At 67.9% G+C, this 45,859-nt stretch carries 40 protein-coding genes (1 of these 40 cut by a window edge); 17 read left to right on the top strand and 23 right to left on the bottom strand.

What is annotated here, in order from left to right:
- Positions 1–145: 145 nt before the first annotated feature.
- Together AC5Y7E_RS21065 and AC5Y7E_RS21060 are read right to left on the bottom strand one after the other, a co-directional pair.
- Complete coding sequence (locus AC5Y7E_RS21065; protein WP_499921477.1) at positions 146–1,297, bottom strand: acyltransferase family protein; 1,152 nt, start codon at positions 1,295–1,297, stop codon at positions 146–148.
- Positions 1,294–2,997, bottom strand: a complete 1,704-nt coding sequence (locus AC5Y7E_RS21060) for a DEAD/DEAH box helicase (RefSeq protein WP_499950611.1) — start codon at positions 2,995–2,997, stop codon at positions 1,294–1,296. Before AC5Y7E_RS21060 ends, AC5Y7E_RS21065 begins: the two co-directional genes overlap by 4 nt.
- A 229-nt stretch (positions 2,998–3,226) precedes the next feature.
- On the opposite strand from AC5Y7E_RS21060, the gene AC5Y7E_RS21055 reads away from it, so the two are divergent.
- Both AC5Y7E_RS21055 and AC5Y7E_RS21050 read left to right on the top strand, forming a co-directional pair.
- On the top strand, positions 3,227–3,811 hold the full coding sequence (locus AC5Y7E_RS21055) for an LppP/LprE family lipoprotein (RefSeq protein WP_499921479.1): 585 nt from the start codon (positions 3,227–3,229) through the stop codon (positions 3,809–3,811).
- Between the two features lie 51 nt (positions 3,812–3,862).
- Entirely contained in the window at positions 3,863–7,279 is a 3,417-nt protein-coding gene (locus tag AC5Y7E_RS21050; RefSeq protein WP_499950610.1) for a TM0106 family RecB-like putative nuclease, read from the top strand.
- 5 nt (positions 7,280–7,284) lie between these two features.
- On the opposite strand, the gene AC5Y7E_RS21045 is transcribed toward AC5Y7E_RS21050, so the two are convergent.
- Positions 7,285–9,252, bottom strand: a complete 1,968-nt coding sequence (locus AC5Y7E_RS21045; protein WP_499950609.1) for an MFS transporter — start codon at positions 9,250–9,252, stop codon at positions 7,285–7,287.
- Between the two features lie 271 nt (positions 9,253–9,523).
- On the opposite strand from AC5Y7E_RS21045, the gene AC5Y7E_RS21040 reads away from it, so the two are divergent.
- The 3 genes from AC5Y7E_RS21040 (at position 9,524) to AC5Y7E_RS21030 (ending at position 15,117) form a co-directional block, all read left to right on the top strand.
- Entirely contained in the window at positions 9,524–10,303 is a 780-nt protein-coding gene (locus AC5Y7E_RS21040) for a hypothetical protein (RefSeq protein ID WP_499950608.1), read from the top strand.
- 182 nt (positions 10,304–10,485) lie between these two features.
- The gene (locus AC5Y7E_RS21035) at positions 10,486–14,196 is read left to right on the top strand and encodes a multifunctional oxoglutarate decarboxylase/oxoglutarate dehydrogenase thiamine pyrophosphate-binding subunit/dihydrolipoyllysine-residue succinyltransferase subunit (RefSeq protein WP_499921485.1); all 3,711 of its coding nucleotides are present in this window, start codon (positions 10,486–10,488) and stop codon (positions 14,194–14,196) included.
- Positions 14,197–14,289: 93 nt separating this feature from the next.
- Positions 14,290–15,117, top strand: coding sequence for an SDR family NAD(P)-dependent oxidoreductase (locus AC5Y7E_RS21030; protein ID WP_499921487.1), 828 nt, complete (start codon positions 14,290–14,292; stop codon positions 15,115–15,117).
- 4 nt (positions 15,118–15,121) lie between these two features.
- On the opposite strand, the gene AC5Y7E_RS21025 is transcribed toward AC5Y7E_RS21030, so the two are convergent.
- The 3 genes from AC5Y7E_RS21025 to AC5Y7E_RS21015 form a co-directional block, all read right to left on the bottom strand.
- Positions 15,122–15,991, bottom strand: a complete 870-nt coding sequence (locus AC5Y7E_RS21025) for a glycine betaine ABC transporter substrate-binding protein (RefSeq protein ID WP_499921489.1) — start codon at positions 15,989–15,991, stop codon at positions 15,122–15,124.
- A complete protein-coding gene (locus tag AC5Y7E_RS21020; protein ID WP_499921491.1) occupies positions 15,988–17,196 on the bottom strand; it encodes an NAD(P)-dependent malic enzyme in 1,209 nt (402 codons plus the stop codon). The genes AC5Y7E_RS21025 and AC5Y7E_RS21020 overlap by 4 nt, the downstream gene beginning before the upstream one ends.
- Positions 17,197–17,268: 72 nt before the next feature.
- A complete protein-coding gene (locus AC5Y7E_RS21015; protein WP_499950607.1) occupies positions 17,269–18,258 on the bottom strand; it encodes a malate dehydrogenase in 990 nt (329 codons plus the stop codon).
- 190 nt (positions 18,259–18,448) lie between these two features.
- On the opposite strand from AC5Y7E_RS21015, the gene corA reads away from it, so the two are divergent.
- The gene (corA, locus tag AC5Y7E_RS21010; RefSeq protein WP_499921495.1) at positions 18,449–19,549 is read left to right on the top strand and encodes a magnesium/cobalt transporter CorA; all 1,101 of its coding nucleotides are present in this window, start codon (positions 18,449–18,451) and stop codon (positions 19,547–19,549) included.
- Between the two features lie 76 nt (positions 19,550–19,625).
- Here corA and AC5Y7E_RS21005 read toward each other — a convergent pair whose 3' ends face one another.
- The 6 genes from AC5Y7E_RS21005 to AC5Y7E_RS20980 are packed head-to-tail and all read right to left on the bottom strand — an operon-like array spanning position 19,626 to position 25,115.
- Complete coding sequence (locus AC5Y7E_RS21005) at positions 19,626–20,213, bottom strand: suppressor of fused domain protein (RefSeq protein ID WP_499921496.1); 588 nt, start codon at positions 20,211–20,213, stop codon at positions 19,626–19,628.
- Positions 20,210–21,388 carry an ABC transporter ATP-binding protein gene (locus AC5Y7E_RS21000; protein WP_499921498.1) on the bottom strand — a complete coding sequence of 393 codons (1,179 nt, stop codon included), beginning with the start codon at positions 21,386–21,388 and terminating at the stop codon, positions 20,210–20,212. The genes AC5Y7E_RS21005 and AC5Y7E_RS21000 overlap by 4 nt, the downstream gene beginning before the upstream one ends.
- 4 nt (positions 21,389–21,392) lie before the next feature.
- Positions 21,393–22,232, bottom strand: a complete 840-nt coding sequence (locus AC5Y7E_RS20995) for a carbohydrate ABC transporter permease (RefSeq protein ID WP_499950606.1) — start codon at positions 22,230–22,232, stop codon at positions 21,393–21,395.
- Positions 22,222–23,109, bottom strand: coding sequence for a carbohydrate ABC transporter permease (locus AC5Y7E_RS20990; RefSeq protein WP_499950619.1), 888 nt, complete (start codon positions 23,107–23,109; stop codon positions 22,222–22,224). The genes AC5Y7E_RS20995 and AC5Y7E_RS20990 overlap by 11 nt, the downstream gene beginning before the upstream one ends.
- Positions 23,110–23,153: 44 nt before the next feature.
- Positions 23,154–24,566 (bottom strand): extracellular solute-binding protein, encoded by a 1,413-nt coding sequence (locus tag AC5Y7E_RS20985; RefSeq protein WP_499950605.1) that lies wholly within the window; start codon positions 24,564–24,566, stop codon positions 23,154–23,156.
- A gap of 24 nt (positions 24,567–24,590) precedes the next feature.
- Positions 24,591–25,115 (bottom strand): YflT domain-containing protein, encoded by a 525-nt coding sequence (locus AC5Y7E_RS20980; protein ID WP_499921504.1) that lies wholly within the window; start codon positions 25,113–25,115, stop codon positions 24,591–24,593.
- Between the two features lie 224 nt (positions 25,116–25,339).
- Between AC5Y7E_RS20980 and AC5Y7E_RS20975 the strand changes: the two genes are divergently transcribed.
- The 5 genes from AC5Y7E_RS20975 to AC5Y7E_RS20955 all read left to right on the top strand — a co-directional run bounded on the left by AC5Y7E_RS20975 (position 25,340) and on the right by AC5Y7E_RS20955 (position 30,618).
- On the top strand, positions 25,340–25,966 hold the full coding sequence (locus tag AC5Y7E_RS20975) for a DUF4190 domain-containing protein (RefSeq protein ID WP_499921505.1): 627 nt from the start codon (positions 25,340–25,342) through the stop codon (positions 25,964–25,966).
- Positions 25,967–26,037: 71 nt separating this feature from the next.
- Positions 26,038–27,345, top strand: a complete 1,308-nt coding sequence (locus tag AC5Y7E_RS20970) for a magnesium transporter MgtE N-terminal domain-containing protein (protein ID WP_499950604.1) — start codon at positions 26,038–26,040, stop codon at positions 27,343–27,345.
- On the top strand, positions 27,342–27,884 hold the full coding sequence (locus AC5Y7E_RS20965) for a DUF1003 domain-containing protein (protein WP_499921509.1): 543 nt from the start codon (positions 27,342–27,344) through the stop codon (positions 27,882–27,884). The genes AC5Y7E_RS20970 and AC5Y7E_RS20965 overlap by 4 nt, the downstream gene beginning before the upstream one ends.
- A gap of 107 nt (positions 27,885–27,991) precedes the next feature.
- Entirely contained in the window at positions 27,992–29,398 is a 1,407-nt protein-coding gene (locus tag AC5Y7E_RS20960) for a lytic transglycosylase domain-containing protein (RefSeq protein WP_499950603.1), read from the top strand.
- 62 nt (positions 29,399–29,460) lie between these two features.
- A complete protein-coding gene (locus AC5Y7E_RS20955) occupies positions 29,461–30,618 on the top strand; it encodes an Mrp/NBP35 family ATP-binding protein (protein ID WP_499921512.1) in 1,158 nt (385 codons plus the stop codon).
- Positions 30,619–30,651: 33 nt separating this feature from the next.
- On the opposite strand, the gene tatB is transcribed toward AC5Y7E_RS20955, so the two are convergent.
- The 4 genes from tatB to sigE form a co-directional block, all read right to left on the bottom strand.
- A complete protein-coding gene (gene tatB / locus AC5Y7E_RS20950) occupies positions 30,652–31,068 on the bottom strand; it encodes a Sec-independent protein translocase protein TatB (RefSeq protein WP_499950602.1) in 417 nt (138 codons plus the stop codon).
- Positions 31,068–32,582: a serine protease HtrA gene (htrA, locus tag AC5Y7E_RS20945; protein WP_499950601.1), complete on the bottom strand. Its 1,515-nt coding sequence runs from the start codon at positions 32,580–32,582 to the stop codon at positions 31,068–31,070. Before htrA ends, tatB begins: the two co-directional genes overlap by 1 nt.
- A 144-nt stretch (positions 32,583–32,726) precedes the next feature.
- A complete protein-coding gene (gene rseA, locus AC5Y7E_RS20940) occupies positions 32,727–33,122 on the bottom strand; it encodes an anti-sigma E factor RseA (protein ID WP_499921517.1) in 396 nt (131 codons plus the stop codon).
- Between the two features lie 129 nt (positions 33,123–33,251).
- Positions 33,252–34,007, bottom strand: coding sequence for an RNA polymerase sigma factor SigE (gene sigE / locus AC5Y7E_RS20935; protein WP_499921519.1), 756 nt, complete (start codon positions 34,005–34,007; stop codon positions 33,252–33,254).
- A 201-nt stretch (positions 34,008–34,208) separates the two neighbouring features.
- On the opposite strand from sigE, the gene AC5Y7E_RS20930 reads away from it, so the two are divergent.
- The 5 genes from AC5Y7E_RS20930 (at position 34,209) to AC5Y7E_RS20910 (ending at position 38,907) form a co-directional block, all read left to right on the top strand.
- Positions 34,209–34,877, top strand: a complete 669-nt coding sequence (locus AC5Y7E_RS20930; protein WP_499921521.1) for an O-methyltransferase — start codon at positions 34,209–34,211, stop codon at positions 34,875–34,877.
- Between the two features lie 126 nt (positions 34,878–35,003).
- A complete protein-coding gene (locus AC5Y7E_RS20925) occupies positions 35,004–35,642 on the top strand; it encodes a TetR/AcrR family transcriptional regulator (protein ID WP_499921522.1) in 639 nt (212 codons plus the stop codon).
- Positions 35,632–36,585: an ABC transporter ATP-binding protein gene (locus AC5Y7E_RS20920; RefSeq protein ID WP_499921523.1), complete on the top strand. Its 954-nt coding sequence runs from the start codon at positions 35,632–35,634 to the stop codon at positions 36,583–36,585. Before AC5Y7E_RS20925 ends, AC5Y7E_RS20920 begins: the two co-directional genes overlap by 11 nt.
- Positions 36,582–38,225, top strand: coding sequence for an ABC transporter permease (locus AC5Y7E_RS20915; protein ID WP_499921525.1), 1,644 nt, complete (start codon positions 36,582–36,584; stop codon positions 38,223–38,225). Before AC5Y7E_RS20920 ends, AC5Y7E_RS20915 begins: the two co-directional genes overlap by 4 nt.
- 7 nt (positions 38,226–38,232) lie before the next feature.
- The gene (locus AC5Y7E_RS20910; protein WP_499921526.1) at positions 38,233–38,907 is read left to right on the top strand and encodes a methyltransferase family protein; all 675 of its coding nucleotides are present in this window, start codon (positions 38,233–38,235) and stop codon (positions 38,905–38,907) included.
- A gap of 93 nt (positions 38,908–39,000) precedes the next feature.
- Here the strand turns inward: AC5Y7E_RS20910 and glgC are convergent, their stop codons facing one another.
- On the bottom strand, positions 39,001–40,215 hold the full coding sequence (glgC, locus tag AC5Y7E_RS20905; protein ID WP_499921527.1) for a glucose-1-phosphate adenylyltransferase: 1,215 nt from the start codon (positions 40,213–40,215) through the stop codon (positions 39,001–39,003).
- A 169-nt stretch (positions 40,216–40,384) separates the two neighbouring features.
- On the opposite strand from glgC, the gene glgA reads away from it, so the two are divergent.
- Positions 40,385–41,557, top strand: a complete 1,173-nt coding sequence (glgA, locus tag AC5Y7E_RS20900; protein ID WP_499950600.1) for a glycogen synthase — start codon at positions 40,385–40,387, stop codon at positions 41,555–41,557.
- Positions 41,558–41,575: 18 nt separating this feature from the next.
- Here glgA and AC5Y7E_RS20895 read toward each other — a convergent pair whose 3' ends face one another.
- From AC5Y7E_RS20895 to fadD6, 6 genes are all read right to left on the bottom strand, one after another.
- The gene (locus AC5Y7E_RS20895; protein ID WP_066995255.1) at positions 41,576–41,749 is read right to left on the bottom strand and encodes a DUF3117 domain-containing protein; all 174 of its coding nucleotides are present in this window, start codon (positions 41,747–41,749) and stop codon (positions 41,576–41,578) included.
- A 166-nt stretch (positions 41,750–41,915) separates the two neighbouring features.
- Positions 41,916–42,497: a DNA-3-methyladenine glycosylase I gene (locus tag AC5Y7E_RS20890; RefSeq protein WP_499950599.1), complete on the bottom strand. Its 582-nt coding sequence runs from the start codon at positions 42,495–42,497 to the stop codon at positions 41,916–41,918.
- Positions 42,494–42,850, bottom strand: a complete 357-nt coding sequence (locus AC5Y7E_RS20885; RefSeq protein WP_499921531.1) for a DivIVA domain-containing protein — start codon at positions 42,848–42,850, stop codon at positions 42,494–42,496. The genes AC5Y7E_RS20890 and AC5Y7E_RS20885 overlap by 4 nt, the downstream gene beginning before the upstream one ends.
- A 59-nt stretch (positions 42,851–42,909) precedes the next feature.
- A complete protein-coding gene (locus AC5Y7E_RS20880) occupies positions 42,910–43,917 on the bottom strand; it encodes a glucosyl-3-phosphoglycerate synthase (RefSeq protein ID WP_499950598.1) in 1,008 nt (335 codons plus the stop codon).
- Positions 43,914–44,738: a dihydropteroate synthase gene (gene folP / locus AC5Y7E_RS20875; protein WP_499950597.1), complete on the bottom strand. Its 825-nt coding sequence runs from the start codon at positions 44,736–44,738 to the stop codon at positions 43,914–43,916. Before folP ends, AC5Y7E_RS20880 begins: the two co-directional genes overlap by 4 nt.
- 202 nt (positions 44,739–44,940) lie before the next feature.
- Positions 44,941–45,859 carry the 3' portion of a long-chain-acyl-CoA synthetase FadD6 gene (fadD6, locus tag AC5Y7E_RS20870; RefSeq protein WP_499950596.1) on the bottom strand. Its footprint extends 860 nt past the window's final position, so the window shows 919 of its 1,779 coding nt (coding positions 861–1,779); the start codon falls outside the window, past its right edge; the stop codon is at positions 44,941–44,943.

Genomic DNA, 45,859 nt, shown 5'->3' with positions numbered 1-45,859 from the left:
CCCGTTTCCTCTGGTCACACCGGCTAACGAGGTTGTCGCTGTGAGGCGGGCAATCGCCTGTCCACCCCGCGGCGAGACGCCCGGGGCCGCTGTTACGAACGGTGCGCGGCGGCGCCCGGCGCCGCCTCCGACCGACGGCGCCGCCTCAGTCACGGACGCGGGTGAACCGGTGCAACAGCCACGCCAGCGGGATCGTCACGACCAGCGTCGCGACGTACAGGTACAGCATCGATCCGGTGTAAACACGGGCGCCCACGATGTAGTCCATCGCGAATTCCATGGTGATCAGGTGGATCAGGAAGATCTCGTAGGAGATCTCGCCCAGCCACACCATCGGGCGGCTGGCCAGTATTCGCGAATACCAGCCTTGAGCACTGGCAGGGCCACCAAGGGCCAGCGGTGCCACCGCGAGTGCGGCGATGACGGCATAGAAACACGTCTTGAACAACGCTTCGCTCAGCGTCGCCGGGGAGGTCGTGGGCGCGCCGGCAATGGGCGTTGACACGATGAAATAGCAGACGACCGCCAGCGGTATGGCCACGACGCCGTAGGCGCGCACTCCCATCTCCTGCAGCACGGTCAGCATCATGCCGGCGAGGAACCACGCCAGGTAGGTGGGCAGCCACAGCCGTGCGCCGTCGGGAAACCAGTGATCGGTGTGCACCAGGACCAGCCAGGCGGGGCTGACCAACGCCATTCCCGCCAGGGCGCCCAGGACGAGTTTCGGCTGCCATTGTCGCCGGCAGATCACCACCAGTAGCAGGTACGCCAGCAGCGGCAGCACCACGTAGTACGAGCCCTCTACCGCAAGGCTCCACATCTGGGTCAGGCCCTGGTGCAGATACTTGCCCAGGTAGCCGTTGCAGTAGATCTGCGTCAGCGTCAGGTTGCGCGCCAGCCCCAGCCAGCTGTGTCCCGGGTTCGGCCCGGCATCCCGGTAGTGGTAGAGCACATAGGCGAACAAGACGGTGATCACGTAGGCGGGCATGATTCGGCGAACCCGGTGCCACGCATAGCGACTCAGCGACGGCGGCGCTCCGCCTCGCGCCGCCGACTTCACCCACGGGCGGAACAACAGGTAGCCGGAGAGCACGAAGAAGATCGGCACCCCGATCTCCATTCGGGAACCGACCAGGCCCCAATATCCGTGCGTGTATTTGCCGGTGGTATATGCAGCGTGGGTGCCGACGACGAGGAGCGCCGCGACCGCGCGGATGCCCGTCAGGGACGCGATCCGGTCTACGCGAGAGGTCTGCTCGAGCCCGCCCTGGGCGTCTTGCTCTTCCGACAGCGTCATCCGCCGTGTTTCCTGCGCGGCTTCCCACCATCTCGGCCGTGGAGCTTGTTGGTGGACGAGCGCTCCGGCTGAAGGTTGATCAACACCCCCGAAATCCGGGTGTGCTCAAGCCTTTTCAACGTCGACTTGCCCAAGTTGGCCGGCAACTCCACCAGTGAGAAATCCGGTCCGATCGCGATGTGGCCGAAATCGCTGCGATGTAACCCGCCCTCGTTGGCGATGGCCCCGACGATCGCGCCAGGGCCGATCTTGTGCCGCTTGCCCACCGCGATGCGATAGGTGGCGAAAGGCTTCGCATTTCTTGGTCTTTCGGGACGCTCACGCCGTTCTGCGCGCCGCTCGCGTCGTTCCGGTGGCGGCTCGGGCGACATCAGGAACTCCTCGCCATCGCGCGACTGCACCGCCAGCGCGGCGGCGATGTCGGCCATCGGCGTGTCGTGCTCGCGTTCGTAGTCCTGCACCAACTTGCGGAACAGGTCGATTCCGGGCGAACCGAGCGCGGTCGTGATGGAATCGGCGAATTTGGCCACCCGCTGGGCGTTGACGTCCTCGACGGTGGGCAAACCGGTCTCGGTGAGCGTTTGACGCGTGGCCTTTTCGATCGCTTTCAGCAGGTGGCGCTCGCGCGGGGAAACGAACAGCAGCGCCGTTCCCGAACGACCGGCCCGACCGGTGCGCCCGATCCGGTGCACGTAAGACTCGGTGTCGTGCGGAATGTCGTAGTTGAGCACGTGCGATATCCGCTCCACATCGAGCCCGCGCGCGGCCACGTCGGTGGCGACCAGGATGTCGATGCTGCCGTCCTTCAATGCGGCGACGGTGCGCTCGCGCTGACCTTGCGGGATGTCTCCGTTGATGGCGGCCGCGGAAAATCCCCTGGCCCTTAGCCTTTCGGCGACTTCCTCGGTGGCCTGTTTGGTCCTGACGAAGATGATCATCGCCTCGAACGGCTCGACTTCCAGCACCCGGGTCAGCGCGTCCATCTTGCGTGGGCCGGCGACCTGGATGTAGCGCTGCGAAATGTTCTCGGCCGTAGCGGTTTTCGCTTTGGTGCTGACCTCGAGCGGATCATGCAGGTACTTGGTGGTGATCTTGCGGATCGCGGGCGGCATGGTCGCCGAGAACAACGCAACCTGTTTGTATTCCGGGGTTTCGGACAGTATGCGATCGACTTCTTCGGCGAATCCCATGGTGAGCATCTCGTCGGCCTCGTCGAGCACCAGGTAGTCGACGTGGGACAGGTCCAGCGTCCCGCGCTCGAGGTGGTCGATGACCCGGCCCGGGGTGCCGACGACCACATGGGCGCCGCGGCGCAGCCCGGCCAGCTGCACAGTGTAGGAGGATCCGCCGTAAATGGGCAGCACGTTGATCTTGGGCAGGTGGGCCCCGTACCGGCTGAACGCCTCGGCCACCTGCAGGGCCAGTTCCCGGGTGGGGGCGAGCACCAGCGCCTGGGTGGCGGTGCTGGTGACGTCGATCTTGGACAGGATCGGGATCGCGAACGCCGCGGTCTTGCCGGTTCCGGTCTGGGCCAGCCCGACGACGTCGGAGCCCGCCATCAGCGCCGGGATGGTCGCCGCCTGAATGCCGGTGGGCGACTCGTAGCCCACGTCAGCGATCGCCCGCAGGACCGAGGGATCGATCTGCAGGTCGGCAAACGTGGTTGAGGCAGCTTCAGTCGAGCTGTCCGAGAGGGTCATCGTCCAAGGAGTCTAGTGGTGATCGCGAGCTCAACGGAGTTGAGCGCTGCGGGTCACCACCAGAAAGCCCAGTGGTGATCGCGAGCTCAACGGAGTTGAGCGCTGCGGGTCACCACCAGAAAGCCCAGTGTGATCGCGAGCTCAACGGAGTTGAGCGCTGCGGGTGATCGTCGGCACACCCGGCCTGCCTGCCACAGTCGCGGGCCCATTGACGGTACGGTGCGTCGATGTGTGGTCGCTACCGTGTCGTGCCGAGCCACTGACCGGCTCGGCCGCTGTCGCTCTCATCGCCCTCACCATGACCGGCTGCGGTTCGGGGGACTCCACCGCTGCCAAGACGCCCCAGGCCAGGACCCCGTCGGAGGTCGCGTCGATCACGGCTCCGGCCACTCTCCCCGCGGCCGCGCCACCAGGCAACGCGCCGCCGGCCGATCCCTGCGCGGTCAACCTCGCCTCGCCCACCATCGCCAAGGTGGTTTCCGAGCTGCCTCGCGACCCGCGCAGCCAGCAGCCCTGGAACCCTGAACCGCTCGCCGGCAATTACAACCAATGCGCGCAGCTGTCGGCGATCATCATCAAGGCCAACACCAACGCGGTGAGTCCGACCACCCGGGCGGTGCTGTTCCATCTTGGCCAATTCATCCCACAGGGCGTGCCCGACACCTACGGATTCAACGGCGTTGACGCGGCGCAGACAACGGGCGACACGGTGGCGCTGACCTATCCCAGCGGGATCAACGGCTTGAACACCGACGTGAAATTCCACTGGAACGGCAACGCGGTCGACCTCATCGGCAACACGCCCGCGCGCTGATCCGGGGCACGCGCCACCCTCCTGTCGGGGCGCTGGCCTACTGTGGCTCGCGTGTTGGTCTCCGGCGACAGCATCATCTACAGCGCATCGGATCTGGCCGCCGCAGCCCGCTGCGAATTCGCGCTGCTGCGGGATTTCGACGCGAAGCTAGGCCGCGGGGCCGCTCCCGTCACCGCCGAGGACGAGCTGCTCACGCGGACGGCCGACCTCGGCAGCGAGCACGAGCGACGGGAACTGGCCTCGCTGCGCGACCGCTTCGGACAGGCCGTCGCGATCATCGGCCGCCCCGCGTACACCCCCGCCGGCCTGGCGGCGGCCGCCGACGCTACCCGGCGCGCCGTCGCCGACCGGGCGCCGGTGGTGTATCAAGCCGCCATGTTCGACGGCCGCTTCGTCGGCTTCGCCGACTTCCTGGTGCGTGACGGCGAGTGGTACCGGGTCGTGGACACCAAGCTGGCCCGCTCGGCCAAGGTGACCGCGCTGTTACAGCTTGCCGCCTATGCCGACGCGTTGGCCGCCTCCGGCGTCCCCGTTGCGCCCGAGGCCGAGCTGCGGCTGGGCGATGGAACCACTGTGCGGCACCGGGTTCACGACCTGATCCCCGTCTACCGCTTGCAGCGGGCCCGCCTGCAGCGCCTCCTCGATGAGCACTACGCGGGCGACGCCACGGTCCGCTGGGACGACGAGGGTGTTGCCGCCTGCTTTCGGTGCCCACTGTGCCTCGAGCAGTTACGGGCGTCCGACGACGTGCTGCTGGTGGCCGGCATGCGAGTGAGCCAGCGCGACAAGCTCTTTGATGCCGGGATCAGCACCGTCGCCGACTTGGCCGATCTTCGCGGACCCGTTCCCGGCCTGGCGGCCGGCGCGCTGAGCAAGCTCGCCGTCCAGGCCAAACTGCAAGTCCGCCAACGTGAAACCGGCGTTCCGCAGGTCGAGGTCATCGACCCGCAGCCGCTGACCCTGCTGCCCGAGCCCGACCCCGGGGACCTGTTCTTCGACTTCGAAGGCGACCCGCTGTGGACCGCCGATGGCCGCGAGTGGGGCCTGGAATATCTGTTCGGTGTGCTCGAAGCCGGGCCGGCGGGGAAGTTTCGCCCGTTGTGGGCGCATAACCGGGCCGACGAACGCAAGGCGCTGATCGACTTCCTGGCGCTGGTGGCCAAACGCCGCAAGCGCCGCCCCAACATGCACATCTATCACTACGCGCCCTACGAGAAGACCGCGTTGTTGCGACTCGCCGGACGCTATGGGATTGGCGAGGACGAAGTCGACGAACTGCTGCGCAGCGGTACGCTGGTCGACCTTTACCCCTTGGTGCGCAGGAGCATTCGCACCGGTGCGGAGTCCTTCAGCCTCAAGGCGCTGGAGCCGCTCTACATGGGGGCTCAGCTGCGCGTGGGTGACGTGACCACGGCCACCGGGTCGATCACCTCCTACGCACGCTACTGCGAACTCCAGGCGGACGGCCGCAGCGACGAGGCCGCATCGGTGCTCAAAGAGATCGAGGACTACAACCACTACGACTGCTCCTCGACACAAAAACTGCGGAATTGGTTGATGTTGCGCGCGTACGAATCCGGCGTCCTGCCGATCGGCGCCCAGGCCGTGACGGACGGCAACACCGTCGATGACCGCGACCAACTGGCGATGACGTTGTCGGCGTTCGCCGGTGCCGCCGGCGTCGACGACCGCACGCCCGAGCAGACGGCGGTGGCCCTGCTGGCCGCGGCGCGCGGCTACCACCGGCGCGAGGACAAACCCTTCTGGTGGGCGCACTTCGACCGGCTGAACTTCCCGATCGACGAGTGGGCGGATAACACCGATGTTTTCGTCGCCGAGCACGTGTCGGTCAGCGTCGACTGGCACACGCCGCCACGCGCGCGCAAACCGCAGCGGCGGCTGCGGCTGCGCGGTGAGCTGGCGCGCGGCGACTTGAAGAGCGAGGTCTTTGCGCTCTACCACCCGCCTGCTCCGCCCGGCATGACCGACAGCCCGGACCGGCGGGCGGCCGGGCGGGTCTCGGTGGTCGAGGCCGACGATCCGGCGGTCCCAGCCGAAGTGGTGGTACTCGAACGAGTTGGCAGCGACGGCAACACTTTTCACCAGCTGCCGTTCGCACTGACCCCAGGCCCGCCCATCCCGACGACGGCCCTGCGGGATTCGATCGAGGCGACCGCGACCCGCGTGGCCGCCGGATTGCCGCAACTGCCCCGCAGCGCCGTCGTCGACGTGCTCCTGCGTGCCGCGCCCCGTCTGCGCGGCGGCACCGCCCTCCCCCGTAGCGACGACACCGTCGCCGACATCACCGCCGCGCTACTGGATCTCGATTCGTCATACCTTGCGGTGCACGGTCCGCCCGGCACCGGCAAGACGCACACCGCGGCGCGCGTGATCCAGGATCTGGTCACCGAACACGGCTGGCGGATCGGTGTGGTCGCACAGTCACACGCCACCGTAGAGAACGTGCTGGACTGTGTCATCGACGCCGGTCTGGATCCGCAACGGATCGCCAAGAAGCGCAACGACCACCGGGCACCGCGCTGGCGGGAGATCGACGGCGGCGCCTACGCCGCGTTCCTCGCTGACACACCCGGTTGTGTGATCGGCGGAACGGCATGGGATTTCGCCAACGCCAATCGGATACCGCCGGGGAGCCTGGATCTGCTGGTGATCGACGAAGCGGGCCAATTCTGTTTGGCCAACACCATCGCCGTGGCCCCGGCCGCCGCAAACCTGCTGCTGCTCGGGGATCCGCAGCAGTTGCCGCAAGTCAGCCAGGGCACTCATCCCGAGCCGGTGGACGTCTCCGCGCTGGAGTGGCTGGTCGACGGTCAACGCACCCTGCCCGACGAACGTGGCTACTTCCTGGACCTCTCCTACCGCATGCATCCGGCGGTCTGCGCCGCGGTTTCGGCGCTCTCCTACGAGAACAGGCTGCATTCCCACGACTGCACCGCCGCCCGCCGGCTCGACGGCTATCAGCCAGGTGTACAGCTGCTTTCGGTTGAGCATCAAGGCAATTCGACCGAGAGCCCCGAGGAGGCCGACACGATCGTCGCCGAGATCGACCAGCTGCTCGGCGCGTCGTGGACCGATGAACACGGCATCCGGGCCTTGGCCGCCACCGATGTGCTGGTGCTGGCGCCCTACAACGCCCAGGTGGCGCTGCTACGTCACCGGTTGACCGCCGCAGGTCTGGTTGGAGTGCGGGTCGGGACGGTCGACAAGTTCCAGGGCGCGCAGGCACCGCTGGTTTTCATCTCGATGACGGTGTCGTCCATGGACGTGGCGCCCCGCGGGGTCTCCTTCCTGCTCAACAGGAATCGGCTCAACGTCGCGGTAAGCCGGGCTCAGTACGCGGCCGTGATCGTGCGCTCCCCGTCGCTGACGGAATATCTGCCCGCCACCCCCGAGGGCCTGATCGACCTGGGCGCCTTTCTGGCTCTCACGCAGCCCGTTCTGCGGTGAACGGGCTAACCGGTCGACGAGTGCCGGCCCGGACCGGTGGGGTCATCGTCGGGATCGGGGCGGTGATGCTGGCCTCGCAACGATTCACCCTCGGAAAACTGCCGCCCCGCCGTGTGTTGGCGGCGCGGCGGCCGGGTGAGCCGATCGCCCGGCGGGAGGGAGTTGGGCGGGCGCCGCACGGCCACCTGTCGAAGGCGTTTACCGCTATCCACATGAGAACCGTTGTGGGCGTGGCCGATTGGTTGAGCCGGCGCGGCCGGGCCGCGTCGCGAGACCCCGGTGGTCGCCGGGCGCGGCCGTTCGACCGGTTGCCGGGGCGGCTCGGGATGACTCCTTTGCTCGACGTCGGATTCGCGCACCAGAAGGAATTCGACGTATTCGTCATCGTCGTAGTCGTCGTCGACGACGTCGTCGTCAGGGCCGGGCGGATCGTCGCCTCCCTTGCCGGGCCACGGCGCAAAGCCCACCAAAAACAGTGCGGCGATGATCCCGAACAGCGCGATGAACGCCGGCAGCAGCACCGACTGCGACATCGCGGCGGCGAACGGGTCGCGCAGGAACCCGGGCAGCTGCAGGGTGAGCGCGTCCTCGCCCACCGCGTCGCCGGACGGCCGGCGCGGCATCTCATCGGTGATCCGCCACGTCATGAACGCGGCCATGCCCGCGCTGCCGAGCACCGCACCGAGCTGGCGCACGGAGTTGTACACCGCGGAGCCCGCGCCGGCCAGGTGTGGCGGCAGGTTACGCGTCGCGGTGGCCGTCAACGGTGACCACACGAAAGCCATCCCGACGCCCATCGCGAAGAACGGCAAAACCAGTCGCCAGATCGGCGTCGTCGGCGTCATCTCGAACGTGATCCAGGTCAGCGCGATGGCCAGCACGGAGAAACCGAAGCCGAGCACGGGCTGCGGATGGTATTTATCGACGATCTTGCCGACGAGTGGCGCAAAGACGCCGTTCGCGATCGCCATCGGCGCGATCAACAAGGCCGAGCGCGTCGGCGAGAGCCCGCACACGGCCTGCGCGTAGAACGTCAGCGGCAGCATCATCGCCGTGGCGGTGAACGAGACGATGGCGACCCCGACGTTGCACAGGCTGAAATCGCGGTCGCTGAAGATGACCAGCGGAATCAGCGGCTCGTGGGCGTTGAGCGATTGCCAGAACGCGAAGGCCGTCATGAACCCGACGCCGGCCACGATCAACGCCCAGATCCAGGGTTGCCAGTGCGCTGCCTGACCCTGTTGCAGCCCGAACACGATCAGGAAGATGCCGATGCCGGACAGCGCAACCCCGATCAGGTCGAAGCGATGCGACTGGGTGGGCAGCACCGGAATCAGCCAATACGCCAGCCCCAGCCCCAGGACGCCGATCGGCACGTTGACGAAGAAGATCCACTGCCAACCCAGCCCGTCGACCAGGACACCGCCCGCCAGCGGGCCCACCAGGCTGGCGACACCGGCGGTGGCACCCCACAGGCTCACCGCGACGCCGCGACGCTCCGCCGGAAAGATCCGCGTGATGGTCGACAGGGTCTGCGGGGTCAGCAGCCCGGCGCCGACGCCCTGCACCACGCGCGCCGCGATCAGCATGGCGGCGCTGCCGGCCAGCCCACACCACACCGAGGAGGCGGTGAACACGACCAGACCGATCAGATAGAGGTTCTTGGGGCCGAACCGGTCACCGAGGCGCCCGGCCACCAGCAACACGACGGCATAGCCCAGCAGGTAGGCGCTGGTCACCCAGACCACGGTGTCGTAGCCGATGCGCAGGCTGCCCATGATGGTCGGGTTGGCGATGGCGACGATGGTCGAGTCGACCATGATCATGAAAAAGCCGATCATCATCGCCCATAGCGGGTTCCAGGGGTTCTGCGACTGCGGTGAACTCCGGGTGAGGAAGTCCCAGCGGTTGGCGACCCGGGCCGGTGACGGTCTCGCGCTTCCCCCGGGCGTGCGGGGCGTAGCCGTCGTCATCCACCCCACCTCGTTTCGCTTTCGCTCCCGGCGATGCCGCTCAGCCGAATCGACCCGGCTCATCGACCCGTCCCGCAGGTGATACACCGCGCGCGGCGCGGTAAACAGCATGAGGACCGGCGAACGGCACGGACCGTCGCAGACATCCAGCCCGCATTATTCCCGGTAAGGCAATAGGCCGGCAGCCAAGGACCCGGTCGGGGTGCATAACGAGACAGGATTTGCCACGGGCGCGTTAGCCTGGGGGGACGCCATCTGCAGGAGAGAGAATATGCGGGGTCGACGGAAAAGGTCGCCGAACCGGTTCTTCACCATGTCCGACGCGGGACAGCAGCCGACCGCCAACGACGGTCGACCCAAGATGTCCGCGCGGGCATTGGCGCAGGTCATCGAGCGGAGCTCATGGTTGCAGGGCCCGGCCGCCGAGGCCTATGTGACCCGGCTGCGCAACGCGAACCCGAATGCCGGCCCGGCGGAGATCCTGGCCAAGCTGCAGAAGCGATACCTGGCCATCGTGACGGCCGGCGGTGTTGCGGTGGGGGCCGCCGCGACCGTCCCCGGCATCGGCACGATCAGCGCCCTGTCCGCGGCGGCGGCCGAAACGGTGACGTTCCTGGAGGCCACCGCGTTCTTCGTGTTGGCGGTGGCGGTGGTTTACGACATCCCGGCCGATCATCGGGAACGCCGCCGTGCGCTGGTGCTGGCGGTCCTCGCCGGCGACAATAGCGAGCACGCCGTCGCGCAGCTGATCGGTCCGCGCCGTACCAACGGCGGCTGGATCTCCGAGGGCCTGGCCGCGCTGCCGCTGTCGTCGATGTCGAAGCTGAACTCGCGACTCCTCAAGTCGTGGGTCCGCAAGTACACTGTGCGGCGCGGCGCGCTGTTGTTCGGCAAACTGCTGCCGGTGGGCATCGGGGTCGTGGTGGGCGCCATCGGCAACTACCTCGCCGGAAAGAAGATGATCCGCAACGCCAACCGGGCGTTCGGCGCCCCGCCCGCGCGGTGGCCCCGCGCGCTGCACCTGGTGCCCCCGGTCCACGAAGCCGGCTAGCGCCCGGCCGTCCTCTCGTTCCCCGGTCGACCTGGCGGATCGGCGGCGAAAGGTTAGCCTTTATAGGGCGGAACAATGGGTATCGCCGTCGGTGTGAGGTGTTCGGTCGTCCGGGACCGACAAGGGTGCAGGCGCCGCGGGAATGCGCTTGCGGAACAGAAGGATTGAGGCGAACTGCGGTCGTGAGCAACATAAGTTCACCATTCGGGCAAAACGAATGGCTGGTCGAGGAGATGTACCGCAAGTTCCGCGACGACCCCTCGTCCGTCGATCCGAGCTGGCACGAGTTCCTTGTCGACTACAACCCCGACCCCGCAGGCGAATCCGCGCCGGCCGCCCCGACCAGCGCCGATGGGCCGCCGGCCGCCGCCCCTGCCCCGGCGAAGCCGGCCCCGGCGGCCCCGCAGACCACCGAGCCCGCCAAGCCCGCGGCCCCCGCGGCCGGCAACGGGGTCGCGCCCCGACCGGCCAAAGCCCCGACTCCCCCGCCGGCCGAGGGCGACGAGCTGCAGACGCTGCGCGGTGCCGCGGCGGCCGTCGTCAAGAACATGTCGGCATCGCTGGACGTGCCGACGGCGACCAGTGTGCGCGCCGTTCCGGCCAAGCTGATGATCGACAACCGGATCGTCATCAACAACCAGCTCAAGCGCACCCGCGGCGGCAAGATCTCGTTCACCCACCTGCTCGGCTACGCGCTGGTGCAGGCGGTCAAGAAGTTCCCGAACATGAATCGGCACTACGCCGAGATCGACGGCAAGCCCACGGCGGTGACGCCGGCGCACACCAACCTCGGCCTGGCCATCGACCTGCAGGGCAAAGACGGCAAGCGTTCCCTGGTGGTCGCCGGGATCAAGGGCTGCGAAACCATGCGCTTCGCCCAGTTCGTGACCGCATACGAAGACATCGTGCGGCGAGCCCGCGACGGCAAGCTGACCGCCGAAGACTTTGCCGGCGTTACCATTTCGCTGACCAACCCGGGCACCATCGGCACCGTGCACTCGGTGCCGCGGCTGATGGCGGGCCAGGGCGCCATCATCGGCGTCGGCGCCATGGAGTACCCCGCAGAATTTCAGGGCGCCAGCGAGGAACGCATCGCCGAACTGGGCATCGGCAAGCTGATCACCCTGACGTCGACCTACGACCACCGCATCATCCAGGGCGCCGAATCCGGCGACTTCTTGCGCACCATCCACGAGATGCTGCTCTCGGACGCGTTCTGGGACGAGATCTTCCGCGAGTTGGGCAACCCGTACCTCCCGGTGCGCTGGAGCACCGACAACCCGGATTCGATCGTCGACAAGAACGCCCGGGTGATGGAGTTGATCGCGGCCTACCGCAACCGCGGTCACCTGATGGCCGACATCGACCCGCTGCGACTGGACGGCAGCCGGTTCCGCAGCCACCCCGATCTGGAGATCCTCAACCACGGCCTGACGCTGTGGGACCTCGACCGGGTGTTCAAAGTCAACGGCTTCGCGGGGTGCGAGTACAAGAAGCTGCGCGACGTGCTGGGCCTGCTGCGCGACGCCTACTGCCGCCACATCGGCGTGGAGTACACCCACATTCTCGAACCCTCACAACAGGAATGGCTGCAGCAGCGCGTCGAGACCAAGCACGTCAAACCGACGGTGGCCGAGCAGAAGTTCATCCTGAGCAAGCTGAACGCCGCCGAGGCCTTCGAAACCTTCCTGCAGACCAAATACGTTGGCCAGAAGCGGTTTTCGCTGGAAGGCGCGGAAAGCATCATTCCGATGATGGACGCGGCGATCGACCAGTGCGCCGAGCACGGACTCGACGAGGTGGTTATCGGGATGCCGCACCGTGGCCGGCTCAACGTGCTGGCCAACATCGTCGGCAAGCCGTACTCGCAGATCTTCTCCGAGTTCGAGGGCAACCTCAACCCGGCACAGGCGCACGGCTCCGGGGACGTCAAGTATCACCTGGGCGCCACCGGCGTGTACCTACAGATGTTCGGCGACAACGACATTCAGGTGTCGCTGACCGCCAACCCGTCACACTTGGAAGCCGTTGACCCGGTGCTGGAGGGTCTGGTGCGGGCCAAGCAAGACCTGCTGGACCACGGCGCCGAAGACCAGGGCGACGAAAAAGCGTTCTCGGTGGTGCCGATGATGCTGCACGGCGACGCCGCGTTCGCCGGTCAGGGCGTGGTCGCCGAAACCCTGAACCTGACCCACCTGCCCGGCTACCGCGTCGGCGGCACCATCCACATCATCGCCAACAACCAGATCGGCTTCACCACCGCGCCGGAGTACTCGCGGTCCAGCGAGTACTGCACCGACGTCGCGAAGATGATCGGGGCGCCGATCTTCCACGTCAACGGCGACGACCCGGAAGCGTGCGCGTGGGTGGCCAAGCTGGCCGTCGACTTCCGGCAGGAGTTCAAGAAGGACGTCGTCATCGACATGCTGTGCTACCGCAAACGCGGGCACAACGAGGGCGACGACCCGTCGATGACCAACCCCGCGATGTACGACGTCGTCGACACCAAGCGCGGGGTCCGCAAGAGCTACACCGAAGCCCTGATCGGCCGCGGTGACATCTCGATGAAAGAAGCCGAGGACGCGCTGCGCGACTACCAGGGCCAGCTGGAGCGGGTGTTCAACGAGGTCCGTGAGCTGGAGAAACACGGCGCGCTACCGAGCGAATCGGTCGAGGCCGACCAGATGCTGCCGGCGGGCCTGGCCACCGCGGTGGACAAGGCGCTGCTGGCCCGCATCGGTGACGCCTTCCTGGCCGCCCCGGACGGTTTCACCGCACACCCGCGGGTGCAGCCGGTGCTGGAGAAGCGGCGCGAGATGGCCTACGAAGGCAAGATCGACTGGGCCTTCGGCGAACTGCTGGCGCTGGGCTCGCTGGTTGCCGAAGGCAAGCTGGTGCGGCTGTCGGGTCAAGACACCAAGCGCGGCACCTTCTCCCAGCGGCACTCGGTGATCATCGACCGCAACACCGGCCAGGAGTTCACGCCGCTGCAACTGCTGACGACGAATGCCGACGGCACCCCGACCGGGGGCAAGTTCCTGGTCTACGACTCACCGCTGTCGGAGTACGCCGCCGTCGGCTTCGAGTACGGCTACACGGTGGGCAATCCGGACGCTCTGGTGTTGTGGGAGGCCCAGTTCGGTGACTTCGTCAACGGCGCGCAGTCGATCATCGACGAGTTCATCAGCTCCGGTGAGGCCAAGTGGGGCCAGCTGTCCAACGTCGTGCTGCTGCTGCCGCACGGTCACGAGGGTCAGGGGCCCGACCACACCTCGGGCCGCATCGAGCGCTTCCTGCAGCTGTGGGCGGAGGGTTCGATGACGATCGCGATGCCCTCGACGCCGTCCAACTACTTCCACCTGTTGCGGCGCCACGCCCTCGACGGCGTGCAGCGGCCGCTGATCGTGTTCACACCGAAGTCGATGCTGCGCAACAAGGCGGCGGTCAGCGACGTCCGGGACTTCACCGAGATCAAGTTCCGCTCGGTGCTCGAAGAGCCGACCTACGAGGACGGCATCGGTGATCGCAGCAAGGTCACCCGTGTCCTGCTGACCAGCGGCAAGCTGTACTACGAGTTGGTGGCCCGCAAGGCCAAGGACAACCGCGAAGACGTGGCGATCGTGCGGATCGAACAGCTCGCCCCGCTGCCCAAGCGGCGGCTGGGCGAGACGCTGGACCGCTACCCGAACGTCAACCAGTACTTCTGGGTGCAGGAGGAGCCGGCCAACCAGGGCGCGTGGCCCCGGTTCGGGCTGGAGCTGCCGGAGCTGTTGCCCGACAAGCTGACCGGGCTCAAGCGCATCTCGCGCCGGGCGATGTCGGCCCCGTCGTCGGGCTCGTCGAAGGTGCACGCGGTCGAGCAGCAGGAGATCATCGACACGGCCTTCGGCTGACCGGGGTGATCGCTGGATCTGCGACCCGCGGGAACCGGGGACCGCTGGTACCGGCTAGCCTCGACGCAAACGTGCCGAGAAGGAAGGGTGCTCATGCAAGGGTTCGCCGGCAAGGTCGCGGTGGTGACGGGCGCGGGTTCAGGTATCGGGCAGGCGCTGGCCGTGGAGCTGGCCCGCTCGGGCGCCAAAGTGGCGATCAGTGACGTCGACCTGGAGGGCCTGGGCCACACCGAGGAACAGCTCAAGGCGATCGGCGCGTCGTTCAAGTCCGATCGCCTCGACGTGACCGAGCGGGAGGCCTTCTTGGCCTACGCCGACGGCGTCAAGGAGCACTTCGGCAAGGTCAACCAGATCTACAACAACGCCGGCATCGCCTTCACCGGCGACGTCGAGGTCAGCCAGTTCAAAGACATCGAACGGGTGATGGACGTCGACTTCTGGGGCGTCGTCAACGGCACCAAGGCGTTCCTGCCGCACCTGATCGCGTCCGGCGACGGGCACGTCGTCAACGTGTCCAGCGTGTTCGGGCTCTTCTCGGTGCCCGGGCAGGCGGCCTACAACTCGGCCAAATTCGCCGTGCGTGGCTTCACCGAGGCGCTGCGACAGGAGATGGCCGCGGCCGGCCACCCGGTGGCGGTGACCACGGTGCACCCGGGTGGCATCAAGACCGCGATCGCGCGCAACGCGACGGCCGCCGAGGGGCTCGACCCCGAGCAGCTCGCGAAGCTGTTCGACAAGCGACTCGCCAGGACCAGCCCGCAACGCGCCGCCACGATCATCCTGGACGCGGTCCGCAAGAAGAAGGCGCGGGTTTTGGTTGGCACGGACGCCAAACTCCTGGACGTGATGGTGCGGGTCGCGGGCCCGTACTACCAGCAGCTCTTCGGCCCGGTCATGGGCCGGTTGATGCCGAAGGTCTAAAGCCTCAGCGGCCGAGCGGATGCTCGGCCAGCCAGCCGGCCGCCACCGCCTGCGGATCGGCACCGGTATGCACCTGCCGGCGCATCTCGACCAGCGCCGCGGTGTCCAGCACGCCGGCCACTTCGTTGATCGCCAGCAGCTGCCGATCGCTGAGCGCGTTGCGGCGATAAAGCGGCACCACATTCTCGGCACGGATCAGCGCGGGTTTGCCGTCGGCCAGCGCGACCAGGTCGCCGGGGATGCCGGGGTCGGCCGAGGTGGTCCACCCCGCCGTCAGCTGTCCGCTCCGAATTGCAGCGAACATCGTTGCGGCATCGGGAAATTCGCGCGGCTGAGCAAGCCGGCAGGAGCCGACCGTCGACGGTTCCTGATGTCCGGCGACCGTCCCGACAACGAGGCCATCGCAGTGGCGGGGCAGCGTGCTCAACTCCGCACTGACATCACTACCGCCCCACGCCTTGGCGGTGGGCCCACTGACCAGCAACACGGGCTTGTCTTCGGCGGCCGTCGTGTAGTCGCCCGCCACCACTCCTTCGGGCAGCGCAGCGATCATTGCGCGGTAGACGTCTTTGTCCGACATCGCCGTCGCGCCGGGCTGCAAAGCTTGCAACGTGCGGCCGGTGAGGGCGGGGACGACGGTGAATGCGCCGGAATCCAATTGGGGCTTCGGCTCGGCCGCCGCCGCGGCCCGCGCACCGAAACCGTATGACCGCAGGGCGGCGACGTAGACGCCGGCCAGCAGTGCCGAATCGGCGTCAGGCCGGGATCCGACCACGACTTCGGCGCTGGCACGACGGTCCGCGGTGCCGGGTGCGCAACCGGCCACAGCGAGTGCGGCGGCGAGCAGCGGCACCGCCAGCCTGCCGACCCTCACCCCCGGGCGACGGAAGTGTCTGGGGCATCCGTGGCCAGTGCCACCGCCCTGGCGACGGCTTCCCCGACCCGGGTGTCCAGCGGGCTCGGGACGATCCGGTCGAGCGCCAGATCGTCGCTGGCGACGGAGAAGATCGCCTCGGCCGCGGCGACCATCATCTTTTCGGTGATGCGGCGCGCGCCGGCTTCCAGCGCACCGCGGAACACCCCGGGGAAGGCAAGCACGTTGTTGATCTGATTCGGGAAATCGCTACGGCCGGTGGCCACCACCGCCGCGTATCTGGCCGCGATATGCGGGTGGATCTCCGGGTCCGGGTTGGACAGCGCGAACACGATCCCGCCGGGCGCCATGGTGGCGATCATCTCTTCGGGAACCACGCCCCCCGACAATCCCAGAAACACGTCGGCGCCCCGGATGGCTTCGGCGAGGCTGCCGGTCAGGCCGGCCGGGTTGGTGCGCCGCGCCAGAGCCACCTTGACGTCGTTCATGTCGTCGCGACCGGTGTGCAGAACCCCACGCGAGTCGAGCACGGTGATATCCGAAACACCCATCACCATAAGGAGATTGGTGCACGCGACGCCGGCCGCACCGGCTCCGGACACCACCACCTTCAGCGAGCCCATGTCGCGACCGAGCACCTTGCTGGCCCCCATGAGCGCGGACAGCACCACGATCGCCGTGCCGTGCTGGTCGTCGTGCATCACCGGGCAGTCCAGCGCCTCGATGAGACGACGCTCGATCTCGAAACAGCGCGGCGCCGAAATGTCCTCCAGGTTGACTGCGCCGAACGTCGGGCGCAGGCGCACCAGTGTTTCCACGATCGCGTCGGGATCCTTGGTGTCCAGCACGATGGGGATGGCGTTCAGCCCGCCGTACGCCTGAAACAGGGCGCACTTGCCCTCCATGACCGGCAGCGACGCCGACGGCCCGATGTCGCCCAGGCCCAGTACCGCGCTGCCGTCGCTGACCACGGCCACCAGCCGGTTCGCCCAGGTGTACCGGGCGGCCTGGGTCTGGTCGGCGGCGATCGCACGGCTGACCTGTGCCACGCCGGGGGTGTAAGCGATCGACAGAGCGCGCTGGGTGTCCAGCGGGGATGTCAGGCCTACGGAAAGCTTGCCGCCTACGTGTGCCTCGAAGATCTCCGCGTCGGTGATCACGCCGTTCCCGGCTTGCGTCTGTATCGATTCAAGCAACTCGGACACGCGCTTCAGCGTACTGACTACCCATTAGTAGCCCTAATTGGTGAGGTGGGTCATACCACCGCCCCGCCGTCGCTAGATCAGCTTCAGCTCGGTGACCGCGCTGCGCTCGTCGACCAGCTCGGCGGTGGTCTTGTCGATGCGGCCGCGGGAGAACTCGTCGATCTCCAGCCCCTGCACGATCGACCAGTCGCCGTCCTTGGTGGTCACCGGGAACGACGACACGATGCCCTCCGGCACGCCGTAGGAGCCGTCGCTGTAGACCGCCATCGAGACCCAGTCCCCCTCCGGGCTGCCCAGCAGCCAGGACCGGGCGGCGTCGACGGTGGCCGAGGCGGCCGACGCCGCCGAGGAGGCGCCGCGCGCGTCGATGATCGCCGCGCCGCGCTTGGCGACCGTCGGGATGAAGTCGTTCTCGATCCAGTTCTGGTCGTTGACCACCTCGGCGACGTTCTTGCCGCCGACCTCGGCGTGGAAGATGTCGGGGTACTGGGTGGCCGAGTGGTTGCCCCAGATGGTCACCTTCTTGATGTCGGTGACCGCCGCGCCGGTCTTCTTGGCCAGCTGCGAGATCGCCCGGTTGTGGTCCAGGCGGGTCAGCGCGGAGAACCGCTCCTTCGGGATGTCCGGGGCGTTGCTCAGCGCGATCAGCGCGTTGGTGTTGGCCGGGTTGCCGGTCACGCCGATGCGGACGTCGTCGGCGGCGACCGAGTTCAGCGCCTTGCCCTGCGCGGTGAAGATGGCGCCGTTGGCCTCCAGCAGGTCGCTGCGCTCCATGCCCGGGCCGCGCGGCCGCGCCCCGACCAGCAGCGCGAGGTTCACACCGTCGAAGATCTTGTTCGCGTCCGCGCCGATCTGGACACCGGACAGCAACGGGAATGCGCAGTCGTCCAGCTCCATCACGACGCCCTCGAGCGCCTTGAGGGCGGGCTCGATCTCCAGGAGACGCAGCTCGATCGGGCGGTCGGGGCCCAGCAGCGAGCCACTCGCCAGGCGGAACAACAGGCTGTAGCCGATCTGGCCGGCGGCGCCGGTGACGGCGACCTTGAGAGGACTTGCGCTCACGTCGATGTACTCCTTGTGGAGATGTTCGTGCAGGTTCGGGTTTCGGCTCGAAACTAGCGCACTCTTGTCGGCCGCCGATGTCCGGTCCGCTACCAGGGCTTTCCCGATACCAGATCGTCGCGTTTCGATCAGCCGGAACGCGTACCATTGACCACCGCCCGGTGGGAGCTGCGCACGGTGGGAGGTGGATGTGTTCCAAGGATTTGACGCATTGCCCGAAGCGCTTCGGCCCCTTGCGCACGAACCGCACCCCAAGCCGGACCCGGCCCCCGAACCGCCCAAGGAGACGCTGGTTGACTGCGCCGTCTACGCCGACGGCGAGCGGTTGCCGGGCAAGCTCGGGTACGCGGCCGCCCTGGACAAGGTGCACGAGATCGAAACGTCGGGGCACGACGCCTTCGTGTGGGTCGGCTTGCGTGAACCCAATCAGTCCGAGATGCAGGAAGTGGCCGACGTGTTCGGGCTGCACCCGCTGGCCGTGGAAGACGCGGTGTGCGCGCATCAACGGCCCAAGGTGGAGCGCTACGACGACACTTTGTTTCTGGTGCTCAAGACCGTCAACTACGTGCCCCACGAATCGGTGGTGCTGGCCCGCGAGATCGTCGAGACCGGAGAGATCATGGTCTTCGTCGGCAGGGATTTCGTGGTCACGGTGCGGCACGGCGAACACGGCGGACTGTCGGACGTGCGCAAGCGGATGGACAGCGACCCGGAGCAGATGCGGCTGGGCCCCTACGCGGTGATGCACGCGGTCGCCGACCATGTGGTGGACCACTATCTCGAGGTGAGCAGCCTGATGCTGTCCGACATCGACGGCATCGAGGGGCTGGCGTTCGCGCCGGGCAGCAAGATCGACGTCGAACCGATCTATCTGCTCAAGCGCGAGGTGGTCGAACTGCGCCGGTGCGTCAATCCGCTGTCGACGGCGTTCCATCGCATCCAGATGGACAACAAGGACGTGATCTCCAAAGAGGTGCGGCGCTATCTGCGCGACGTCGCCGACCACCACTCCGAGGCCGCCGACCAGATCGCCAGCTACGACGACACGCTCAATTCGCTGATCCAGGCGGCACTCGCTCGGGTCGGCATGCAGCAGAACAACGACATGCGCAAGATGGCGGCCTGGGCCGGTATCTTGGCGGTTCCCACCATGGTCGCCGCCATCTACGGGATGAACTTCCACTTCATGCCCGAGCTGAATTGGACGTGGGGCTACCCGGCGATCATGGCCGTGATGGCCGTCGCCTGCGTCGGACTGTATTTCCAGTTCCGCCGCAACAACTGGCTGTAACGGTTTGTCGGCGAGCAGACACAAAAGCGCCCGAATCGTCGGCGTGTCGCGGACTTTTGCGTCTGCTGGTCCGTCATCAGCGGGGTTGTGCCGCTGGGCGTTTCGGATCCAGCACGTCGACGCCGTCGTTCTCCCACGCCTGGCGCATCGCCGCGGCGCCCTTGAGCCGCACCCACGCCGCTTCGGTCGCGGTGATGGGAGTCGCCGACAGGAACTGCACCGGGTCGCGGGGCGGGTCCAGCGGCAGATCGCCAATCCCGCTGCGGCCCAACAGGACAGCGGTGAACGGCACGCGCGAAGAAGGGGACGCCCAGATCGGCGAGCCGAGATCGATCAGCGCGTCGGCGCCCAGCACCACACCGTCGACGGCCGGCGTCGCCGCCAGGATCGCCATGCTGCGCGCAACGCCGGTCACCGGACCGGGATCGCGCAACTGCAGCACGATTTCGGCGCGCGGACCGCGCAAGGGATCGGCGATGTCGAGCGTCGGTTCGGTCATCGGGTGGCGCGAGCATCCGAGCGTGACGTAGTGCACCGTGTGGTCCGGCTCGCGGAAACGCAACACCTCGATGGTCTCGGTGCCCAGAAACGTCACGCTCGCCGCATCGGGCGCGACGTCGGTGAAGTAAGCCCGCAGGTGTGCGCGCACCTGATCCGACGTCACGGTGACTCCGACGGCGCGATCGTCAGGTTGACACCGGAATCCGCATCGAAGACCACCAGCTTGGCGGGGTCGAACGCCAGCTCGATCGGTTGTCCGATGGCCGCCTTCGATTCTGCGGGAACCCTTGCCACGAACTGGTTTTCATGGGCGTTCGACTCGGCGGCCAGGTCGTCCAACTGAGCCGAGTGCGCGGCCCACGCCGCGGTGGAGAAGTAGACGTACTTGTCAGCGCCCAGCGACTCGACCAAGTCGACCTTCACCTGGAAGGTCAGCGCCCTGATGCGCTGGTAGCCGTCGATCAGCGCGGCGTCGGACAGATGCTCGGGGCGCACGCCGACGATGACGTTCGCGGGTTCCGGATGCCGGCCGATCACCTCTTGGATTTCCGGGGCCAGCATCACCTCGCCAAACGGCAGCTTGAGTCCAACGGGCGTCAGCGTGGCGGGAAAGAAATTCATCGCCGGCGAGCCGATGAAGCCGGCGACGAACAGGTTGGCGGGCTGCTCGTACAGCTCGTCCGGTGTGCCGATCTGTTGCGCGACACCGGAATGCATCACCACCACGCGGTCGCCCAGCGTCATGGCCTCGGTCTGGTCGTGCGTGACGTAGACCGTCGTGGTGCCCAGCCGCTTCTGCAGCCTGGCGATCTCGCCACGCATCTGAACCCGCAGTTTCGCGTCCAGGTTGGACAGCGGCTCGTCCATCAGGAACGCCTTGGGATGGCGCACGATGGCGCGACCCATCGCCACCCGCTGTCGCTGACCGCCCGACAACTGCGAGGGCTTGCGGTCCAGAAGATCGGTCAGGTCAAGGGTTTTGGCGGTCTCTTCGACCTTCTGGGCGATCTCGGACTTCTTCATCTTGGCCAGCGTCAGGGGAAAGGCGATGTTCTGCCGCACCGTCATGTGCGGATACAGCGCATAGGACTGGAACACCATCGCGATGTCGCGGTCTTTGGGCGCCTTCTCGTTCACCCGTTCGCCGCCGATGCGCAGCTCGCCGGACGAGATGTCCTCCAGCCCCGCAATCATGTTCAGCGTCGTGGTCTTGCCGCAGCCGGAAGGGCCCACCAGGATCAGGAATTCGCCGTCGGCGATGGTGAGGTTCAGGTCATGCACCGCCGTGGCGCCGTCGGGGTAACTCTTGCTGACGTGATCCAGCGCAATCTCGGCCATCGAGTTATCCCTTCACCGCGCCGGAGGTCAACCCGGCGACGATTCGTCGTTGGAAGATTAGAACAAACACGATGATGGGAACCGTGATCACGACGGCACCCGCCGCGATCGAGCCGGTCGGCTCCTCGAACTGGGAACTGCCGCTGAAGTTCACGATCGCCACCGGTGCGGTGATGGCCGCTTTGGTGGCCGTCAGCGTCAACGCCAGCAGCAGATCGTTCCAGGCGAAGATGAATACCAGGATCGCCGCCGTCACCACGCCGGGCGCCGCCAGCGGCACGATCACCTTGCGGAACGCCTGAGCCGGCGTCGCGCCGTCCATTTTCGCCGCCTTCTCCAGATCCCAAGGGATCTCCCGGAAGAAGGCCGACAGCGTGTAGATCGCCAGCGGCAGCGCGAAGGTGATGTACGGCAGCATCAGGCCGGGCCAGGTATCGAACAAGCCGATGAATCGTTCGATGTTGAACAGCGGTGTCACCAGCGAGATCGCGGGGAACATGGTGATCAGCAGGGTGGTCCCCACCAGCAACCGCTTGCCCGGAAAGCGCAGCCGGGCAATCGCATACGCCGCCATCGCACCGAGCACCACCGCGATCACGGTGGTGATCAACCCGATTCCGACGGAGTTAACCAGCGCCGAGCTGAAGAAGTCGCCGCGAAAGATGCCGCGATAGTTGTCCAAGGATGCCGATGACGGAATCAGCTTGCCGTCCTTGACCGTTGAGCTCGGTTTCAACGACAGGCTGAAGATCCACAGCACCGGAACGAGCGCGTACACCGCCACCAGGGTGTCGATGACGGCCCAGATGGCGGTGCGCCGGGCGCCCGCCCCGTTAGCGGCCATCGACGTCGCCCCCGGGCGCCGCCGCGCCGAACATCTTGATGAACACCAACGCGATAAGACCGGCACACAGGAAGATCAGCACGCTGATGGCAGAGCCGAGGCCGACATTGAAGCCCTTGAACAGGTTGTCGTAGCCGAGCATCGACACAGATCCGGTGTTGTTGGCGCCGTTGGTGATCACGTAGATGTTGTCGAAGATGCGAAACGCGTCCAGGGTCCGGAACAACAGGGCGACCACCACGGCCGGTTTGATGATGGGCAGCGTGACTCCGGTGAGCCGCCGCCACGCGCCGGCCCCGTCGACTTGGGCGGCTTTCAGCAGATCTTCTGGGACCAGTGCCAGACCGGCCAGCAACAGCAGCGACATGAACGGCGTGGTTTTCCAGACCTCGGCGAGGACGACGATCGCCAGCGACGAGATCTGATCGGTCAGCGGCGCACTGCCCTGCGGCAACAGGTTCGCCAGATAACCGGTGCCCGGCGTCCACGCGTAATACCAGCTGTAGGACGCGACCACGGTGACGATGCCGTACGGGATCAGGACCGCGGTGCGCACCAGGCCTTTGCCGACCAGGGTGCGGTGCATGACGAGCGCCAGCGCCAGGCCCAGGACGAACTCCAGGGACACCGAAACCACCGTGATGCCCAGGGTCACCGCCAGCGCGGTCCACCAGTACCGGTCGGTCAGGATCGTCAGGTAGTTGTTCAGGCCGACGAACGCGGTGTCATTGGGGACGGCAAGGTTGTTGCGCTGCAGGCTCAACCACACGGCGTAGCCGATCGGATACGCCGTCACCACCAGCATCAGGATCGCCGCCGGTGCGACCAGAAGGAGCGCCAGCCGCTGTTCGGACGGCCTGCCGCGCAGTCGTGGCATCGCGGAAGGCGTTCGCGCGGCGCCGGTTTCGGGGACAGCGCGCGTCACGGAAGCAATCCTTTTCCGTCGATCGCCTTCTGCACCTGGGTGCTGAGCTCGTCGGCGGTCCGCTCGGGGTCGATCTGGGCGATCGGGCTCAGCGTCGCGGCGAGCCGGATGGCCACACCCTGGTACACCGGCGTCGCCGGGCGCACCGCGGCATCGGTGAGCTGCCGGCGAATGATGGTGTACATCGGGTACTTGCTCTGGAATTGCGGATCGGAATACAGCGACGTGCGCACCGGCGGCAGGCCGCCTTCGATCGATACGTACTTCTGGTGCGCCAGATTACGCAGGCAGCGAATGGCTTCGAATGCTTCGGCACGATGACGGGTGGTGCTCGCCACCGCCAGGTTGGCCCCGCCGATGGTCACCTTGGCCGGACGGCCCGGCGCCACACCGGGATACGGCGCGAAGCCGAACACCTGCCGGCTGGCTTGATACGCAATCCGGAACTGCTGGTCGTTGGGCACGAACGTGCCGGCGGCGTTGAGGCTGCCGGCCAGCTCCGGATTCCGGTTGAGCGGCAGGAAGGGCACCCCGCCCTTCACCGCGTTCTCCAGCATGGACGCCAGCGCGTATGGCCAGTTGACGGCGAGCGCGGCCCGACCTTGCTCGACCGCCAACCGCGCGGTGCTCTCGTCGGTCCGGCTGATCGACGGATCGGCGCCGGGCGCGACGGCCACCGACTTGAGGATGCGCAGCGCGTTGACGGTGGCGGCCCGGTGCACCGGCGTGTCGGTGAGCGTGACGCGGCGCCCGTCCTCGGAGAGCACCTGGCCGCCCCCGCTGACCAACAGCGAGTTGAACCAGACGACAAGACCTTCGCCCTCGTTGGCCTGCACGCCGATCCAGCTGGGCTGCCCCGCGTCGTGCAATCTGGTGGCCTCGGCCACCATGTCGTCCCAGGTTCGCGGCGGCTGAGACACCAAATCGGGCCGATACCAGAGCAATTCGGTGTTGGTGGTGACGGGGGCTCCGAACAGCTTGCCTTGCCAGCGCGCAGTCGACAAAGGCCCCGGCAACGTGTCCGCCGTCGCGTCGGCCTCGGCTCGCCCTGCTGGATCGTCGGACAACGGCACCGCCCAACCAGCCTCGGCGAACTCGGCCGTCCACACCACGTCCAGCGACATCACGTCGAGCGTGCGGTCGTGTCCGGTCAGCCGGCGGGCCAGCTGCAAACGCTGCTCGCCGGGGGCCCGGGGCAGGCTGATCTGCTGGATGGCGAAGCGGCCATTGAATTGTTTCGTACAGTCCTGGGCCACCGCGGTGAACGTCGCACCGTCGGCGGCCGTCGTGTAGAAGCTGATGACCAGCCCGTGCCCCCCGGAACCGCACGCCGCCAGCCCCCCGGCGATGATCGCCGTCGCGAGCGCGATTGCGCCCGTCCGGCGCACGCGCCCGCGCCGACTCACCACTGCTTCACACCTCTCGCGCGCGCCTCAGATCGCCAAGCGCGCCAACAGGTCCCGCGCCTTCTCTGCGTTTTGCGGATCACAGAGCACGTCGTACCGCCCGGCTACCAACTGCATGGTCGAGCTGAAATCCCTTGTGCCGCGGGCCATCGAATAGGGAACAGCGGAAGTGATCAGCCCGAAGAAGACACCGGCGACCAGACCCGTGGCCAGCGCCCCCCACGGGTTCGGGCTGAAGAAGCCCAGCACGAGGCCGATGAACAACCCCAGCCACGCTCCGCTGAGCACGCCGCCGCCGAGCACCTTCGGCCACGTCAGCCTGCCGGTGACCCGCTCCACCTGCATCAGGTCGACGCCGACAATGGTCACCTGCTGCACCGGGAACTGCTGGTCCGACAGGTAGTCGACGGCGCGCTGCGCCTCGGCGTAGGTGGGATAGGACCCGACCGGCCAGCCCCGCGGCGGCGTCGGCAGTCCCGGCGTCCCACGGCGTCCCGCCGCGCCCGGAGGCGTGGCGCCGGGAACCTGCCCCGGCTGGAAAGGATTAGTCATCGCCGCTCATTGTCCTCCGCGTCGGCCGTGGTTTCATCTCAGGCCTGTCCACCCTATCCACCGACGTTTCGTCACCTGCGAAAACATGCTGCGTCCCGCGTTGCAATGTCGGGCCCCGGCCGCGACGAGCCGGGATTTCGCTGCTGCCGGCCCCGAAATGTCGGTGTGCCCGTCGGCGATTCGCGGCGGCAACCGCCACCTGCGCATGGGCTAGGTTGAACACCATGACAGCACCCGGGCGCGGCTTCGGCGAGGGTGGCCACGACGACAAGGCCGACTCGCCCGCCGGCGGCGCGGCCGGCGAGCAGCCGGACGCGACCGCGCCCTGGCATCCGCCCGCCGCGCCGCCGCCCGAATCCGCGCCGCCGTACCCGCCGCCAAACCCCGAACACGTATCCGGCTATCCACCGCCGTACCCGCCGCCCGTTGCTCCGCCGCCCGGGTACGAGCAGCCGCCGGGCTATGGCGCACCGGCCTATCCGCCGCCGCCTCCGCCCTATGGCGGCCCGCCCACCTACGGGCCGCCCGCTTATTCGGGCGGCTTCTACCCGACGCCGGATTATCAGGGCGGCTACTACCCGACGCCCGATTACCACGGTGGCTATGGATCTGTCCCGCCCCAGAAGCCTGGGACGAACGCGCTGGCAATCGCCTCCCTCATCTCTTCGTTCACCGGCCTGTTGTGCTGCGTCGGGTCGATCGTGGCCATCGTGCTCGGTGCGATCGCCGTGAGACAGATCAAGCGAACCCGGCAGGACGGCTTCGGCCTGGCGGTTGCCGGCATCGTCATCGGAATCGCCACGCTGGGCGTGACTTTGGTGTTTTTGCTCTTCGCGATGCACACGCGTTAGCGCATCAGACCCAGCTCGGCCGCAGCGGGGTTGTCTGTCACCGGGCCGACGGCTGCCTAGGCTCTACTTCCATGGGATCGGTCAACAGGGTGTACGTCGCGCGGCTGGCGCGGATGTTGGTGTTGGGTCCGCTCGGCGAATCCGTCGGCCGAGTGCGTGACGTCGTGATCAGCATCAGCATCGTTCGCCAGCAACCGCGGGTGCTCGGCCTGGTCGTCGACCTCGCGACGCGGCGCAGCATCTTCATCCCGATCTTGCGCGTCGCCTCCATCGAGCCCAACGCCGTGACGCTGAGCACCGGCAACGTGTCGTTGCGTCATTTCGTCCAACGGCCCGGGGAGGTGCTCGCGATCGGCCAGGTGCTCGACACCGTCGTCAAGGTCAACGACCCCGAACTGCCCGAGTTGGCCGGCCTGGACGTGGTGGTCACCGACCTGGGCATCGAGCAGATCCGAACGCGCGACTGGATGGTGAGCCGGGTCGCCGTGCGCAGCCAGCGCCGGCTGGGACGGCGGGGCCCCGTCCACGTCGTCGACTGGCACAGCGTGCAGGGCTTGACGCCCTCGGCCCTGGCGCTGCCCGGCCAAGGCGTGGCGCAACTGCTGGACCAGTTCGAGGGCCGCAAACCGGTCGACGTGGCCGACGCCATCCGCGGGCTGCCGGCCAAGCGTCGCTACGAGGTGCTCAAGGCGCTCAACGACGACCGGCTGGCCGACATCCTGCAGGAACTGCCCGAGCTGGATCAGGCCGAGGTGCTCTCGCAGCTGGGCACCGAGCGATCCGCCGACGTGCTCGAGGAGATGGACCCCGACGACGCCGCCGACCTGCTCGGCGTGCTGAATCCGACCGACGCGGAGATGCTGCTGACCCGCATGGATCCCGGGGATTCGGCCTCGGTGCGCCGGCTGCTCACCCACTCGCCCGATACCGCGGGCGGACTGATGACCTCGGACCCGGTGGTGCTGACCGCGGACACGGCCGTCGCCGAGGCGCTGGCCCGCGTCCGCGATCCGGATCTCAGCATCGCGCTGTCGTCCATGGTGTTCGTGGTGCGGCCGCCCACGGCGACGCCCACCGGGCGCTACCTGGGTTGTGTGACGCTGCAGCGACTGCTGCGGGAGGCACCCGGCGAATTGGTCGGTGGGATCGTCGACAGCGACCTGCTCACCTTGACGCCGGAAACGCCGCTCGTCTCGGTGACCCGCTACCTCGCCGCGTACAACCTGGTGTGCGGACCCGTCGTCGACGACCAGAACCATCTGTTGGGAGCGGTCACCGTCGACGACCTGCTCGATCACCTGCTGCCGCACGATTGGCGGGTGGATATGCAGGAACTCGACACCGCCGGCCGGCTCGAAGGACTGGGAGGACCCGCGTGAGCAAGTCCACGACACCACGGGGGCTGTACACGCCCCGGACGTCGCGCAGGTACTCGCCGCGGCTGGATCCCGATACCGTCGGGCAGTTCACCGAGTCGATCGCTCGCTTCTTCGGCACCGGCCGCTACCTACTGCTACAGACGGTCGTGGTCTTCGTGTGGATCGCGCTGAACCTGTTCGCCGTAGGACTGCGCTGGGACCCGTATCCGTTCATCTTGCTGAACCTGGCCTTCTCCACGCAGGCCGCCTACGCGGCGCCCCTGATCCTGCTGGCCCAGAACCGCCAGGAGAACAGGGACCGCGTCGCACTGGAAGACGATCGCCGCCGGGCCGCGCAAACCAAGGCCGACACCGAGTACTTGGCCCGCGAACTAGCCGCCGTGCGACTGGCCGTCGGCGAGGTGGTGACGCGTGAATACCTGCGCCACGAGCTCGAGGATTTGCGCGAGATGTTGGCTGGATTGCAGCCCGAAAGCGCAGCTGGCGACACGATTTCGGACGGCGACGCCCTCGAGCGAACGACTAAGAAATCCAGGTGAGAACCATTTCGACCATTGCGCCACTCGTGTCACAAGAGTTATGTATGGTGATCTGGTTCACCGAGCTAACAGAAAGTTGACCCAGCTCACACATCTAGGACGGTCGAGTGCGCATAGGGGGAAGCCGGGGTGAAAGCCCCGCCGCCGCGTCTCTGCGGCAGCGAGCACTTCGGAACACGCGCAAGCCGATTTTCGGCGTGGCAATGATTGCTCCATTGGTCTTCGCGGGGGCGGTCAGCGCAGCGGCTCCCTCCCTTCCGGTGCGCATGCCGCCGCGGCATGCCGCCGTCACCCCGGTGGCCGCGGTCTCCCCGACCTTCCCCGATCTCACCGGGCCCGCCGTCGTCGCGATGGACCGGGGCCCCACCGCCTTTCACGTCGCCGGGCCCGCGTTGTCCGCTCCGCCGCCGGCGATGATCGTGAATGCGCGTGGCGCACTGGGCATTCCGAGCATCGCGCTCGCCGCCTACCGCAATGCGGAACAGAAGATGGCCGTCGCCGCGCCGGGCTGCGGCGTCAGCTGGAACCTGTTGGCCGGAATCGGGCGCATCGAGTCGGGCCACGCGGGCGGCGGTGCGGTCGACTCACGCGGCACCGCGATCACCCCGATTTACGGCCCGTCCCTGGACGGTTCGCTGCCCGGCAACGAGACCATCATCCAGAGCAGCGCGGGCAACCGCGTCACCTACGCCCGCGCGATGGGGCCGATGCAGTTCCTGCCGGGGACGTGGGCGCGCTACGCCTCCGACGGCAAGGGCGACGGCGTGGCGGATCCACAGAACATCTTCGACTCCACCCTGGCGGCCGCCCGATACCTGTGCAGCGGCGGACTCAACCTGCGTGAGCAGTCGCAAGTGCTGACCGCGATCCTGCGCTACAACAACTCGATGCCCTACGCGCAGAACGTATTGGGCTGGGCGGCGGCCTACGCCACCGGCGTCGTGCCCGTCGACCTGCCGCCGATGACCGGGCCGCCGCCGCCGCTGGGCGACGCGCACCTCGAGCACGCCGAAGGGCTCGGCCCCAACCTGCCGATGAACATCAACGGCCTGCCGCTCGACGACCCGCTGGCCCGCATTCCGCTGATCGACTTGAGCAGCCCGGGGCTCCCCGGTTCCCAGCCGACGTTCCCGTGGATGACGCCCACGCCTGCGCAGGCGCCCGCCCGGGTTCCCGGTTGCACGGTGATCTGCATCGGTTCGCAGGGCACGCCACCCGCGGGTCCGGCGCAGCCGTTCGCTCCGCCACAGCCATTCGGTGCCCCGCCACCAGCGGCGCCGGCGCCGTTCGGCGCCCCGCCCCCTGCGCCGCCGCCGATCGCGCCCCCGGCGCCGCCGCCGTTCGGCGCGCCACCCCCGGATGCCGGCCCGCCGCCGGCGCCCCCGGTCGCGGTGCCGTCGCCCCCAGCCGCCGGGCCCTCGCAGGCGGCGCAGGCGCCCAAGTCCGCCGGCCCGTCGGGCGCGGCGCCCGGCGTCCTCAAGCCGAAGCACCCGGGACCGGTTTCGGCCAGCTAACCAGCCCGTGGCGAAGGGTCGCCGCGAAACCGGATCGTCGCGCACGCCTACACTCGGCGGTGATGTCCCGCCATGACTCTTCCGATTCAGCAGCCGACCTGAGCGCGGCGATCCGCACCGCCCTGGGCAAGGTGATCGACCCCGAACTGCGGCGTCCGATCACCGAACTCGGCATGGTCAAGAGCATCGACACCGAGCCAGACGGCGCGGTGCATGTCGCGATCTACCTGACCACCGCCAGCTGTCCGAAGAAGACCGAGATCAGCGACCGTGTCAGCCAGGCGGTCGCCGACGTCCCGGGCACCGGCGCGGTCAAAGTCACCCTGGACGTGATGAACGACGAGCAGCGCACCGAGTTGCGAAAGCAGTTGCGGGGCGATGCCCGCGAGCCGGTTATCCCGTTCGCCCAACCGAATTCGCTGACCCGGGTCTACGCCGTCGCGTCCGGGAAGGGCGGGGTCGGCAAGTCCACCGTCACGGTCAATCTGGCGGCGGCGATGGCGGCCCGCGGCCTATCCGTTGGTGTGCTGGACGCCGATATCCACGGCCACTCCATCCCCCGGATGATGGGCACCACCGACCGGCCCACCCAGGTCGAGTCGATGATCCTGCCGCCCATCGCGCACGAGGTGCGGGTCATCTCCATCGCTCAGTTCACCGAGGGCAACACCCCGGTGGTGTGGCGCGGGCCGATGCTGCACCGCGCGCTGCAGCAGTTCCTGGCCGACGTCTACTGGGGCGATCTCGACGTGCTGCTGCTCGACCTGCCGCCGGGGACCGGGGACATCGCCATCTCGGTGGCGCAGCTGATCCCGAATGCCGAGATCCTGGTGGTGACGACGCCGCAGCTGGCCGCCGCCGAGGTGGCCGAGCGGGCCGGCAGCATCGCGCTGCAGACCCGGCAGCGCGTCGTCGGCGTCGTGGAGAACATGTCCGGGCTCACCCTGCCCGACGGCTCCACGCTGCAGGTGTTCGGTGAGGGCGGAGGCCGGCAGGTGGCCGAGCGGCTCTCCCGGGCGGTCGGCGCCGACGTGCCGCTGCTGGGGCAGATCCCGCTGGATCCCGAGCTGGTGGCCGCGGGCGATTCCGGCACGCCGCTGGTGCTCAGCGCACCCGATTCGCCGGTCGGCAAGGCGCTGCGCGGAGTGGCCGACAGCTTGTCGTCGCGCAAGCGCGGGCTCGCCGGCGTATCGCTGGGGCTCGACCCGACGCGGCGCTGAGGCTCTGACGACGCCCGCGGCGCGCGGTGGCGCTCAGGTCGCGTCGGCGTCGAATGGCGTGTGACCGCCGGGCCGCTGTTCGGCCGCCATCGCCTGGCCGTTCGCCGCGGCGGAGTCCGACGGCGCGATGTGCGGCGGCGCGCCGTTGACCGGTTTGTCGAAGCTGCCGGTCAGGAAGGAGTCGTCGCCGTCGAGCAGATGCTTGGTCAGCGCCGCACGCGGCGTCATGCCTCGTAGCTTCTGCAGTTCGCTGAGCGGAACGCGCAGCTCGTCGAACTCCGGGCCGAGGTCCTCGCGCAGCTGATTGGTCACGCCGCTGAGGTAGTCACGCGCCTGACGCAAGGCGTTCGACGTCCACCGGATGGCGCCCGGCAGCCGCTCCGGCCCAAGGACCACCAGCCCGACCACGACGAGGACGAGCATGTGCTCCCAGCTCAGGCTGCCGAACATCAGCTGCCGTCAGGGTCTGGTTTGACGGTCAGCGTGACGTGCCGGCCGTCGCGGACGACCTCGATCGGGGAATCCTGGCCGATGGTCAACTGCCGCACGGCGACGACGAACTCGTCGGCGTCGGCCACCTTGCGGTTACCGACCTTGACGACGACGTCGTTCTCCAGGATTCCGCCCTTTTGCGCGGGGCTGCCGGCCTTCACGTTCGCCACCTGGGCGCCGGAGGCGATCGCGTTGCTGACCGACCGGGTGCTGACGCCCAGCGTCGGGTGCACGATCTTGCCGTCCTTGATCAGCGTCTCGGCGACCTGCTTGGCCTCGTTGATCGGAATCGCGAAGCCCAGCCCACTTGCGCTGTCGGACAACGACTTACCGGCCGTGTCGATGCCGATCACCTGGGAATCCATGTCGATCAGCGGACCGCCGGAGTTTCCGTGGTTGATCGAGGCGTCGGTCTGTAGCGCGTCGATCACCGTGTCGGTGTCCGAGCCCTCCCCCGACAGCGGCACCGGCCGGTGCAGCGCGCTGATGATGCCGTGCGTCACGGTGCTGCGCAGGCCCAGCGGCGCACCCGCGGCCAGGACCTCGTCGCCCACCCGCACCTTGTCGGAATCGCCGAGGCGCGCGACCGACAGGTTGTCGACGTTGTCGACCTTGAGCACGGCCAGGTCGGTCTTGGGGTCGCGGCCCACCAGGTTCGCCGGCACTTCCTTGCCATCGTTGAACACCACCGTCGTCTTGAACTGGCTGGGGTTGTTCGCCGCCTCGGAGATGACGTGGTTGTTGGTGACGATGTAGCCGCGGCCGTCGACGACGACGCCGGAGCCCTGCATGCCTTCCTGGTCGCTCTTGGACTCGATGGTCACCACCGCACCCGCCGTCGCGGCCGCCACCTTGGCGAAGCGTCCGGCCGGCGCTTCGCCGTTGCCGTTGGTCGACAGCGTCACCTTCGAGGTGGTGAACGCCTCGGCGACCTCGGCCGTCTTGCGGCCGATCACACCGCCGAGCACGCCGATGACCAACGCGATCAGCAGCAGGATCAGCAAGGCAAGGTAGGAGACCTTGCCGCCGAACAACACGTCGCGCACGCCCAGTTTGCCGCCGTAGCCCAGCGCGGTCCCGGAGCGCGACGGCGCCACCGCCGGCGTGCCCAACGCCGCCGCGGCCCCCGGGTCTCGCCAGGGATCGTCTTGCCCGTCGGGCCCCACACCGTTTTTCTCGCCGGCCAGCGCGTTGGCGTCCACCGGGTGGCGCTGCAGCGAGTCGGGGCTGCCGTCGGGCCGGTGGAAAGCTTCCTGCAGCACGGGGTCGGCCGGCCGGTTGCTCGGCCGGAATTCGGCCTGATCCCGGTACTTCTGCGGGCGGACCCGTTCGGCCACGAACGACCCGCGCAGCCCGGCGGGACGACCGAACTCCCGGGTCGATGCGGGGTCGACCGGCGGACGCGAGACGGGGCGCGGCGCTAAGCGGTTGCCGCTGTCTTTTGCTTGGTCGTAGCCTTGGTCGGAGGTCACGTTATCCCTTTTGGATCCTCTACTTGAGCGCTCGAGACAGGCCTTTACCGGGCGAAATTCGCGGCACCGGCGTTGTCCGTGTCCACCCTAGTATCCATGGCGCGCCGTCGGTCGGCATGAACCGCGTGTGGGGTGGGCTGGACGCTACCGGCGCTTGCGCCGCTCACGTCCGTCACGGTCGGCGAAGCGGTCGGTTGCCTGCGCGGAGGAGTCGTCGGGCGACTCATAGGGAATGTCGGCGAGCATGCCGAGCAGCGTGCTGGGGATGCGGATGGGGCACGAATCGCGCAGCGCAGCGCGCGCCCGGCTCTGGTCCTCGACCTCGCGCGCACACTGGGCGCACAACGACAGATGATGCGCGGCCCGCAGGTGCGCGTTCATCCGGAGCTCGCCGTCGACGAACGCCGCGATCGCTTCGACGGACAGGTGCTCGGTGGATCCGAACTGGCGCGGTGCCCCGATGGGCGCGTCGCTCTGGGAGGCGAACTGAGCGGGGAGCCAGGAAAACGCGCGACGGAACACATGTCCACGATCGGGCATCACCAACTCCTCGCCATTCATTTCTTAACGCCGCCTTATTCGAATGTAACGCGAGAGGGCGCGCGATGCCGAGGCCAAGACCGCAAAGCCGCTGAATAGCTGCCCGACCGTTAGGCGGGCGGTCGGCGATTACGCCGACTTGGCGCGCACGGCGTCGTGATCGGGATGCGCGGCCAGGTAGTCCCGCAGCGCCTGGCGGCCGCGGTGAATGCGGCTGCGGACCGTGCCCAGTTTGACGCCCAGCGTGGCACCGATCTCCTCGTAGGACAGACCCTCGATGTCACACAGCACGACGGCGGCACGAAATTCCGGCGGCAGCGAATCGAGCGCGGCCTGCAGGTCGGGGCCCAGCCGGGAATCGTGGTAGATCTGCTCGGGGTTCGGTTCGTCGGCGGGCACCCGCTCGTAATCCTCGGGCAGCGCCTCCATCCGGATGCGCGAGCGCCGGCGCACCATGTCGAGGAACAGGTTCGTGGTGATGCGGTGCAACCACCCTTCGAACGTTCCCGGCTGGTAGTTCTGCACCGACCGGAAGACCCGGATGAAGGTCTCCTGGGTGAGGTCCTCGGCGTCGTGCTGATTGCCGGAAAGCCGGTAGGCCAGCCGGTACACCCGGTCGGCGTGCTGGCGCACCAACTCGTCCCAGGACGGCATGGCCGCCTTGTCGCCAGTCGCGTCGAACACCGCAGTCCCTTGCAGCACGTCGGACGGCTCCACCCACTCGTCGGCGGGGAGCTCCTGCGCATGAGACATGCTGGACGGGCTGAGAAGCGTGGTGATGATCAAATCCTCCGAATCCGGCGTGCCGAACAATGGCACTTCGTCACTGGCGGCAACAGGTAGTTCCCATTCGGTATTCCCGGTCCAACGCCCTCCGCGATCCATAGGGCTACCGTCGCGTACCGGAGTATGTGCGGTATATGAACAATCTGAGCTGACCCTGAGAAACCGTATCGTTACCTGCGCTGTGCAGGAGATATCCATCGCGCAGTGACCTTAAACGCAGTTGGACAGTTGGGCGTGTCACCCCGATCTGATTCAGGCGCGCCTGTCGGACTGCGCGCCGAAGTGGAATACGCTGCCCGCATGGACGGCACCGACGCAGAAGCCCCCGGCCAGGCAGCGCCCAGCCGGGCCGAATCGCTCTTCGCGCACGCCGAAAGCTCGATATCGGAAGACGCGCTGTTGGCGGCCGCGCGGGAGCGGGCCGAGGACATCGGCGCCGGCGCGGTGACACCGGCGGTCGGCGCGCTGCTGAGCCTGCTCACCAAGCTGAGTGGCGGCAAGGCCGTCGCGGAGGTGGGCACCGGTGCCGGCGTCAGCGGGCTGTGGCTGTTGTCCGGCATGAGCGACGACGGCGTCTTGACGACGATCGACATCGAGCCCGAATACCTGCGGCTGGCCAAGCAGGCGTTCACCGAAGCCGGCGTCGGTCAATCGCGCACCCGGCTGATCGGTGGCCGCGCGCAGGAGGTGCTCACCCGGCTCGCCGACGAGTCCTACGACCTGGTGTTCATCGACGCCGACCCGATCGATCAGCCTGACTACGTCGTCGAGGGCGTGCGGCTGCTGCGCCCAGGCGGCGTGATCGTGGTGCACCGCGCCGCGCTGGGCGGCCGTGCGGGTGACCCGGCCGCCCGCGACGCCGAGGTGGTCGCGGTGCGGGAGGCGGCGCGGCTGATCGCCGAGGACGAGCGCCTCACCCCGGCGCTGGTGCCGCTCGGCGACGGCATCCTGGCCGCCGTCCGCGACTGATCCGGCCGACTCGGACCGCCCTATTTGCCGCTGACCACCCTTTTTGGGGTGCCCGCCACGCCTTTACGAAATCTTGACGCGTGTCTTCCTTGACCGACGACTGAACGTGCGTTTAATGTCCTGAACATGCGTTCAGCCGACTTGACGGCAGCCGCCCGGATCCGCGATGCGGCCATCGAGCAATTCGGCGAGCACGGGTTCGGCGTCGGGCTTCGCGCCATCGCCGAAGCTGCCGGCGTGAGTGCCGCGCTGGTGATCCACCACTTCGGCTCCAAGGACGGCCTGCGCAAGGCCTGCGAGGACTACATCGCCGAGACCATCCGCGGCACCAAGTCCGAGGCGCTGCAATCCAACGACCCGGCCACCTGGTTCGCCCAGATGGCCGAGATCGAGGAGTTCGCGCCACTGATGGCGTATCTGGTGCGCAGCATGCAGACCGGTGGAGAACTGGCGAACATGCTGTGGCGCAGGATGATCGACAACGCCGAGGAATACATGGAAGAGGGCGTGCGCGCCGGGACGATCAAGCCCAGCCGCGACCCGAAAGCGCGGGCCAGGTACCTGGCCATCACGGGCGGCGGCGGCTTTCTTCTCTACATCCAAATGCATGAAACGCCAACGGATCTGCGCGCAGTACTGCGCGATTACTCACGCGACATGATATTGCCCGCACTCGAGGTCTACACCGAGGGACTGCTGGCCGACCGGACCATGTACGACGCATTCCTGGCCGCTGAAGATCAAGGAGAATCCGATGCCAAGTGACACATCCATTCGTACTGCGCCCATCGAGATCCACGGTCTCACCAAGAGTTTCGGTGCGGTGCGGGCGCTGGACGGCCTGGACCTCACGGTGCAGGAAGGCGAAGTACACGGGTTCCTCGGCCCCAACGGCGCCGGGAAGTCGACGACCATTCGCATCCTGCTCGGCTTGGCGAAGGCCGACGGCGGCAGCGTGCGGCTGTTCGGCGGCGACCCATGGACCCAGGCCGTCGCCCTACACCGTCACATCGCCTACGTACCAGGCGATGTGACGCTATGGCCGTCGTTGACCGGCGGCGAAACCATCGACCTGCTGGCGCGCATGCGGGGCGGCATCGACAAGAAACGGCGCGCCGAGCTGATCGAACGCTTCGACCTGGACCCGCACAAGAAAGTCCGCACCTACTCCAAGGGCAACCGCCAGAAGGTCTCGCTGATCTCGGCGTTCTCGTCCCAGGCCAGGCTCCTGCTCCTGGATGAACCCAGCAGTGGGCTGGACCCCTTGATGGAGAACGTGTTTCAGCAGTGCGTGGCGCAGGCCCGCGACCGGGGTGCGACGGTGTTGTTGTCCAGCCACATCCTGGCCGAAACGGAAGCGTTGTGCGAACGGGTGACGATCATCCGCGCCGGCAAGACCATCGAAAGCGGTTCGCTGAGCTCCATGCGGCACCTGAGCCGCACCTCCATCAAGGCCGAAATGACCGGCGATCCAGGCGATCTCAGCCGGATCAAGGGTGTCGAGGACATCAGCGTCGAGGGCAACACGCTGCGCGCCCAGGTCGACAGCGAAAGCCTGGGCGAGCTTATCCGCGTGCTCGGCGATGCCGGGGTGCGCAGCCTGGTCAGCCAGCCGCCGACCCTCGAAGAGCTTTTCCTTCGCCACTACGACACATCGGACGGCGACGGTCGGCACGGCCGCGACGAGGCCAAGGTGTCGCTGTCATGAGCACCACTACGCTGGACCGGCCATTCGCGTCGGCATCGCCTGTGCCGCAGAAGAGTTCGAGTTTTTCCGGCACGCTCGCCATGTTGCGGCTCTATCTGCGGCGTGACCGGATCTCGATGCCGCTATGGGTGTTGCTGCTGTCGGTGCCGTTGGCGACGGTGTACGTCGGCAGCATCGCGAAAATCTACCCCACCACTTCCGCCCGCGCCGGGTTCCAGGCCTCCATCATGGCCAGCCCGGCCCAGCGCGCCCTCTACGGCCAGGTCTACAACGACAGCCTTGGCGCCGTGGGTATTTGGAAAGCCGGGATGTTTCACACGCTGATCGCGGTGGCCGTCATCCTGACAGTGATCCGGCACACCCGCGCCGACGAGGAGAACGGGCGGACGGAGCTGGTGGATTCGACCGCTATCGGCCGCTTCGCCGCCCTGAGCGCGGCGCTGCTGCTGTCGTTCGGAGCCTCGATTGCGACCGGCGCGATCGGTGCTGTCGGCCTGCTGAGCACCGACGTCCCGGCCGCCGGCTCGCTGGCATTCGGGGCCGCGCTGGCCTGCACCGGCCTGGTGTTCACCGCCGTCGCCGCGGTGGCCGCCCAGCTGTCGCCGAGCGCCCGGTTCGCCCGCGGGGCGGCCTTCTGCGTGCTGGGCGCCGCGTTCACCCTGCGTGCCGTTGGTGACGCCGGTGCCGGCACGCTGTCGTGGCTGTCTCCCCTCGGTTGGTCGCTTCAGGTCAAACCGTATGCCGGCGATCGCTGGTGGGTGCTGCTGCTGCACCTGGTGACGACGGCCGCGCTGACCGCCCTGGCGTATCGGCTGTTGGCCGGCCGCGACGTCGGCGCCGGGCTTGTCGCGGAACGCCCCGGCCCCGCCACCGCGGCGCCCGCGCTGGGCGACGCCTTCGGGCTGGCGTGGCGGCTCGACCGCGCCGCGCTGCTGCTGTGGACAGTGGGACTGTGCCTGTACGGCCTGCTGATCGGCAGCGTGGTGCACGGGATCGGCGACGAGCTGGGTGACAGTGGCGGGGCGCGCGACATCGTCGCACGGATGGGCGGCACCAGTGCTCTCGAGGAGGCGTTCATTGCCGTGGCGTTCGCGATGATGGGCATGGTGGCCGCCGCGTTCGCCGTCTCGCTCACCCTGCGACTTCACCAGGAGGAGTCGAGCCTGCGGGCCGAAACGGTGCTGGCCGGCGCGGTGTCGCGAACCCGTTGGCTGGCAAGCCATCTGGTGATTGCCCTAGCTGGCTCCGCGGTCGCGATACTGGCCAGCGGAATCACCGCCGGTGTCGTCTATGGCGTCGCGGTCGGCGACGTCGGCGCCGAACTGCCCACCGTCGTTGCAAGCGCGGCCGTCCAGCTGCCCGCGGTGTGGCTCTTGTCGGCCGTCACCGTCTGCGTGTTCGGCATTGCGCCACGCCTGACGCCGGTGGCCTGGGGTGTCCTGATCGTCTTCATCTCCCTATACCTGATCGGGTCGTTGGCCGGGTTCTCCCAGTGGTTGCTCGACGCGGAGCCCTTCGCGCACATACCGCGGATCGGCGCCGATTTCACCGTCGTACCCCTGCTCTGGCTGTCGGCCATCGACATAGGGCTGATGACGCTGGGGGCCATGGCTTTTCGACGCCGCGATCTACGCAACTAGGAGCATGATGAAAACCGGCATCCGTATAGCGGCGTCATCGGTGTGGGGCATCCTCTCGCTGGCCCTGATCCTGCTACTGCCAGCCGGCACGCTGCACTACTGGCAGGCGTGGCTCTTTGTCGCCGTGTTCACGGCTGCGACGCTGATCCCCACCGTTTACCTGGCCCGGACCAATCCCGCGGCCCTGCAACGCCGCATGCGCGCGGGTCCGCGGGCGGAACCCCGGAAGGCGCAGAAGTTCATCATCACCGGCTCGTTTCTCGGCCTTTTCGCGACGATGGTGTTCAGCGCTCTCGATCATCGGTTCGGCTGGTCGTCGGTGCCTCCCCTGGTGTCATTGCTCGGCGACGTGCTGGTGGCGGCGGGCCTCGGCATCGCCATGCTGGTGATCGCCCAAAACAGTTATGCCGCAGCCACAGTCACGGTGGAAGCCGGCCAGACGGTCGCTTCCCGGGGCCTCTATCAGTTCGTCCGCCACCCGATGTACGTCGGGAACGTGACCATGATGATCGGTATCCCCTTGGCGCTGGGCTCTTATTGGGGTTTGCTCTTCGTCCCCGCGGGCGCCCTGGTGCTGGCGCTGCGCATCCTCGACGAGGAAAAGCTGCTCGTCCGGGAACTACCCGGATACCGCGAATACGCGCGGCGCGTGCGCTACCGGCTGGTGCCCTACCTCTGGTAGCCGCCGGATCAGCCGCCGAAGGCGTTCGCGCGCTGCGCTACGCGCTGCAAATCAACGTCTTTCGCGCCCGGATCAAATCGCATCGCCGGTGCGTTAGATCCAGACGCCCTTGCCCACCGCGACCACACCGCCGGCGCTGATCGCGAAGCGCTCCCGGTCCCTTTCCAGATCCACACCCACCATCTCGCCCGGCCCCACGACGACGTTCTTGTCCAGGATCGCGTGGCGCACCACCGCGCCGCGGCCGACCCGGGCGCCGGGCATGATCACGCTGCCCTCCACGATCGCTCCGTCGTCGACCACCACGTTGGACGAGAGCACTGAGTTGCGCACCGAGGCCGCCGAGATGATGCTGCCCGCGCCCACCACCGACTCCTGCGCGGAACCGCCGTTGACGAACTTGGCCGGCGCCAGGTTCTCCGACTCGCCGCGGATCGGCCAGCGCTTGTTGTACAGGTTGAACACGGGATGCACCGACACCAGGTCCATGTGGGCGTCGTAGAACGCGTCCAGCGTTCCCACGTCCCGCCAGTAGGCGCGGTCACGATCGGTGGCGCCGGGCACCTCGTTGTCGCTGAAGTCGTACACCGCGGCCATCCCGTCGTCGACCAGTCGCGGGATGATGTCGCCGCCCATGTCGTGGTCGGAGTGGTCGTCGTCGGCGTCCGCGCGGATCGCGTCGATGAGCACCTTGGTGGTGAAGATGTAATTGCCCATCGATACGAACGTCTGCTCGGGGTCGTCCGGGGTCCCCGGCGGATCCAATGGCTTTTCGATGAAATTGCGGATGCGGCCCGACTCGTCGGAGTCGATGCAGCCGAACGCGGTCGCTTCGCTGCGCGGCACCCGGATGCCGGCCACCGTCGCGCCGGCGCCGCTGTCGATGTGGAACCGGACCATCTGCTCGGGGTCCATCCGGTACACGTGGTCGGCACCGAAAACCACGATGTAGTCGGGGTCTTCGTCATAGATCAGGTTCAGCGATTGGTAGATCGCATCGGCCGAGCCGGTGTACCAGCGCGGGCCGAGCCGCTGCTGCGCGGGCACGGGAGTGATGTACTCGCCGGCCAGACCGGACAACCGCCAGTTCTGCGAGATGTGACGGTCCAGTGAATGCGACTTGTACTGGGTGAGAACGCAGATACGCAGATACCGGGCATTGACGAGGTTGGACAGGACGAAGTCGATCAGTCGGTAGGCCCCGCCGAAGGGAACTGCGGGCTTGGCGCGGTCCGCCGTCAGCGGGTACAGCCGCTTGCCCTCACCGCCGGCCAGGACGATGCCCAGCACGTGTGGCGCTTCCCTCATGGTTTCAAACCTATCGGCCGTTGCGGAGGGCTGCCAGGGGGACGGGGTGATTGGCGACGTTCTGTGGGGCTGTCCGTCAAGGTATTTGGCTGCGCACACCGCGGAGTGCGCCCCACGGTGTGGCGAACCCGACTCGCGGCGGGCCCGGTCGCCGAACTACCGTTCGGGTATGCGGGTGGCCATGATGACGCGCGAGTACCCACCGGAGGTGTATGGCGGAGCGGGAGTACACGTCACCGAACTCGTCGCCCAGCTGCGCCGGCTCTGCGCGGTCGACGTGCACTGCATGGGAGCACCGCGTCCGGGCGTTCCGGGAGTGCACGTTTATGAGCCCGACGCGCGGCTGCGGGGCGCGAACCAGGCGGTGTCGACTCTGTCGGCCGACCTGATGATGGCCGATGCGGCGAAGGGGGCCAGCGTGGTGCATTCACACACCTGGTACACCGGCATGGCCGGGCATCTGGCCTCCCTTCTCTACGGCGTCCCGCACGTCTTGACCGCGCATTCGCTCGAGCCGCTGCGCCCGTGGAAGGCCGAGCAACTCGGTGGGGGTTACCGGATCTCGAGCTGGGTCGAGCAGACCGCGGTGCTGGCCGCGGACGCCGTCATCGCGGTCAGCGCCGCGATGCGCGAGGACGTTCTGCGTGTCTATCCCGCACTGGACCCCAGTGCCGTGCACGTCATCCGCAACGGCGTCGACACCGACGTCTGGTACCCGGGCGGGCCGGTTCGAACCGGATCGATGCTGAGTGAACTCGGCGTCGATCCGGCCCGGCCCATCGTGGTGTTCGTGGGCAGGATCACGCGACAGAAGGGACTGGCGCACCTGGTGGCGGCCGCCCACCGATTCAGCCCGGAGGCGCAGGTGGTGTTGTGCGCCGGCGCTCCCGATACCCCGGAGATCGCCGCCGAGATTCGCGACGCGGTGGCCGCCCTGGCCGCCGGCCGCACGGGGGTGTTCTGGATCCGGGAGATGCTGCCCATCGGGGATCTGCGCGAAATCCTCTCGGCGGCATCGGTTTTCGTGTGCCCTTCGGTGTACGAGCCGTTGGGCATCGTGAATCTGGAGGCGATGGCCTGCTCGACGGCGGTGGTGGCCTCCGATGTCGGTGGGATTCCGGAGGTGGTCGCCGACGGGGTCACCGGGACGCTGGTGCATTACGGTCCCGACGACCCGCGGGACTATCAGGCCGGATTGGCCGATGCGGTCAACGAGTTGATCGCCGACGAGGAGAAAGCGCAACGCTACGGCGAGGCAGGACGCCAGCGCTGCGTCGAAGAGTTCTCCTGGGCCCACGTCGCCGAGCAGACCGTGGAGATCTATCGGAAGGTGTGTGCATAGCGCCGCCGGCGGCAGGCCCTAGGTGGAGCTTGTGACACCCTTGAGTTCGTCACCGAGGGCAGCGGCTTCGTCGGGCGTCAGCTCGACGACAAGTCGACCGCCTCCCTCAAGTGGTACTCGCATCACGATGCCGCGCCCCTCCTTGGTTGCTTCCAGAGGACCGTCTCCGGTCCGGGGCTTCATCGCCGCCATCGAGTGCTCCCTCCGGGTTCGAGCTGGCCCGCCCGTGCGGACCTGGTCGGCGCCGAGCATGCCCCGCCAGCGAAATTCAAGCCATGCCCGGCATCGAACTGCCTTATCACCCCCCCATTGTTCCCTATCCAGGTCGCCACTTGAACAAAGACCCGCATCTGTGTGCTCAACGGGCGGTTGCGGGCACCCAGCAATCACGAATGTGATCGTCGACCATCCCGGTCGCCTGCATCAGCGCATAGGCGGTGGTCGGGCCGACGAACCGGAACCCGCGCCGCTTGAGCTCACGGGCCATGGCCCTCGATTCGTCGGTGGCCGAGGGGATTTGGGACGGGTCGGCCGGGCGTGACCGCGGCGATGGCGCAAACGACCACAGCAGGTCCGCCAGATCCGCCGGACCGCCCAGCTCGGCGGCCGCGCGCGCGTTGGCGATCGTCGACTCGATCTTGGCGCGGTTGCGGACGATTCCCGGATCCGCCATCAGCCGCTCCACATCCGCATCGGAGTATTCAGCGACCGTGGTGATGTCGAAGTGGGCGAACGCGCGCCGGAAGTTCTCCCTTTTTCGCAGGATGATCAGCCAGGACAGGCCGCTTTGAAAGGCCTCCAGGCTCATCCGCTCGAACAACGAGACGCCGTCGCGCACCGGTTGGCCCCATTCGCGATCGTGGTAATCGCGATAGAGCTCGAAATCGGGTCCGGGCCGCGCGGTCGCCCAACCGCAGCGAACCAGTTTGTCTTCATTCACACTGAATCCTGACGATCCTCGCCGTCGTCTGGTTCCCCCGATTCGTCCTCGGTCTGGTGCCCCGCGCTCGACGCGTGCACAGCTTCGAGTTGTCCGCGCAGCGCCTCGAGCTCGCGCGCGAGCCGATCCAGCACCCAATCCACCTCGCTGGTCTTGTAACCGCGCAGGACCTGGGTGAACTTGACGGCGTCGACGTCGGAGCCGGTCACCCCGAACGCGGGGAGGACGGTGGCCGTCGTCCCCCGCGGCAGGGGCGGCAGCTGCTCGCCGCGACCGAACAACAGGCTGGCGGCGCCGAACAAGACGACCGCCACCAGCACAAGGACCACCAGGTACAGCAACACCAACGCCACGTGACCGATATTGCCCTACGCCGCCGACAGGGCGGCGGTCAGCGTGACCTCGCGCGCGGCTAACGCGGCCTGATCGCCTGCATCGGCGGTCGGTCCGCCAGCGACACCGGCGACGTGTGCTGGCTGTAGCCGTAACCCTCGGGGCCGTCGGCGGTGAACTGCGTCAGCCCTACGCCCGAATCCGGGATCCCACAACGCGACAGCAGGGTCGCGATGACCTGTCGGCTCATCACGCCAAGCTCGGCCAGCGGCCGGTTGCGGTGCGCGCGGACCCCCAGGTTGGCCTGGGCGATCGCGTCCAGCCCCAACCGGTCGAACGTGTCCACCAGCAGGCCGATCTCCACGCCGTAGCCCGGGGCGAACGGCACCGAGGTCAGCAGCTCGCGGGTGGCCGCGTATTCACCGCCGAGCGGTTGCACGATGCAGCCCAGTTCCGGACGCAGGGCCGCGAGCAGCGGCCGGGCCACCAACTCGGTCACCCGCCCGCCGCCGGTGGCACTCGCGTCGGTCGCCACGTCGCCGAGATCGGCGAGCTCGCTGCCGCGCAACGGCCGCCGATAGAAGCTCTTGACCAGGTGGATGCGGTCGTCGGTGAGCAGCGGAGCGACCAGCCAGGGCACGAACATCGGGTGCGGATCGATCAGGTCGGAGTCGACGAACACCACGATGTCGCCGCGGGTGGCCGCCAGCGAGCGCCACAGCGCCTCGCCCTTGCCGGGCCGGATCGGCACCTCCGGCAGCGCCTGCTCGCGGCTGACGACGCGGGCGCCCGCGGCGACGGCACGGATCTCGGTGTCGTCGGTGGAGCCGGAGTCCAGCACGATCAGCTCGTCGACCAGCCCATCGACCAGCGGTGAGATGCTCTCGATCACCGACTCGATGGTTTCTTCCTCGTCGAGGGCCGGCAGCACCACCGAGATGGTTCGCCCTGCCTTCGCGGCCTCCAGCTCGGCGATGGTCCAGCTCGGCCGGTTCCAGCTGCGGTCGGCCAGCCAGACGTCGCCGGGGCGTGCGACGAGCATGCCGGCGTCGGCGACATGACCGGCGACGAGGTCAGATGTCGTCATGCCAGGCCCCGCACCGTGCGCGCCGGCGGCCGGGTGCCCTGGATCGAGGCCACCATTTCCAGCACCCGCCGGGTGGCCGCGACCTCGTGTACCCGAAACATCCGGGCGCCGGCGGCCGCCGCCAGCGCGGTGGCCGCCAACGTCCCCTCGAGCCGCTCGGTCAATTCCACCCCCAGAGTCTCCCCGACGAAGTCCTTATTGCTCAAAGCCATCAGCACGGGCCACCTGGTCTCGACAAGATCGCTCACGTGGCGCAACAGCAGCAGCCCGTGGAAGGTGTTCTTGCCGAAGTCGTGGGTGGGGTCGATCAACACCCGATCGCGGGCCACTCCGCACGCCACCGCCCGCTCGGCGGCCGCGGTGACCTGGGCGATGACGTCGTCGACCACGCCGCGTGTGGTGATTCCGTAACTCACCCGGAAGGGGCGCGTGCGCGGCAGCGCGTTGCCGGTGTGCGAGCACACCAGGCCCGCCCCGAACTCGGCGGCCACCTCCGGCAGCGCCGGGTCGATGCCGCCCCAGGTGTCGTTGATCAGATCCGCCCCGGCCGCGCAGGCCACCTTGGCCACCTCGGAACGCCAGGTATCGGCGCTGATCAGCTGGTCCGGGTAGGCGTCGCGCAGCCATTCGATGAACGGCACCAGCCGCGCGATCTCGGTGTCGGCATCGACCTCTTGACCGGGGCCGGCCTTGACACCGCCGACGTCGATGACGTCGGCACCGTCGGCGACGGCCCGGTGCACGGCCGCCCTGGCAGCCTCGTCGCTGAAGGTCGCGCCCTTGTCGTAGAACGAGTCCGGGGTGCGGTTGATGATCGCCATGATCAGCGCACGATCGCCCGCGACCGGGCGGCCGCACAGAGTTGGACGGCCGGCTGACGCCGGCGGTGTCGAGTGCACACGTATATGGTGCCCGGTCGCCGCGTCGCGCGCGGCCCGGGGGATCGAGTGTGCGGCCAGGGCGCGCTGTCGCGGCGTGTCGTCGCCGCGAGCGCACGCGGAACGTCAGCGCAGGGGTCGCGCCCTACGGACGCTTGCCCTCGGCTACTTCGTCGGGGTACTCGTCGTAAAAGGGCACGTAGCCCTTATCGCGCCCGGCCAGCACGTACAGCGGGTCCTTCACGTCGGAACCGTAGGCCTGCTCGCGCAGCTCCACCTTGCGGCTCTTGAAGGTCGTGGTCTGCTCGATGGACTCCACCACCCGCACGAACAGCGGCAGCGCGTAGGCAGGGAGCTGGTCGTACACGGCGCGGGCCAGCGACTGCCCGTCGAACTCGGCGCCCCCGCGCAGTTTGACCGCGGCCATGCCGGCGCGCCCGCCGGTGCGCGGAACCTCGACCCCGAAGACCGTGCAGTCCTCGACGGAGTCGTCGGACGCCAGCGCCGCCTCGACCTGCGTGGTGGCGACGTTCTCGCCCTTCCATCGGAAGGTGTCGCCGAGCCGGTCGACGAACGCGGCGTGGCCCATGCCCTGCGGGCTCATCACATCGCCGGTGTTGAACCAGCAGTCGCCCTCACGAAAGGCGTTGCGCACCAACTTCTTTTCGCTCGACTCCTGGTCGGTGTAGCCGTCGAAGGGCTGCAGCCGGTTGACCGGGCTGAGCAACAAACCGGGCTCGCCGGCCGGCACGCGGCGCACCCGCCCGTTGTCGTCGCGCAGCGGGGCGCCGGTGTCGGGGTCGTACTCGACGTAGGCCAGCGGCATCGGGAAGACGCCGGTGGAGCGGGGCACGTTGAAGACGTTGATGAACGCCGCGTTGCCCTCGCTGGAGGCGTAGAACTCGCAGACGCGCGCGATGCCGAATCGCTCGGTGAACTCGTCCCAGATCTCCGGGCGCAGCCCGTTTCCGGCGATCACGCGTACCTTGTGCGCGCGGTCGGTGGGTTTGGCCGGCTGGTTGAGCAGGTACCGGCACACCTCGCCGATGTAGATGAACGCGGTG

This window comes from Mycobacterium sp. NGS17, assembly GCF_059813205.1.
The sequence above is the reverse complement of the archived record's forward strand: the minus strand, read 5'-3'. Positions and strand labels throughout refer to the sequence as shown.

Bases quoted from the DNA above. Each gene is read 5' to 3' on its own strand.
- glgC (WP_499921527.1), bottom strand. From the start codon at position 40,215: ATGAGGGAAGCGCCACACGTGCTGGGCATCGTCCTGGCCGGCGGTGAG.
- AC5Y7E_RS20920 (WP_499921523.1), top strand. From the start codon at position 35,632: ATGCCAAGTGACACATCCATTCGTACTGCGCCCATCGAGATCCACGGT.
- AC5Y7E_RS21030 (WP_499921487.1), top strand. From the start codon at position 14,290: ATGCAAGGGTTCGCCGGCAAGGTCGCGGTGGTGACGGGCGCGGGTTCA.
- tatB (WP_499950602.1), bottom strand. From the start codon at position 31,068: ATGTTCGGCAGCCTGAGCTGGGAGCACATGCTCGTCCTCGTCGTGGTC.
- AC5Y7E_RS20915 (WP_499921525.1), top strand. From the start codon at position 36,582: ATGAGCACCACTACGCTGGACCGGCCATTCGCGTCGGCATCGCCTGTG.
- AC5Y7E_RS20880 (WP_499950598.1), bottom strand. From the start codon at position 43,917: ATGACGACATCTGACCTCGTCGCCGGTCATGTCGCCGACGCCGGCATG.
- AC5Y7E_RS20990 (WP_499950619.1), bottom strand. From the start codon at position 23,109: ATGCCACGACTGCGCGGCAGGCCGTCCGAACAGCGGCTGGCGCTCCTT.
- AC5Y7E_RS20970 (WP_499950604.1), top strand. From the start codon at position 26,038: ATGGGATCGGTCAACAGGGTGTACGTCGCGCGGCTGGCGCGGATGTTG.
- AC5Y7E_RS21000 (WP_499921498.1), bottom strand. From the start codon at position 21,388: ATGGCCGAGATTGCGCTGGATCACGTCAGCAAGAGTTACCCCGACGGC.
- AC5Y7E_RS20895 (WP_066995255.1), bottom strand. From the start codon at position 41,749: ATGGCGGCGATGAAGCCCCGGACCGGAGACGGTCCTCTGGAAGCAACC.
- AC5Y7E_RS20930 (WP_499921521.1), top strand. From the start codon at position 34,209: ATGGACGGCACCGACGCAGAAGCCCCCGGCCAGGCAGCGCCCAGCCGG.
- AC5Y7E_RS20995 (WP_499950606.1), bottom strand. From the start codon at position 22,232: ATGGCCGCTAACGGGGCGGGCGCCCGGCGCACCGCCATCTGGGCCGTC.
- rseA (WP_499921517.1), bottom strand. From the start codon at position 33,122: ATGCCCGATCGTGGACATGTGTTCCGTCGCGCGTTTTCCTGGCTCCCC.
- AC5Y7E_RS20980 (WP_499921504.1), bottom strand. From the start codon at position 25,115: ATGACTAATCCTTTCCAGCCGGGGCAGGTTCCCGGCGCCACGCCTCCG.
- AC5Y7E_RS20910 (WP_499921526.1), top strand. From the start codon at position 38,233: ATGAAAACCGGCATCCGTATAGCGGCGTCATCGGTGTGGGGCATCCTC.
- AC5Y7E_RS21065 (WP_499921477.1), bottom strand. From the start codon at position 1,297: ATGACGCTGTCGGAAGAGCAAGACGCCCAGGGCGGGCTCGAGCAGACC.
- AC5Y7E_RS20975 (WP_499921505.1), top strand. From the start codon at position 25,340: ATGACAGCACCCGGGCGCGGCTTCGGCGAGGGTGGCCACGACGACAAG.
- folP (WP_499950597.1), bottom strand. From the start codon at position 44,738: ATGGCGATCATCAACCGCACCCCGGACTCGTTCTACGACAAGGGCGCG.
- AC5Y7E_RS21060 (WP_499950611.1), bottom strand. From the start codon at position 2,997: ATGACCCTCTCGGACAGCTCGACTGAAGCTGCCTCAACCACGTTTGCC.
- AC5Y7E_RS20955 (WP_499921512.1), top strand. From the start codon at position 29,461: ATGTCCCGCCATGACTCTTCCGATTCAGCAGCCGACCTGAGCGCGGCG.
- AC5Y7E_RS20925 (WP_499921522.1), top strand. From the start codon at position 35,004: ATGCGTTCAGCCGACTTGACGGCAGCCGCCCGGATCCGCGATGCGGCC.
- AC5Y7E_RS21045 (WP_499950609.1), bottom strand. From the start codon at position 9,252: ATGACGACGGCTACGCCCCGCACGCCCGGGGGAAGCGCGAGACCGTCA.
- glgA (WP_499950600.1), top strand. From the start codon at position 40,385: ATGCGGGTGGCCATGATGACGCGCGAGTACCCACCGGAGGTGTATGGC.
- sigE (WP_499921519.1), bottom strand. From the start codon at position 34,007: ATGGATCGCGGAGGGCGTTGGACCGGGAATACCGAATGGGAACTACCT.
- AC5Y7E_RS21040 (WP_499950608.1), top strand. From the start codon at position 9,524: ATGCGGGGTCGACGGAAAAGGTCGCCGAACCGGTTCTTCACCATGTCC.